This window comes from Paracoccus sp. SY, assembly GCF_002901215.1.
GTDB classification, from domain to species: domain Bacteria; phylum Pseudomonadota; class Alphaproteobacteria; order Rhodobacterales; family Rhodobacteraceae; genus Paracoccus; species Paracoccus acridae.
In genome coordinates, this window is record NZ_NWMQ01000028.1 from 1 (window position 1) to 43,206 (window position 43,206).

The following is a 43,206-nucleotide window of genomic DNA, read 5'->3' on the forward strand; positions in this document are numbered from 1 at the left end:
GCCACCATCGGAACCGCGCGTCCGGCCGTGTTCTACGTCACCATCCAGAACAACGGCAGCACGGATGACCGCCTGACCGGGATCGAAACGCGCGTGGCAGGCATGCCCATGCTCCATGAAACAGTAACGAAGGACGGTGTCGCCAGCATGCCGCATGCGGACGCCATCGACATTCCCGCAGGAAAAACCGTCAGTCTGGCACCGGGCGGGTATCACGGCATGCTCATGAACCTCGAAGCGGAGTTGAAAGGAAGGGGAAAGCTTCCCCGTGACGCTGCAGTTCGAGAAGGCCGGCGAGGTTTCGATCGACACTGAGGTTTTGCCGATCCGGGCACGAGAGGCGGCATGCGGCGTCGCACCCTGATCCTTGGCGGTGCCGGCCTCCTTGCAGCCTTTGGCTTCATGCTGACCCTCGGCGCGTGGCAGAGCGGTGATCTGCCGTGGCAGGAAAAGAAGGCTGCGTCCGCCGCCCGGATACGCGCCGCCGATCCGAGCGCGATGACGTGGCAACTCACCAGCCACGAGGGCGAGCAGGTTGAGCCGCAGGACTGGCTCGGACAGGCGAACCTGGTCTTTTTCGGCTTCACCTGGTGCCCGGACGTCTGCCCGATGACGCTTCTGAACATCAGCGACTGGCTGGAAGAGTTGGGGCCTGACGCCGATCGGTTGGCCGGTCATCTGGTCACGGTCGATCCTGAGCGCGACAATCCCGAGGTCCTGGCAGACTATCTGTCAAACTTTGATCCGCGCATCACTGGCCTGACCGGCACGCCTGCCGAGATTGCCCGCGCTGCCGAGGCATTTGGCGCGACATACCGGCGCGTCCTCCGGCAAGACGGCGATTACACGATGGACCACACTTCCGGTGTGCTCGTGTTCCGCGCGGATGGGCGCTTGGCGAGGATCATCGACCTGCATGAAAATCCGCAAGCTGCCGTGCCAAAGATCAGGCAGGCGCTGAAGCAAGAGGGATAGACGATGACAAGATTGACACGACGCACCCTGCTGTGTGCGGCGGCCGCGAGTGCTGTGCCGCAATTTGCCCTTTCTGGCAGTGCGACCACCATCCATGTGGTCGAAGGGACGGGCTGCGAGTGCTGCAAGCAGTGGACCCGCTACCTGCAGGAAAGCGGTTTCGAGGTGACGCATGAGGAGCGCTTCGGCACGCTTCTCATGCAGCACAAGTTGGACTTGGGTGTGCCCATCGAACTCTCGTCCTGCCACACCGGCTCGGTCGGCGGCTACTTCATCGAGGGTCATGTTCCCGCAGCCGATATTCGCAAGCTTCTGCAGGTACGACCCGATGCCCGCGGCATCACAGTGCCCGGTATGCCTTATGGCAGCCCTGGCATGGGACCCGAGACCAAGCGGGATGCCTATGATGTCCTGTTGGTTCGCAAGGACGGCACCAGCGAAGTCTTCACCCATTATCCCGCTGCATAGCTCTTCCCACTCATTCTCAAGAAAAATCTGTTTCCATGTCCATCTTGAACCGCCGCCATGTTTCCCTTGGATTGATTGCCGCTCTTGCTGCCTGCGGGAGGTCGGGATCGAGCAACTGGTCAGGCGATGTTCCTGAGTTCAAGCATTACTTCGGTCCTCCCGTCACACAGATTGTGGTTCAGAAGGCGCAGCGGAGAATGCACCTGCTCAGCGGTCAGACCGTGCTGAAGTCCTATGATTTTGGCCTGGGCAATCAGCCTGTCGGCCATAAGCAGTTCGAGGGTGATGGAAAGACACCTGAAGGGCTTTATTTCGTGGACCGCTTCAACCCGCGCAGCCGATACCATCTGTCAGTGGGCATTTCCTACCCGAATGAGCAGGACAAGGCTTATGCCGCACAGTTTGGCCGCGATGCGGGGGGCGACATCATGTTCCATGGCCGCGGTCCGGAGGGCAGAAAGCTGGCTCCCAAAAATCGGGATTGGACGGCCGGCTGTATCGCACTCACCGATGACGAGATCGAAGATGTTTATGCCATGCTGCAGCTTCGCACTCCGGTCATGATTTACGCCTGATCACAGATACAGATGGCAGGCTCCAAGCTTCAGAGCCTGCCGATTGATGAGCGAGGAATGAGGGCGGCTGCTTTGTGAATGCCGGTATTCTTGAAGCATCTGTTTCATGCAGGTGGTGAAGACAGGGCCGCCTTCACTACAGGGCTGGCTTTTCGCATCCTCACATCGATCTTCGTAAGTGCAAAGAATGATTGGAAAGTCGGCTTAGCGACACGTATCCCAGCTTCGCATCTCACCGCTTCGAGTCCTTCCCGGCAATGTCCGAATGGGGATGGCTGAGCGGACGCCAATGGTATTTGGGACATGCTGTGGTGACCAGACCAGCAGCAGTGAAGCCGATGATAGCGTCCGTCTGGAAAAGCGCGAAGGGAGTAAAAGGAGAATTTGGTGTGAAGAGCAGGGGCCCCTGAACAACGCGTCCGCTTGCGCCTCTAGAACACAGGCAAGCAGTAGCCAGAAGCACCTACTTCTTGCCTCGTATTCAATAATGGTCATATTGAAGACGTGATCAGAAAGGACCTTCCATGGCTCAAACCACAACCATGACCGTGCGGCTCGGCCCGGTACTGAGTGACTTCGTTGCGACCAATGTCGGCAAGGATGGATCCTATGAGAATGTCAGTGAATATGTCCGAGACCTGATCCGCCGCGACAAGGAGCGGGTCGAGACGGAAGCTTTTGTGCGCTTGCAAACCGAGCTCACCCGGGCGTTCGCCGCGCCTGAGAACAGCTATGGACCCCTGACGGCAGCTGAGGTGATCGCGCGCAACAAGGGCTGATCATGGCCGCTGTTCGCATTCAAGAGGCCGCATCACTGCGGTTGGACGACATCTATCGCTATACCCGTGAACGCTGGGGCGAACCGCCAGCCGATGATTATCTCGTTGGGCTTTTCGAAGCGTTCGAGCGGATCGAGGCTCATGGGGTTGCCTCACGCCCGATCCCGGCCGAGTTCGGCGTGAACGGCTTCTTCTTCCGCTACGAGCACCACTTCGTCTACTGGTGCCGATTGTCCAATGGCGACATCGGCATTGTGACAGTCCTGCATGAGCGCATGCACCAGATCGGCCGGTTCGCTGAGGATTTCAGACGCGAGTGACCTAGAGAAGGTTAGCGGGCAACTCAAAGCCGTGACAACTCCTGGTGGCTTAGCGCGACTTAACGAGTTGATCCCGCCGTACCCGGACAGATCATACTGAGCCGCGTGCAAGAGGCTGGCTTGGTATCGGAACATGAAAATCATTCAAGATACTGATAAAACTTCATAATCTTCATTATCACTATAGGTAGTGGCTACCGGGGGACGCGCTATCCTGAAATGCGACTTTCTGTGCTCAACAATGAGTGGCACATTCCAATCTGGAACGCATCACACGATAGTTTCGAGGAGCATGTGATGCGCCCTTTTGCCAAGCCTGCTGCCAGGTCTTTCAAGCGTTAGCGTCCGGAACGCTCCAGCCGGGCAAGGTCGCGCAGGCGGGACTGTGATATTTCTCCCTCCGCAACAGTCCTACCGACCACGAGGCTCGGTGTGCCGACAAAGGAAAAAAGTCGCGCAAGCGCGCGCGCGCGGTCCAGCGAGGCCGTGACGGCATCTGCCTGCATGTCCTGCTCCATCCAGGACCAGGACAGGCCTACATCTTCCGCGATGCGACGCAAGAACTGCGGCGTCACCTGCCCTGGAGTTCGCAGCAGCCTGCTGTGTAGCTTGTCAGTATCGCCCTGCATCTCTGCTGCCAGCGAGGCTCGGGCGGCCACTAGGGAGGCTTCCCCGAAGATCGGCCAATGCTGACGCGTCACGACGATTTCCGAAGCAGCGGCAAGCTCCGTCAGATGGGCTGAGAGCACGCGGCAATAAGGGCAGTAGTAGTCGAAGAAGTATGCCACGGGGGTAGTACTCCTGCCGACATCCATAGCTTTGAACAAGTACCTTTCAGGCGCAGCTTTGACCTGCTGCATCAGTCCCGCTGGCAGAGGCTCGACAGGCATAAGTCCTGACATGAAGTCGAAGCTTCCGCTCCCTGGCGAACTTGTTCTGGCGGAGGATGAGAGGGTGCGAAAGCCCGGAACCTGCTGCAGCGGGCTGAACTCAAATCCATCAAGTTGGGCAGCTATCTGCGGGACAAGACGAAACGCTCCGACCCAGACAGCCAGTCCGCCAGCTAGGACGAGAAGTTGTCGGCGGTTTGCCATGGGACCCTTTATTGCTCATGTGTTCGCTGGTTCAATTCAACGGGTCTTTTGGCAGTCTCAGGCCGTCCGCGGGCGCCCTCTTTTGTCGGCCGCCGCGCCATACGTCCGATATTGACGGGCAACGCCACCCCCAGACTATTGCAGCCTTATGATAGTCGATCTCAGGGCAATATCCTTATGGGGGTGCCCGGCTGAAGCATCGCATAGATGTCTTCTATTTCGTCGTCCGTGACGGCAATGCATCCTGCGGTCCAATCGCGGTTTTGCGGCGCAAGCCTGTTTCCGTCCGGTCCCCTGCCATGGATCATGATATCGCCGCCCGGATCTTGGTTGCTGGCGGCGGCATGGGCTTTGTCCCACTTATCAGGATAGGAAATACCAATAGACAGATGATAGCTGCTTCGAGGGTTGAAGCGGTCAAGGTAATAAAGTCCTTCGGGCGTCTTGCCGTCCCCCTCGAATTGCTTGTGACCAATCGGCTCGTTGCCAAGGCCGACCTGGTAGGACTTCAGAACGGTGTCCCCACTGAGCAACTGCAGGCGTCGTTGCGCTTTGTAGACTCTCACTTCCGTCACCGGCGGGCCTGCGTATTTCTTGAAGGTCGGCCGGCTTAGAGGTGCTGCGCAGGCGGCCAGCATGATCAGCCCAGACAATGCAAATTGCCGTCTGCCCAACAGCACCTTCATTCAGTCCCCACATCTCTGCTGTGATTTCTTCTCATTGACCGGTCTTATAGAGATGCGCGGCTGATCTGTGCGTCTCAGGATTACCCCATCGTTTCCCGTGCTCGCCGGACCAGACCCTTCAGGTCGTCCAGGCTATATTTCCCAAAGGCGCCCTCGTCGCCCGCGATGAAGGAGGGCGTGCCCATCAGGCCCATGTGTTCAGCCAAGAGGAAGCTGTAGGTGATGTGGCGCTCCACGCGTTCGGACTGGATGTCCTGCTCCAGGCGGGCCCAGTCAACGCCAGCCTTTGCAGCCGCCTGCCGGGCGGTATCGGCATTGGCCTTGCCCTTGATCGAGAACAGGGCCTTGTGCATCTGCCAGTAGCGGCCTTGGGACAGCGATGCGAGAGAGACGCGAGCAGCGTCCTCGGAGTCCGGCCCGAACACCGGCCATTCGCGGAAGACCACCCGCAGGTTCGGATCGGACAGGATCAGGCGATGGATCGGGTCGACCATCTCGCGGCAGAAGGGGCAGTTGTAGTCGAAGAACTCGGTCAGCGTCACGTCGCCGTTGGGATTTCCGAGGACGGGCGCCGTGGCATCACGCTCGAGCGCCTTCCGCAGATCCTCGGGCATGGGATTGTTCCGTTGCGCAAGCGCGACGGTGGGCAAGACCAGCAAACCGGTGCTGGCAACGAGGAAGTTTCGACGGTGCATGCATCATCCTTGAACCAAACGGCGCCATGTGGTGCGCCACGTCATGGAAGGTGGTTGGATCCCCAAGCTTAAGGGGAGCTTAAGAACAGGACCTTTCGTCGAGATCCGACAGCGGGAGGGCAATCGACATCTGCTGTCCTCCTGTTCCTTTACCCACCTCCAGATGTCCGCCCATGCGCTGAACGGCGGCGGCAACGATGGCAAGTCCCAGGCCGCTGCCATGAACCTCGCGGCCCGGACCGCGCCAGAACCGATCGGTGACGCGGTCGCGGTCCTCGGGCCGGATGCCGGGTCCCTGGTCGCGAACCTGGACGGTCACAGATGATCCGTCGCAGGTCGCGATCAGGCGGACGACCCCACCGGCGGGGGAATGCTGGATCGCGTTCTCGACCAGATTGCGCAGGGCGCTGTGAACCAGGATGCGGGACGCATAAAGCGGGGGAAGATTGTCAGCCTCGATCAGCAGGCGTACCTGGCGGACATCGGCCTGATCCTTGGCTTGATCGGCAACATCGGCAAGCAACTCCGCCATGTCCAGACGCTCGACCGACGTCGCGTCCTGATCAATGGCCGTCAGGTCCAGAAGCTGGCGCACCATCCGGTCGGTGCGATCCACCGAGGTGGCGATGGAAGCCAGAGCACGGTCGCGCACCGCCGGGTCGACGGCCATTCGGGCAATCTGCGCATGGGTGCGCAACCCGGCCAAAGGGGTCTTCAGCTCATGGGCCGCAAAGGCGGTGAAGTCCCGCTCAGAGCGCCGGACATTCTCGAGACGATGGAACAGGCTGTTCAGCGCCCGGCGGACGGGGCGGATCTCCCGCGGATCCCGGCCTTCCGGCAAGGGGCGCAAATCGTCGGGCTGGCGTTGGCGCAGGGCGCTTTCCAGATGCGCCAGCGGTGCAAGGCCGCGCCCGACGCTGATCCAGATCAGCAGGGCAAGTGCGGGAAAGATCACCGCCAGCGGCCAGAGAAGCCCTTGCACCACGTCGCTCACCAGACGGTCACGCACCTCCATCCGGTCGCCGACCATGACGCGGACCCCCACGTCGGGATTGAGCACGGTGAAGACCCGCCACGGCTCGCCGTCGATCTGGGTGGTGGCAAAGCCCTCGTCGTCGGAAAGCCTTGCATCCGGCGCGCCCGAGGACGCGCCCAGAAGGTCGCCCTGCAGCGACCAGATCTGGCAGGACAGCTGGCGCGAGTATCCGCCGTCGCTTGGCAGGGCGATCGTGGCCCCGGCTGCGGCGTCGTTCAGCGCAATCCGGCGGTCGGCCATGAGCGAGCTGACCATATTGGCTGCCTCGGACAGGCGGGCATCCAGCACACGCTCGACCTGAGCGCGGGTCGAGATGTTGATCCAGAGGACCGCCGACAGCCAGACCGCAGTGGTGGCCAACGTCAGGATCAGGATGAGGCGAAGACGGATCGACATCAGTCTGCCTTCGTTCCAGACACCGGCATGCAGTAACCCAGACCGCGCACCGTCTCGATCACCTCGCGGCCGAGCTTGGCGCGCAAGTGATGGATATGCACCTCGACCGTGTTGCTTTCGACGTCTTCCTGCCAGCCATAGAGCCGTTCTTCGAGTTGCGCGCGGGAGAGGATGCGCCCCGGACGCTCTGCCAGGGCATGCAGGATGGCGAACTCGCGCCGCGACAGGCGCAGGAGCTGGCCATCTCGTGTCACCGTCATCGCGGCCGGGTCCAGTTCCAGCCCGTTCCAGTTGAGGACGGGTGTGGCGCGGCCGCCCTGCCGGCGCAGCATCGCGCGGATCCGTGCGGCCAGTTCATCGAGGTCGAAGGGCTTTCCCAGGTAATCGTCAGCACCCGTGTCCAACCCGGCGACCCGGTCGCGCACCTGGTCCCGCGCCGTCAGCAGCAACACCGGCAGCATGTTCCCGCCTGCCCGCATCTCGGCCAAGAGGTCGGTGCCCATGCCATCGGGCAGCATGATGTCGAGCACCATGCCAGCGAATTCGCTATGGGCCAGGGCTTCGCGCGCATCGGCAAGTGTCGCGACAGCATCAACGGTAAAACCCGACAGGCCGAGGCCAACCACCAGGCCCTCGGACAGCACCGGGTCATCTTCCACGATCAAGAGCCGCATGGGCATCCTTTCCTGTTCCTCGAGGCCGGGTGTGGCGGGGCAAGCTTAAGACTGGCTTAAGCTGACCTCCTTAGCCGCAACACCATGATGATACGAATCCTCTTGGCGGCACTCACCGCATGGACCATGGCGACAGGGGCGGCACGTGCAGAGCCCGGTCCCCCGCTCGACCCGACAGAAGCCTTCGTTCTGACGATCACGCCCGCCCTCGCTGGGGACCTGCAGGTCTCCTGGGACGTGCAGCCGGGCTATTACCTTTATCGCAGCAAGATTGCCGCCATGGCGCCGGACGGCACCTCCCTCCCCCTCACCCTGCCCGACGGGGAGATCTACGACGACCCATGGCTGGGCCGCGACGAGATTTACCGAACGCCGGTAACCATCACCATCCCCGATCCCCAGGGGCTGACGGTGCTACACTGGCAGGGCTGCCAGCAGGACGGCATCTGCTATGCCCCTCAGCAGGCGGTGCTGGATGCCGACGGCACGATCCGGCCACAGGAGGCTGTCGAGGATGATCCCTTCGCCTCCTGGCAGGCCGAGGGCGGTGCTGAGCAATCGTCCGGTTCGTCGGCTGATGACGCCAGCATACCCCCGCAGTCAGGTCTGACCATCGCGGAGGACCGTGGCCTTGTCGCGGACCTGGAAGGCCGCGGCGGCATTTTGCTGGTCCTCGCAGGCTTCTTCGGCTTCGGCCTGCTGCTGTCGCTGACACCTTGCGTGCTGCCGATGGTGCCGATCGTGGCCGGGATGCTGACCCGGCAGGGACAGGGGCTGACCGCAGGGCGCGGACTGGCCCTCACCGGTGCTTATGTAATCGCCATGGCCACGGCCTTTGGCCTGTTGGGCATCGTGGCAGCCTGGTCGGGCGCGAACCTGCAGGCTGTGCTGCAATCGCCAGCGGCGATCGGGGTCATCGCGGCAATCTTCGTGATGCTGGCGTTGTCGATGTTCGGCCTCTTCGAACTGCAGATGCCCGCCATCTGGCAGGCGCGGCTGTCGCGGGGAACGGGTGCAACAGGCTCCTTGGGCGGCGCGGCAGTGCTTGGCTTCGGCTCGGCGCTGATCGTGGGGCCGTGCGTGACCGCGCCGCTGGCCGGAGCGCTCATCTATATTGCCCAGACCGGGGATGTGGCCTTGGGCGCGGCGGCGCTGTTCGCCCTGGGCCTTGGGCAGGGCGTGCCGCTGCTGGCCGTGGGCGTCTTCGGCCCGCAGATCCTGCCTCGCCGTGGCGCCTGGATGGAGCGGGTGAAGATGGCCTTCGGTATCGTCTTTCTCGCCATGGCCATCTGGCTGGCAGGACGCATTCTGCCTGGACCCATCATCCTGCTCCTGTGGTCGGTGCTGCTGACCGGCTGCGGCGTGGCCTTGGGCGCCCTGGACCGTCTGTCGCCAAGCGCGCCGCGCACCATGCGCGTCGCTGCCGGAACCGGGCTGCTGCTGGTTTTTGCCGGCCTGATCCAGGGCATCGGCGCCGCCTTGGGTGCCGATGATCCGACCCGTCCCCTGGCACCCCTGGCCGGACGCACGACACAAGCACTCGCCGAACCCGTGCCGTTCCAGACCGTGACGAGCCGGACGGCCTTGGAAACTGCTCTGGATGGAACACAGCCCGCCCTGATCTACGTCACCGCCGACTGGTGTGTGACCTGCCGCTCGATCGAGCGAGGGCCCATGTCGGACCATGAGGTGGCAGCCGCGCTCAGCGATCTGGCCCTCATCAAGGTCGATGTGAGCGACTTCAATGCCGAGGCGCAGGCGGTGATGAAGACCCTCGCCGCTTCTGGTCCCCCCACCATGATCTTCGTCGATGCTGCCGGGGCCGAGGCACAGGGCAGCCGACTGATCGGCGATGTGGATACAGCGGATCTGCTAACCTCGATTGCGCAGGTGGCTCCATGAACGCGGTCTCCCTTGGACCTTTCGTTTTCGACGCCTCACGCCTGGCAGCAATCGCGGCTGTCCTGCTGTTCCTGACCGTGAGCAAGATCGCGGCCCGTCGCAAGCGCCAGAAAGGCCACGCCCACGCGATCGAGGCTTGGGCAGGCTGGGCGGTCCTCGCCTGGATCCTCGGCGCACGGTTGGGCTTCGTCCTCACGCATGCGGACGACTTCGCAGCAGCGCCGTTGGATGCGCTGAAGCTGTGGCAGGGCGGTTTTTCTGCCCGCGCCGGCTGGATTGCGGCGGGCGCGGTCCTGGCGGTCGCATTCCTCAAGGGGCGCGGTGCGGTTCTCCGGCCTTTGCTGGTCGCCGCCGCCCTGACGGCCATGGCTCATCAGGCGATCACCGCGGCCCTGCCGCGTCCGCAGATGCGCCTGCCGGTGATGGAGCTTCTGGCTCTGGACGGCAGCCCTGTCCAACTGGCCGGGCAGGACCGGGTGACGGTGGTCAATCTCTGGGCGACATGGTGCCCGCCCTGCCGCCGCGAGATGCCGATGATGACATCCCTGGCAGCCGAGATGCCCGAGGTGTCCTTCGTCTTCGCCAACCAGGGCGAAAGCGCGGATCGCATTCTGGCCTTCCTTGCTGCCGAGGGCCTGCCTGCGGATGGGATGCTGCGCGACCCGCGGGGGCACCTGATGGGCCGGCTGCGGGCCGTGGGCCTGCCCTCGACCCTCGTCTTCGATGCCAAGAGCGCGCTCGTCGCCGCTCAGACGGGCGAGATCTCCGGGCCCGCCCTGCGCGCGCTGATCGACACCGCAAAGGAACAAGAATGATCTATCTGGTAAGAACGCTTCTGGCTGGCTCCGCCTTGCTGGCGCTCGCGGCCTGCGAGACTACCCCACCAGCCCCGGCGGCTCCACCCCCTGCCCCGGCACCTGCCCCGGTCAGTGCGGAAACTGCAGCCCTTTATGCCGCCCAACCCGACGGGGATCTGACGGTCCCTGCCATTCCCGCGCATCTGCTGACCGAAGACAAGGCGCGGCAAGAGGTGGATTACTGGACGGACCAGCCGGTCGGCACGATCATTGTCGATCCCCATGCCAAACGGCTCTACCAGGTCCGGCCGGGCAACAAGGCGATCCGCTATACCGTGGGCGTGGGCGCCGCCGGATACGGATTTACCGGCGAGGCGCATATTCCCTATCAGCGCGACTGGCCCCGCTGGACCCCCACCGACAGCATGCTGGCCGAGAACCCCGAATACTACGGTCCCTCAAAGGGCGGCGTGGACGGCGGGCTGGCAAACCCGATGGGTGCCCGCGCCCTCTATATCCACAACAGCGGCGGCGACACCTTCTACCGCATCCATGGCACGCCCGATCCGCAGTCGATCGGCACGGCCAGTTCGGCTGGCTGCATCCGCCTCTTCAACCAGGACATCATCCACCTGGCCGGGAACACCGACAGCATGACCAAGGTCGTCGTCCTGACCAAGGCGCAGTCGGGCCAAGGCACTACCCCGCCTGCGGCAGCTCAGGCCAAACAGACCTCCGGAGACCCCGCATGATCCTTCACCGCAGAGCCCTTCTGGCCTCCGCCGGCCTCGGCGCCGTTCTGACAACCCTTGGCGGCCTGACCTGGACCCTGTTGCGCCAGCCAGCCGATGGCACCGAGCTGACCCTCAATGACGTCCTTTACGATCCCGATCAGCCGGTGCTGGGCAATCCGGCAGGCGACGTGACCGTTGTCGAGTTCTTCGACTACCAGTGTCCCTTCTGCAAGCGCGGCCATGCCGACCTGATGGCCGAGGTGGAGGCCGACGGCAATCTCCGTTTGGTGATGAAGGATTGGCCGATCTTTGGCGGGGCTTCGGTCCTCGCCTCCCAGCTGGTTCTGGGCGCGGTGGAGGAAGGAGCCTACGCTGCGGCGCAGGCGGCCCTGATGGCCACGCCCGCACGCCTCTCCGAAGACGAGGTCCGCGACACCCTGACAGCCGCGGGGCAGGATCCCGCAGGAATGCTGGCCGCCTACCGGCAGGACCGCGACCGGTGGGACGGGCTGATGGACCACAACAGCCAGCAGGCCGCCGCGCTCGGGTTGCAAGGCACACCCGCTTTCATCATCGGCCAAAATCTTCTGCCCGGCGCCCTCGACCGCGACCGCCTGCGCACAGCCATTGCCGCGGCCCGCGGCAGCGCCTGATCCCCCGTTCACACCCAAGAAGGAGCAGACCATGACCAAAATATCGCGCCGCACCCTCGGCCTGATCGCTCTCGGAGGGCTTGCCGCCCCCAGCCTGGTGCGGGCGCAAGCCGGGCCTGCCCGCAACATGAGCAGCTTCGCCATGCAGCACTGGCAGGACCACTTCGGGGAACTGGGCCTGGGCGCGATTGTCGCTGACACCACCTCGCGCGCGCTGCATTTCTGGTCGGGCGATGGACAGACCTACCGGACCTATCCGACCTCGGTGCCCATTTCCGAGGAACTGACCAAGCGCGGCTACACCGAGATCGTGCGCAAGAAGGAGGGACCGAGCTGGACCCCTACGGCCTCCATGATGGAACGCTTTCCCCATTATCGCCCGGTGGGCCCGGGTCCGGACAATCCTTTGGGCACGCACGCCATGTATCTGTCCTGGCCGGCCTACCTGATCCACGGCACCCATGACACACGCAAGATCGGGCGCCTGTCCTCGGACGGCTGCATCGGACTTTACAACGAGAAGATCGAGGAACTGTTCGGCCTGTGCCCAGTCGGCACTCAGGTGCGGATCATCTGACAGCCCCGCAGCCGGGGCCGAAAGGCCCCGCTGAATCACAGATCCTTGCAGAAGGCTTCATAAAGCGCAGCCATGAGCACTTCCAGGTCCGGATCGGAGATGCGGTAGAAGATGGTCTGGCTTTCGCGGCGGGTGTCGACCATCTGGGCCTCGCGCAGCTTGGCCAGGTGCTGGCTCAGCGCCGACTGGCTGAGGCCCACGGCCTCCTGCAGCGCACCGACCGAGCGTTCGCCCTTGGTCAGTTCGCACAAGATCAGCAGGCGCTTGGCGTTTGCGACAAGCGCAAGTCGCCCGGCCACGTGATCGGCGCGCTCCTGCAGGGCACGGGTCGCTTTAGGGAGATCCATTATATTAGCATTGACTGATTTAGACATGGATAATATATAAGCCACAACGGCGGCTGGGGCAAGCTGCTTTGAGGAAGGAGAACACCAATGGAGATTGGGATCGAAACCGCCTTCACGCCCTGGGCATCCTTGCTGGGCGGGATGCTGATCGGGTTGAGCGCGGTGATGGTGATGGGGCTCTTCGGCCGCATCGCGGGGATCGCGGGCATCACCCAGGGCGCCTTGGCGCTGCCCGGGGCGGCGAAGGACCGTGACTGGCGATGGGCCTTCCTCGCGGGGCTGGTTCTGGCGCCGCTGGCGGTGATGGCTGTTGGCGGGACTGTTGCGCAGACGGTGCCGGAGAACCTGCCCGGCATGGCCGTGGCGGGGCTTCTGGTGGGCATGGGCACGGCACTCGGCTCGGGCTGCACCTCGGGGCACGGGGTCTGCGGGCTGGCGCGGCTTTCGGGCCGGTCGCTGGCGGCGGTCGTGACGTTCATGGCGGCGGGCTTTGCCACCGTTTTCGTGCTGCGCCATATCCTGGGGGGTGCGTGATGCGGGTGCGGTGGGGCTTTCTGTCGGGTCTGGTCTTCGGGCTGGGGCTGGTGATCTCGGGCATGGCCAACCCGGCCAAGGTGCTCAACTTCTTTGACCTGGCCGGGACCTGGGACCCCAGCCTGGCCTTTGTGATGGTCGGGGCCACCCTGACCGCCTTCGTGGGCTACCGTCTGGTCTGGCGGCGCAAGGCGCCGGTGCTGGACCGGACCTTCGACATCCCGAAGAACCGCGCCATCGACAAGCCGCTGCTAGTGGGGGCGGCGCTGTTCGGGATCGGCTGGGGGATCGGCGGCTTCTGCCCCGGCCCGGCCTTCACTGCCCTGCCCCTGCTGGCGCCGGGCACGCTGATCTTTCTGCCCGCGATGCTGGCCGGTCTGTGGCTGGGCGCCCGGATCAAGGCAGGCGGTTCACTGCAAGGAAAAGGAGCAACGTCATGAGTGAGTCAAAACTGAAGCAAAAGGTGGTCCGCCATTCGCCCTCGACCGGCGCGGGCAGCCCCAATGTCTGGGGCATCTACGAGCCTGATACCGGGTCCATCCAGTATATCTGCGCCGATCCTGCAACGAAGAAGGCCGCGCTCATCGACGTGGTCTGGAACCTCGACCCCAAGAACTACCGCTTCTCGACCGAGAGCATGGATCAGGTGCTGGAGGTCGTACAGCAGAACGGACTGACGGTCGAATGGGTGCTGGACACGCATCCCCATGCCGACCATGTGATGGCTTCGGCGCATCTGAAGGAGCGCACCGGCGCACCCACGGCGATTGGCGACAAGGTCCATGACATCGCAGGGCTCTGGGCCGGGCTCTACAACCTGCCCGAGGCTTTCGATCCGGCGCGCGACTTCGACCGCCTGTTCGCCCCTGGCGAGACCTTCCGCATCGGTGAGCTGGAGGCGCGGGTGATGCTCTCGCCCGGCCATACGTTGGGCTCGATCACCTATGTCTGCGGGGACGCGGCCTTCACCCATGACACGCTGATGCAGCCCGATGTCGGCACCTCGCGCGCCGACTTTCCGGGCGGCGATACCGAACAGCTGTGGGATTCGATCCAAGAGATCCTGGCCCTGCCAAAGGACACGCGCCTGTTCGTCGGCCACGACTATGGCACCGACGATCGTGACGAGCCTCAGTGGGAGGCGACCGTGGCCCAGCATCGCGCGGGCAACAAGCACGTGAAGGATGGCACCCGGCGCGAGGACTGGATCAGGAAGCGCAACGAACGCGATGCCACCCTGGCCCTGCCTGACCGGATCCTCGCCGCGCTGCAGATCAACCTGCGCGGCGGGCGCCTGCCCTCACCCGAGGCAGACGGCAACAGCTACCTGAAGATCCCGGTGAACCGCTTTCCCGCACCGCAGAAGAAGGCCAAGACGATGAAGGACCTTGTGGCGGATGCGCAAAGTCGTGTCGCAACCGTACCGCCCGAGCAGGCGGCTCGGGGCGACGGCTCGGCCGCTCTGGTTCTTGATGTGCGTGAGCCGAGCGAACTCGAGACCCACGGGCGCGTTCCCGGCGCCCTGCATGTTCCGCGCGGCCTGGTGGAAAGCCGTGCCGACGTCACCGCGAAGACGGCGGAAGCGCAATTGACCGACCTGCGCGACACCGGCTGCGTCCATGTCCTGTGCGGCTCGGGCGCCCGGGCGACCCTGGCGGCAGACACCCTGCGCGCCATGGGCTACCAAGCCAGCGTGATCGAGGGCGGGTTCGAGGCCTGGAAGGCCAAAGGCCTTCCGGTCGAGACCTGAGCCATGGACAGGCTGGGCCGCTATCTGCCGATCCTGCACTGGGGTCGCACTTATGACCGGCATGCCCTGACCAGCGACGCGGTGGCGGCGGTGATCGTGACGATCATGCTGATCCCGCAGTCGCTGGCATACGCGATGCTGGCCGGCCTGCCGCCGGTGATCGGACTTTATGCGTCAATCCTGCCGCTGATGGTCTATGCCCTGTTCGGCAGCAGCCGCACCCTGTCGGTGGGTCCGGTGGCGGTCGTATCGCTGCTGACCGCCGCCGCCGCGTCCGGCGTGGCGGTGCCCGGCAGCCCGGAATATGTCGCGGCAGCTCTGCTTCTGGCGCTGCTGTCGGGGTTGATCCTGGTCGGCATGGGCATCTTCCGACTGGGCTTTGTGGCGAACCTGCTGTCGCACCCGGTCATCTCGGGCTTTATCACAGCCTCCAGCCTGCTGATCGCCACCGGACAGCTGAAGCACATTGCAGGCATCAAGGCCGAGGGCGCCACCCTGCCCGAGATGCTGGCCTCGCTATTCGAGAACCTGCCTGCAACCCATTGGCCCACGCTGGTGATCGGAGCTTTGGCGATGGCTTTCCTGTTCTGGTCGCGCCGTTCTCTAAAGCCAATGCTGATCCGGCTGGGCGTGCCTCTGTCTGCGGCCGCCCTGCTTGCACGCACCGGGCCGGTCCTGGTGGTTGCGGCTTCCATTGCCGCTGTCATCCTGCTGGAACCGGGGGTTGCCGTCGTGGGGAAAGTGCCACAGGGGCTGCCGCCCCTGTCGATGCCGGTGATCGATCCGGCGCTTTGGACCGCGCTGCTGCCCTCGGCTTTTCTGATTGCCCTGATCGGCTTTGTGGAGTCGGTGTCGGTGGCGCAGACGCTGGCCGCGAAACGCCGCCAGTCGATCAGCCCGGACCAGGAACTGATCGGCCTCGGCATGGCCAATCTCGCTGCGGCCCTTTCCTCAGGCTATCCCGTCACCGGTGGTTTTGCACGGTCGGTTGTCAATTTCGACGCGGGCGCACAGACCCCTGCCGCCGGGGCCTTCACCGCCATCGGCATCGCCCTTGCCTCGCTGTTCCTGACGCCGCTTCTTTATCACCTGCCCATCGCTGTCCTGGCAGCCACCATCATCGTGGCCGTGCTGAGCCTGGCCGACTTCGGTGCCCTGCGGCGAACGTGGAAATACTCCCGCGCGGACTTCTCGGCTCTTGCTGCCACACTTGGGGTGACACTGCTGGATGGGGTCGAAACTGGAATCATGGCGGGCATTGCGGTCTCTGTCCTGCTCCACCTGTGGGCCAGTTCGCACCCGCATGTGGCAGTGATCGGCCAGGTGCCCGGCACGCAGCACTTCCGCAACGTCCTGCGCCACAGCGTCATCTGCACGCCCGAGGTGCTGGGCCTGCGCATCGATGAAAGCCTGTTCTTCGCCAATGCACGCGCCATCGAGAATGTCATCCAGCACGAGGTCGCCGCCCGCCCACAGTTGCGCCACGTGGTCCTGAACTGCGCCGCCGTCAACAGCATCGACGCAAGCGCGCTCGAAAGCCTGGAATTGGTCATGCATCGCTTGTCGGACGCGGGCATTGCGCTGCACCTGTCCGAGGTCAAGGGTCCCGTCATGGACCGCCTGGAACGCAGCGACTTCCTCCACCATCTGACAGGCCAGGTGTTTCTGTCGCATTATCATGCAGTGGAAGCTCTCGCTCCCGAGGTGACATGTACATCCCAAACTGCTCATCCTGCAGCAACGTCTCAGAACGTCGCACTGCAATCTGCAGCACTCTCACCGTGAGTAGGCCCTGAACGTTACGAAGGCGATGATGCGCGTTGAGACTGAAAGCGGTTCAGGAATGCGTAGACAGCCCGCGGGGGCCTATTGCAAGCATCCGTCTGCTGATCAGTGGCCCACCAGTTGCTGAATTGAGCGTCCGAATGGGGATGGTCAAACGGACACTCCACTTGAGGGAGGCGGCACTGCTACGGCCTGCGGCAGACTTCGACAACGAGGCTTCCTACCGCCTGCTGTCAGACAAAGCCGCCAGTGCGCGTTCCAGATCGGCTTCCACATAGGGCTTGATCACCGCAATGGCATTCTCCACCTCGCCTGCCGCTCCTGGATCGCCCGTGACTAGGACCACGCGCAGGTCCGGCATCTCGCGGCGGCAGGCCGCCACGAGTTCTCCGCCGTTCATATCGGGCAGCCCCAGGTCGGTCATCAGAACGTCCAGATCGGGTGACAAAGCAGCCAAGGCTTGCGCCCCTGTCCCCACGGCGGCGACTGAATGGCCCAGCGACTCCAGCATGTCAGCCGTGCCAAGCCGGATCAGGGCGTCGTCCTCGACCAGCAGGATGTGAAGTGCGTCTGCGGGGACAGCTGCTTGCGAGTTGTCTCGGTGCTTATTGCCAGAGGATACCTTCCGGGCGGCGACTGCATTGGCTTGCTGCTGATTGGCCAGCACATGCCGGACCTTGCGGGCCAGCATCTCGCGGGAATAAGGCTTGGGCAGCAGTTCGACCCCAGGATCCAGGCGTCCGGCATGGACAATGGAGTTTTCTGTATATCCTGAGGTAAACAGCACTGCGACGCCGGGTAGTCGTTCCTTGGCCTTGCGCGCCAGTTCCGTACTGCGCAAGGGGCCGGGCATCACCACGTCAGTGAACAGCAGGTCGATGGGCGCGCCACTTTCCACCACAGTCAACGCGCTTGCCGCATCGCGCGCGCGCAAGGTCCGATAGCCGAGGTCTGTCAGGAGCGCCACGGTCGTGTCGCGCACCTCGTCGTCGTCCTCGACCACCAGAACGGTTTCCGTCCCACCCTGCACGGGCAGGCTTCGCAGGTCGGTCAAGACATCCTCGGAGGCCGTGTTCCGCGGCAGATAGATCTTGACCGTCGTTCCGTGCCCGACCTCGCTGTAGATCTTGATATGGCCGTTCGATTGCTTGACCAGGCCGTAAACCATGGACAGGCCCAAACCTGTCCCCTTGTTCTCAGGCTTTGTGGAAAAGAACGGCTCAAACACCTTGTCGAGGATTTCAGGCGTCATTCCTGTGCCTGTATCCGTCACGGCGATTAGCACGTATTGGCCAGCCTCGGCGTCATTGTTGCTCGCGTAAGTATCATCCAGAGAGGCATTGCTCGCCTCGATTGTCAGGCGGCCACGCCCGCCCATGGCATCACGCGCATTGATGGCAAGGTTCAGCACCGCATTCTCGGCCTGATTTGGGTCAATCAGGGTGTTCCACAAACCGCCTGCGATAACGGTTTCCAACTCGATCTCTTCGCCCAAGGTGCGGCGCAGCATGTCGTCCATGCCTTGCAAGAAGCGCCCGACATTGACCACTTTGGGCTCCAGTGGTTGCCGTCGGCCGAAGGACAGCAGCTGCGAAGCGAGCTTTGATCCCCGCGCCACCCCCGCAAGGGCGTTCTGCACCCGCGTCTCCGCCCGTTCGTTGCCCGCGATGTCCTTGGTCAGCAGATGCAGGTTGCCGCTGATCACCTGCAACAGGTTGTTGAAGTCATGCGCCACACCGCCGGTGAGTTGCCCGAGTGCCTCCATCTTCTGGGACCGGCGCAGCTGTTCCTCCAAGGACTTTCGGGTCGTGACATCACGCCCGGCCCCATAGATCCGACCGCTCTCGGGCACGCATGTCCACGAATACCACCGGTATTCGCCCTCTCTGGAGCGCAGCCGCAGGTCGAAGTCACGCAGCGCCTCACCACCGGCCAGGGCTCGAGCGCGTTCCATCGTAGGGATCAGATCGTCGGGATGGATCAGCGCGTCCAGCCTGGTGCCCACCAGATCCTGTGGGGCATGGCCCAAGGCTGTTTTCCAGGCCGGGTTCACGCTTTGGAAGACGCCGTCAAGGGAGCAGATCAGAAACAGATCCTCGCTGATCCGCCAGGTCATGTCGCGCTCATGGGTGCGCGCCTCGACTTGCGCGGCCAAGGTCTCGTTCAGCGCGCGCAACGCCTCCTCGGCCCGCTTTTGGTGGGTGACGTCGTGGCCCTCGGCAAAGATCCCCCTGACTTGGCCCCCATCGTCCAGGATCGGCTGATAGACCAGATTGACAAAGCGCTGCTCGCCTGGCGCACCTGGGCCACGCTGGACCGTGACGGCCATCTCCCTGCCGATGAAGGGTTCGACCGTGTGATAAACGGTGTCCAGAAGCTCGAAATAGCCTTGACCCTCGACATCTGGCAGGGCGTCGCGAATGGACTTGCCTACCAGGTCGCGGTGCCCGACCAGGTCCAGATAGGCCTCGTTTGCAAACTCGAACACATGATCGGGACCTCCCAGCACGCACATGAAGCTGGGCGCATGCTGGAACAGGGCGCGCAGGCGGTCACGTTCCGCGGTGCGCTTGTCGATCTCGGAGCTGAGGGTGGCGTTCGCCTGCTTCAGCGCGGCGGCGGCGTCCTGGCGCATGCGCAATGCATCGGCAAGCGCTTCGGCGCGACGCCGCTCTGACTCGTGAGCTGCCGCGCCGGACAATCCCGCCACGATCTGGCCGGCCACCAGTTTCAGGAAATCGCCATAATCCTTGTCGAAGGGGCGCAGCGGGTTCAGCCCGACCAGCATGGCGCCGAAACTGGCGCCGGTACCTTGTTCGGCCAAAGGAACAACGACAGACCGGGTAGGAGGGCGCTCCCAGGCGTCCTGAGGCAATGGCGCGAGCAAGGGCTGCGGGGCCTTGCTGTCCAGGTCCAGCACCTGGTGTATAACCTGTGGATCGAAGCCATCGGGCAGGCCGGTGGAAAAAGCCGGGCTAGGCGTAGGGTCATCTGCCAGATAGGTCAGTGTGAAAGGGAGGTCTTGGGGGTTCTCGCTGAGGGCCAGACGAGCCGCGGCTAGAACCGAGGCCCGATCCGTTGTCCCCGCAAGCCGGGCCGACAGCACCCGGAGAGTCTCCATGCGCCGTTCGGTGATGACGCGCACCGTTTCCTCGGATACTGCACACAGCAGGCCAGCAGTTTTTCCATCCTCGCCCAGGATCGGGCTGTAGGAAAAGGTGTGATAGGTTTCTTCAGGGTAGCCGTTACGCTCGAGGATCAGGCACATGGCGCGGTCCCATGTCGCCTTGCCGCAGTCATAAACGCTTCGGATCCGGGGTTCGACATCGTCCCAGATCTCGGCCCAGAGCTCGCGCGTCGGCATGCCCAGGGAATTTGGATGCTTGAGGCCCAGCGTCGGCCGATAAGCATCGTTGTACAGGAAATTAACCTCGGGACCCCAGCCCAGCCACATCTCGAAGCGCGAGGTCAGCAGGATGCCGACCGCGACCTTCAGCGGTTGCGGCCATTGCTCGGGATCGCCAAGAGCGGTCTCGCTCCAGTCCTTGGCGCGCATGAGCGCGGCCATCTCGCCGTCGCCGGGAAAGATGCGGCTGCGGTTCGATAAGGTCAGCTCATCCACGCTTTATTCCTCCACGCGCCGTTGTGACGCCGATTGCCTCTAGCACAGACGCCGCGCGATCGACCATGATATACCTCCAGGCAGGAGCCATGGCATTTCAGCCTGGTGGGTCACCAGGAGGACGCGAGCGTCAGCATTCTGGAAGCCAGTCGAATGGTGCTGGGGCAGGGCATACCTCCAGCGCTGCGTTGCCCTCACGCCGCTGGCGTGAAGCCAACTCTGGGCGTAGGATGGTAGCGTACAGGGACAGGTGAGATGCGATGCAACTCCATGCCAGTCAGGTTACGGTAATGCTTCCAGTTCGCAATCTTGCTCGCGCGCGCGCGTTCTACGAACGGGCCCTGGCGCTGCCTGCAGGAGAGGAACAGCCTGATGGAAAGGTGGTCTATCACTGCGGCGGTACAGAGATTGCCCTGTTTCCTAGGCCTGAGGGGACCAAGGCAGAGCATACTGCGCTGAGCTTCAGGGTAAATGACATCCGCGCAGCAATTGGTGAGCTTCAGGCCCGTGGCGTCGTGTTTTCCGAGTATGATCTTCCAGGGTTCAAGACGGTCGAGCATGTCTGCGTGCTAGGTTCCGAAAAGGCCGCATGGTTCACCGATCCGGAAGGCAATATCCTCTGCCTGCACGAGGAGATCCCGCTCCCCTCGGCCTAGCTGGCTAGGCGGACGAGAAATCCTAAGAGGCTCATCCGCCCTGCCGGGGCCCGGCCCAAAATCGCCTGTCATGGCGGCCGAGGTGCTGCGATGCAGACAGAGCGGTCATAGATGGCTTGATTACGATGCAGATTGCCAGCCATGCACATGAAGGCCAAGATCAGGCGATCGGTTCTGAAAGGACAATAGCCCCTCATGGCTCAGAAGGTCCGCGATGCTTTCATGGTGCAGGGTCGTGCCTGCGAGCAGCTTGGATCGCCATTTATGGCCCGACTGATGCCGCTCATCGGCCAACGACTTACCAGGGAGAATGCGGTTGGCGCCCGATGCCTGGATTGGGAGGGGGAGCCTGGTCCATCGGGAAACTCGGTGCCACTTCGCCTTGCCGGAGCACTTCACGGGCTCATTCTGGACGGTAGTGCACCGCCGCTTGCAGGAGTGTATCCGCCGAACGCGAGCACAGACGATGCGTTATGGGCAGAGGTGGATCGAACCATGCGCGTTCATGAAACCCGCATCCTCGACTGGCTTGGCCGCGCACCACAGACCAACGAAGTGCGGCGGGCTGCAGCGATCGTGGCCGGCATCTGGTGGTCTCTCGGGGAAGTCGGCGACCGGCCTCTCGTGCTGTCCGAACTTGGCGCGAGTGCAGGTTTGAACCTGTCCCTCGACCGCTTCTCTGTCGCCATCGACGGTATGGCGCATGGGCCTGAGGACGCAATCGTGCAGCTGGTGCCCGAATGGCGTGGAGCTATACGCCCGAAACCTCGCCCCCTCAACATCGTGGACCGCCGTGGTGTCGACCTGGCCCCGCTCGATGCGGCAGATCCGGACGATGCGCTGCGGCTGCTTGCTTATCTTTGGCCTGATCAGCCAGAGCGCCTGACGCTCACTCGCGCGGCCATTGCAGTCGCGTCCACGCTACCTGATGCAGATGATGCAGCGCCCTGGCTTGCTCGGCGCCTGGCCAAGCCACGGCAGGGTGTGCTGCATGTCATCTATTCTACCATTGCGGCGCAGTACTTCCCCGAGTCAACGCGAGCAGCAATCGCAGATCACCTTGGTAAGGCCGGCCTCTCGGCGACACCTGGCACGCTGATCTTGCATCTGGCTCTGGAGGCGGACGCACGATCGCCCGGTGCAGGCCTCACCGCAACACTGTGGGCGGGCAGCGTCCCAAAGCAGATGCACCTTGGCCGCGCTGACTTTCACGGGCGATGGATCGAGTGGTCGCCAAAAGCCGCAGATATACTGTTCTACCCGCTTATTGGTTGAGAGGCAGTTAAGGGCTTAAAGCGCCGTGTCGCGAACGAACTCCCTCGCCTGAGCCGGACGCCAACCCTCCCCTTCTAACATCAAGAGTTGGTAAAGAAAACGGAAGTTTCCTGAAGGCGTCCGAAAAGGATGGACAAACGGACACTTCATCTGGTGTCCAAGTATGGTCGTCACAGTACCACCAGGCGGCAGCTTGCAGGCGCATTGTTTTTTCCTGCTATGGATCCGCTGATAAAGCGTAGCTTTTCCTTCGTACACCATCTGCACACGCATTGGTGCTCCTGCCGCGCCTCGGATCTCAAGGCTGGTTGACACCAACATGCTCATGACGGCGTTAAGATCGCCCGCCGTGGTTGTCATCGACATGCACGGCAAGACCACTCATAGGACCCCCATGAAACGCCTTCTACTGACTGTCTTTCTCGCTGCCCTGCCGATCAGCTCGATGGCAGAAACATCCGATGCCACGCTCAATAAGCACTATAGCACCATGAGGACCCGCCTTGGGGATAACACGGCCGGCAAGGACAAGCTGCTCGCTGCGCAGCGGACCTGGATCTCCTTTCGGGACAACGAGTGCCGTTTTCGGTCCTCAGGCGTTGAAGGCAGTGCCGCATCGATGGTCTACAGCGCCTGCATTGACGATCTGACGGAAAAGCGGGTGAAGGACTTCGAAGGTCTGCTCAATTGTCCCGAAGGGGACCTGGGATGCCCTATTCCTCGCGCTGAATGAGGCAAGAACACTCTGGCACAATCCGACGGGAGCCTGCTGCTTATGTGGCGGTCGTGCCAGTTTAACGCGACAGAGCACGGTATCTGCGAACGTGGTCGATCATGACCCGCAGCTTGGGCGGGATGTTTCGACGGCTTGGGTAGAACAGGTAAAAGCCTTGGAACGGCGGAAGGAACTTGTCGAGGATCGACAACAACCGCCCCTCCTCCAGCCAGGGTCGGAAGGTCTCCTCCATGCCAAAGGTGATCCCGCCGCCGGCAAGAGCGGTGCGGATCATCACCTGCATGTCGTTCGTGGTCAGGCGGGCAGGCACCGCCACATCCAAGGCATGGCCGTTTTCTTCGAACTCCCAGCGATAAGGTGCGCGTTCCGGGGCCGGACGCCAGCCAATGCATCGGTGTTCGATCAGGTCGCGTGGATGATCCGGAACGCCATGGGCAGCAAAATAATCGGGTGTCGCCACGGCCACCTGTCGCTGCTCGCCGGTCAGCGGCAGGGCAATCATGTCCTCTGCGATCACCTCGCCCAGACGAACGCCCGCATCAAAGCCGGCAGACACGATGTCGAACTCGGCATCTGTTACGGTAATGTCCAGCGTGACTTGAGGGTGCGCCTCAATGAAGGACGCGATCAGCGGTCCCGACAGGAATTGCTCGGCAATCGAGGTTGCTGCGATCCGTAGTGTGCCACGGGGAACATCGGTCGCCAGGTTGTCGAGGGCGCTGCCGATTTCGGCAAAAGGCCCGGCAATGGCGGCATGCAACGCCGCACCTGCCTCAGTCAGCCGGACACTGCGCGTTGTGCGATGGAAAAGAGCAATGCCGCGCTCGTCTTCCAAGCGACGGATGCCTTGGCTGATAGCCGAACGGGTCAGTCCCAACTGATCGGCAGCGGCACTGAACTTCCCGGAACGAGCCACAGCCAAGAACATTCTCAGAAGATTTAAGTCATCCATTGTTAAGCGCCCCTGGACGGACAGTGCAGGAGCATGCGGCTACTGCCAACAATCTTTCTTGTCTAGCTCTGGTCCATCATCAAAGGAGACGAGAATGGACAAGGTTATTCTGATCACCGGAGCATCCAGCGGCATAGGCGAAAGCATCGCCCGCGAGCTTGCTGCAAGGGGCGCCAAAATCATGATAGGGGCAAGGCGGACCGATCGGTTGGCCGCTCTTGCGGCAGAACTGGGCGACCATACCCGCTTTCGGAGTCTGGATGTCACGGATGCCCAGGATGTTGCGGCTTTCGCAGCAGCGGCGCGGGCCGAATGGGGGCGGGTGGACGCCATCGTGAACAACGCAGGTGTGATGCCGCTGTCCCCGATGGCCGCGCTGAAGGTCGCGGAATGGGACCGCATGGTCGATGTGAACATCAAGGGTGTTCTTTACGGGATCGCTGCCGTCTTGCCCGAGATGGTGGCACGCAAGTCAGGGCATATCGTCAATATCGGCTCGATCGGCGCCTTGGCGGCTTCGCCAACGGCTGCGGTCTATTGCGCAACCAAGTTCGCAGTGCGGGCCATTTCGGACGGGTTGCGGCAGGAGCACCGGGATCTGCGCGTGACCTGCATCCACCCTGGCGTTGTGGAAAGTGAACTGGCCGACAGCATCACCGATCCGACTGCGGCCGAGGGAATGAAGACCTACCGCGCCATTGCCCTGCAGCCCGATGCCATCGCTCGTGCCGTGCGCTTTGCCCTGGAACAACCCGAGGATGTCGATGTGAACGAGATCGTCGTCCGTCCCACTCGCACCCTCTAAAAGGATAAATATCATGAATCTGCTCTATATGACGCTGATGCCTGTCCTCACCGCGACTGCTGTTTCCGCCTCCTGCCCCCAGAATGGTCCGGCTGCGCCCCTGGCGCTGCATGAGGAATGGATCATGCAGGGCTGGGAACGGCACGAAGGTGACGGCCCCTTCGTCTTTGCCGATAAGATGGCCAAGTATTACGATCTCACGGATCCTACAGGCGTGTTTTGGGACAACTTTGCTCCGGGCGAGACACAGCTCTTCACCGATGCCAGCCTCTATGGACCAAACTGGGAACCCTTGCAGGCGGCAGCAAAGAGCATCCTGCATGGAATGACCCAGGGACATAGCGTCCTGGTGGGAGAGGAGGTAGCCTCAACCACTGTGGGCTTTGTTGGACGGCTGGAGCGGCTGGATGGGGCAGTCCTTCCGTTTGATGCTCGATCCCAACTCGGGTGGCAGTGCGTTCAGGGTGCATGGAAGATCAAGCAAGAGTTGAACTATGCCTGGGTCGTCGAGCCAGAAGACATTGCACCCTTCCTGGGAAAGGGCCTGAACCCATGAGCCATCCTTTTCTCGGGATGTGGGTCACGGCAGATGGCCAGATCCGTCACGAGTTGCTGCCAGATAACCGCTATGTCGAAGCGCGCGGCACCTGCGAGCGCGCCTATACAGGTCGATATGAAGTGACAGGGCATCATATCGAGTACTGGGATGACACCGGTTTCACTGCTGATGGCGAGTTTGTGGACGGGGTGCTGTTCCACGCCGGGATGGTGCTGAAGCGCGAAAACTGAAGGATGAGTGGACGTAGCTGCCTGCCATGCTGCTGGCCGAGAATGGCAATGAGCCATTTTCGGCCTCGTGTGCTGTCGCGATGGAGTAAAGAAAACGGAGGGACACTGTTGGCGAAGTCGGAACCTGGATTGATGCCCAGCGGCGTGATCTGGACCGAGGCCCGATAGTCGGCAAAGCGGGCGTCAGGCAAACGGACCCCAGTCACAATCCTCCGCCATCAGTTTCCGATGATGCCCACGGCGAGTTCGATCCAGAGCAACAGGAAGGATGCTGCAAGCGCCAGGGCAATAGTTCTGCGCCTGACGCGATTGCAGGTCATCCTGAGGGACAGCTCCCACGCGAGTGCCACGCACCCGATCAGCAGGGCTGCGGTAGCAAAGTCGAAAACGCCCCAATTGACCTGATCGGTGACCTGCATGGCCAGCGGCGGTACCAGGAGCAGCAGTGCGGTGGCAGATGTCCACGCGCGGTGATCTTTCGGCGATGCGTGGAGAGTGGGCTTTGTGGATGCATGGTCATCTGCCTTTCCATGTGCTGGCAGACGCGATCCTGCCATGAGCAACAAGTACTCCGGCGTCACAAACGCTTTCCGAGCAAGACAAAGAGCCGCAATGGGTCCATGTAGAAGCCCAGCCACCACATCTTCATCGTCATCAGAAGCGGGAACCCGAAGATGTCCACCCCGTGCTCCTGGCGCCATGGCGATGAAGAACTCCATGGCCCATGCCGTCGGATGAGGCAGAACTGTAGTATTCACCTCACAACCGTTTGAAAATTGCTTCCTCTTGAACTGCTAAGTTGCTGAACTAGATCGACTTCTGCCAGACGCCCAGAAGGGGTCGGCCTGCCGGGCGGATGCTGAGGTCCGGCGGCAGAGATCCTTGTACCCATGTTGCTCAAAGGAGGATGTGGCTATGAGAACCACTTTCGACTTCACTCCCCTGTTCCGGTCGAGCATCGGCTTCGACCGAATGCTTCACGCGCTCGAAGCGGCAAGCCGGGTCGAGACGATCGACAGCTGGCCGCCCTATGACATCGCCAAGCTGGACGAGAACGACTACCGCATCACCATGGCGGTGGCCGGCTTCAGCCAGGATGATCTGACCATCACTCAGGAACAGAACATGCTGATGGTGTCCGGCAAGAAGACTGGCGAGGACGGCGGCCGGTATCTGCATCGCGGCATTGCCGGACGCGATTTCCAGCGGCGGTTCGAACTGGCCGATCATGTGAAGGTCGTGGGCGCCAACCTTGCTGACGGCCTGCTCACGGTCGATCTGCGGCGCGAGATCCCCGAGGAAATGAAGCCGCGCCGGATCGAGATCGCTGCAGGCGAGGCGCTGCCCAAGCCTGAGCCGAAGCAGATCGAGGCCGAGCAGGCCGCCTGATCTTGCTGAACTGATGTCACGGGCGCCGGACGGTGTGTCCGGCGCCTTGGCGACGCATGTTCAACCGGATGAGTGAAAGGAGAAAAACCATGAGTGTCCGTGATCTGATCCCATGGGGCAGGGGCAATGCCCAGCAGGTTCCCGGCGTCTTCCATGACAGCGCCCGTGATCCGTTCCTGTCGCTGCATCGCGAGGTCAACCGGCTCTTCGACGATGTCTTTCGCGGCTTCGGGTCAGACTTGCCGTCATTCAACAGTGCATCCTTCGGAGGAGGCTGGCCAAGCGTCGAAGTCTCCGATGGCGAGAAGGAGATCAAGGTGACAGCCGAGGTTCCCGGTCTTGAGGACAAGGACATCGAAGTGCTGCTTGGCGACGGGGTCCTGACGCTAAAGGGGGAGAAACGTTCCGAGTTCGAGGACAAGGACAAGCAGTTCTCTGAACGCTTCTATGGTCGTTTCGAACGGCGTATCCCGCTGAGTTGCGAGGTCCAGGAAGACAAGGCTGATGCGCAGTTCCGAAGCGGCGTGCTGACCGTGACCCTGCCCAAGAGCGAGCAGGCCCAGTCGCAGATCAAGCGCATCGCCATCAAGAATTGACGCACGACAGGTGCCGGTGGCGGCAAATCCAGCCGCCACCGGCAACGTCCTTCACTGATCACGGGGATGAACGATGGAGACCACGACAGAACTCAGTACGTCAATCATAGTACCGCTTCGGCAGGGAGGGCCGGCCAACCACAACCATCCCCCTTTTAATACACCGCTTGATCTTCACCAAGGACACTATCAGGCCATCCCCAAAGCACATGCAGCTGATGAGCTAAGGCAGCGGCTCGCCCCCGGATGTGCCAGGCGCAGCACACAAGATGCTGGCTAGTACTCTGGGTCTGACGCTTGCTACCTGTTCCCGTGGATACCATCGAGTGCGTCGAGCGTGCGTCGTTCACGGGTGAGGATGTCGTCGGCTGACATCGGCCGAACGTCTAGGGCACGGTTCTTGACGACCAGGCGGAACGGTCGGATTCGACGGACCTCGCTTTCCGCCATGTTCTACAACAGCATGCGCCTGAGCGTTGGCTGCTTATCTCCGCCAGACCCATTCGCTCAATCGTGCCGCTTGTTTTTCTGCTGATCCTGGCTGATCTGCGAAAGCGACGTCAATTTCCTCAGCCGATGGATCAGCAATGAGCGTGCAGAGCAGGCTGGCCGAGTTCCCCCGAAAGCTTCGTTGTGATGGCGGACGGAAAAAAAGACCGGGCACGACACGCGCCCGGCCTGCCAAGGGTCAGGGGCGGATAGCTGTCACTTCCAGTTCGACCAGCCAGCCGGGATTGACCAAGGCATCGACCACCATGGCCGAGCGGACGGGCAGGTTCGGCTGCTCCTCGGTCCCGAAGAACTGCGAATAGCCCTTCATGAAGCCATCGAAATCCACCGTCTCGCCTTCCGGGGCGACCAGGAAGGCCTGCATCTTGATGATGTCGCCCACCGACATGCCCATGTCTTCCAGCTGCGCCTTGATGCGGTTCATGACGGAAACGGTCTGCTGCTCGGTCGTACCATAGGCCTCGACACTGGTCTTTTCCGCGCCTTCGTTGATGACCGCAGGCACCGTACCGCTGAGATAAACAGTGGTCTTGCCCGCGGGAACCTCGACCGCCTGCAGGATAGGGAAATCCGAATTGGGGATCGGGTGGCGGGTGACGTCCTGGGCCAGGACCGGCATTGCGGTCAGGGACAGAGCGATCAGGGCGGCGGCGGTCTTCAGGAATGTCATGGTCTTGTCCTTGCTTGAGGTCGGAAGGGACGGGCGCGAACGCCCGCCCACAGGATCAGCGCGCGGCGGCGACGCTTTCAGGGGTCGCCGGATCTTCGGCATAGTCGTTGCCGAAGCTGGTGCGGATATAGTTCACCACGGCCGCGACTTGAGCGTCATCCAGAAGATCGCCCAAGGGCGGCATCGCCTTCTGGCCGTGGGTGACGACATAGACCGGGTAATCGGCCGCCATCAGGTTCTCGTTCCCGGCCAGGGCGGGATACATGCCCGCGCCGACGGCCCCCTGTCCTTCCGGCATGTGGCAGGCCGCGCAAAGAGCGTCATAGATCACCTTGCCGTCGGTCTGCGTCAGCTTCGACGGGTTCTCGAACCAGCCCGTCGTGTCGGGGGGCGCGTCCTGCGCCAGAGCCGGCAGCGCAATCAGGCCGGCCATCGCCAGCGGGTAAAGGATGGATTTCATCGCGTGGCTCCTCAGGCTGCGGTGACGGTGGCGTGCAGGCGTTCGACGGCGTCGAGCGCGGACAGGATCGCACCCTCCATCCAGGCGGGCAGATACGAGATATGCTCGCCCGCCATCAGCGTGCGGCCGTCCATGGCTGTGGCATCCATGTAGTCGGCCTCGCGGTCCTTCCATTCGCCATAGCAGCCCAGGACCCAGGGCACCCGGTGCCAGCCCACGGCCACGCCCGACAGGAACTCCTCGTTGTATTGCGGATGGATCTGACTGCCGTATTCGACGGCCTTCGCGACCCGTTCCTCGGCCGGGAGGGCGTTCCACTGGTAGGCATAGGCACCCCAAGGATAGGCACCCAGAAGCACGCCCGGCCCGTCGCTGAAGAAGTTGGTCGAGGGATAGGAGATCAGCGTGATCGGCAGGTTGGTATAGCTGATCCCGCCATAGATATGCTCGTCCTGTTCCCAGAAGCGGCGCTTGAATTCCAGCCCGACCTTGAAGGCAGACTCGTAGTACATGTTGTCGATGATCCCCGACATGCGCGGGGAAAAGTCGTGGTCGATCTGCCCCAGGACCGAGAAGGGGATGGTGCAGATGCAATAATCCGCAGTCTCGATCGACTCGGGGCCTTCGCCGTTGCTGGGGATCCAGGTGGCGGTGACCTTGTCGCCCTCGTGGCGGATGCGGATGACCTTGGCGTTGTAGGTGATGAGGTCGCCCACCTGCGTCTCAAACCCCTTGGCGACCATGTCCATGCCGCCGACCGGCTGGAAGATCGTCGATTGCATGTGCAGGTTGTCGCCCGCCGTCAGGTTGCGCCACATGCTGGACTGCAGGATCACTGACAAGGGGTGCGGCTCGGATGGTTCGGGCTTGCCGCCGGCGCCGCCGCCCTCGGGCTTGGACCAGCCGCGGAAGGCCGAGGACGCCTCGCCCTTCACATACTGGTGGTCGTCGTCCAAGGCACCGTAACGCTTCAGCGCCGCCATCAGAAGTTCGGCGTCCTGTTCTGTCACATCGGCATCAAGTGCCTTCTGGTCCACCACCTTGGCCAGCAACTCGGCGACATGGCCACGGAAGTCGGTCGAGATTTCCTTGAACCGCTGCGGCTTGCCGTCAAAGGCTTCCGTGTTGTGCAGATAGGCGTTGTAGTTGACCTGGATGAAAGGCTCCAGCTTGACGCCAAAGCGCTTGCAGTAATCCAGCACCGCGAAATGGTCCGAGGGGATCCGCCAGGGGCCGGGGTTGATGTAGTTGCCCTCGCTGAATTCGACCGTCTGAGTAAAGCCGCCTAGTTCGGTAAAGGTGTCGCCCCCGCGCAGGGTCCAGCAGCGCCCGCCTGCCTTCTCGCGGTATTCCAGGATCTTCACCTGATAGCCCGCATTGCGCAGTTCGAACGCGGCCGTCATGCCTGCCAGGCCGCCGCCCAGGATCAGCACCGAGGTGCCCTTGGTATCCCCCTGCAGGTTCAGCCGGCCCTTCCAGTCCGAGGGTTGCGCCAAGCCCATCGTGCTCATGGCACTGTACATGGCGGCTGCGCCGGCAACCGTGCCGATCATGCCCAACAGCGACCTGCGGGACATTCCTTCCGAGTTGAATGACATGACTTTCCCTTGCTGCGTCCACGACGGGCCTTGGTCCCGCCGATCCGTGACAAGCACGTCATTCAATGCGGTAGACGGGAGGTAAACTGCCGGACAGTCGCGCCAACGGGAGGAATTGTTCTCTGCCCACAGGTTGAGCGCTTTTGTCGCGTGATTGTTCTGGATATGTGCAGTTTTAGGCAGGGGTTAGAAGGCTGGCTGCATGAGGCAGTCATGAGTGAGACTAGTTCCACAGGAGTGCTGCTGGTGGCCCGCCGGCTCGTCGCTTCCAATCCTAACATCAAGGAACGGGAAGCTGTCAGTTTTCTCGTTTATCTTAAGGTTCTCTGAATCACCGACCTGTCCGCAAGGGATGGCTCAGCGGACACCCTGCTGAGGTGCAGCGTCGACACCGATTGCCCTGTCCAGGCTCGCAAGATCCGCTATGGCCGGAGTCTCACATGACGGGTCCGACATGTTTTGCAGTGAAGGGGCGTCATGTGTTACAGATGGCCCATGAGATCCCTGCTGATCGGCCAGTCGTGTTGTCTTGCGGGCAAGCGAGAGCTCGCGGCTCGCATTAGCATAGGGCCACAACCAAGCCTGCCTCTGGCGCTGACAAGCCAGGCGCTGATGTGATGACGGAGAATTCAAAGACCCCTCGCCAGCCGGCGCTCAAGAGCGAAACCCGTCAGACAAACTGGCGCCGTGCCAATCTGGCCAAGTATACGGCTCACCTGGCAGTGCAGCGGGCGCTTGTCTCGGGCGCGCTGCAGAAACAGAGTTGCGAGGTGTGCGGCAGCGACGCGGTAGATGCCCATCACGACCGCTACGATGAACCGCTGAATGTCCGATGGCTATGCCGCCGCCATCATGTCAGGCTGCACCGAGGTGGCGAAGACATGTTTCCCGTAAGGCAATCGGAATAGAAAGTTACGGCCAACGAAAGCCCTTGAGCTCACACTGCTCGGCTCAGGGCCACATCTGCGCGGCATGAAGGACGCGCAGCACCGTCACAACCGACGCGGTCTCAGTATAGACCACGATGTAATTGGGCCGGACCACCAGTTCCCGCGTGCCCTCCACCCGGCCAGGACGGCAGCGTTTCGGATGTGCCGGGAGCTGTGCCACCTTGCCTTGGATCTCGTCCATCAAGGAAAGAGCGGCATCCGGGTTGTCGTCTGAGATGTAATCGACAATCGCCAGCAGGTCCGCGATTGCTAGGGCCTTCCACTCAAGCTCAGGCACGCCGTTTCCCGTCGATCAGCGCACGGGCTTCCCGCATCACCTGGTCATGCGGGGTGGTCGGACGCGGATCGGCCAAGGCCTCCTGCACCTTGGCACGAAACCAGGCGTCATAGGCGTCCGGGTCTGCTGTCAGACCGACAGGCAGACCGCCCTCGGCGGCAACGCGGGTCAGCAGGATGCGCACGGCATCCGAAAGCGTCAGGCCGACACCGGACAGGGCCTCGGCCGCTTGGGCCTTGAGACGGTTGTCCACGCGAACATGGAGCATCGAGGTTTGGGCGGGCATGGCGTGTCCTCCTGTTCAGGACACAATATGTATCTCAAATGAGATTCAATCAAGTCCTGCCCTGCTTACGGCAGGTTCTTCGTCCTTGCCCCTCCGACAACAACATAACCGATGATTGTGCCAATACGCTCAGCCACTACCCGCTCCTTGCTTGCATGACCACGATGCCTTGGATCAAAAGCAACGTCAACGTTGTCCGACAGGCTGATCCGAAATCTGTTAAATGAGTTCAGCAGGATCAGACGGTGTCCGGGGGCGGGCTCTTGTTCCTAGCTCTCAAACATGATCAGTCGACGAATGACCTTACCGCCGATGTCCGAGACGGCGAAGTCATCGCCCCTTGCACGGCCATGGCTTGCCCTGCTCCTGGCTATGTTGATAGCCCTGCTGCCGGGACCACAGGTCATTGCTCCGGCCAGCCTGACTGCTTACCACGGCAAGCCGGCCGCGACGCTGTCGGCCATTCAAGGTCGGGACTTTGTTTCCCGCAAGGACGCAGCAGACACTCGCCTGCTGGTGATGGACAGACCGCGCCCATCGCAGGCGTTGCCATCCTTTCTGAGGGCTAAGGGAACTCTCTGCCCAGCCTTATACAATCGTCGCGTTCCGTTTCCTCGTGCGCGACCTTTTCGCGCCAGAGCGCCGCCTTTGTTCGCATGACGGCCTGAAAACGATCCGCCTGCCGAAAGGCCGGCAGATCATGACCCTTCATCGACGAAAGACGAAACATGAGCTCCCATGAAAACAAACCGGCCGCGAGCCGGTTGCCGCCTGATGTCCCGATGTCAGAAATTGAGGAACCCCTTCCTGCAGGCCACGAGCCACCAGAGGCAGCCAAGCAAGTCCAATCCAGCAAGGCCATCTTGCTGAACTGGTGCATCATGATTGTTGGATTTGGCGTTGTCGCCGTTGTGGCCTACTGGCTGCTGGGGTGACAGAAGGCCCCCTGCGGGCGAAGCCGCAGGGGGATGTGCACAGACACAGGGTGGTCGTGCCAGAAGCTTTTTCATGGAAGCTGTGCCGACTGCTGCTAGTACCGGCGCGGCTTGGCAGATCAGCTCTTTGCACATCGGAAGAAGTTGCAGACCTTGTGTTTCGTCCCGCACACAAGGCTCCGGTAACAAGGTAAGTGTGACAAATAACTTCGCCGGTTCACGACACTTCTACTTGGTGCCTACGAAGCTCTCGGGATGAACGGGTGTTATGGACCACAGCGCCAAAGCCCGTCAGCGACCACCTTGTCGCCACCTTCGGGCTGCACGGTCAGCTTTGCAGGATAAGCGGCAGACTCTCCGCTCTCAGTCGCTTCGCTGGTGACCGCTACTTCTGCCAAAACTTCCGAGCCGGTGAACACGGTGCCTGGGGTCATTGCGTCGTACCCGCCGTCGGCGCTCAGGCTCAACAGTCTGTTGGAAAGCCTGATAGTCGCTTCCGCCGCCTGATCGGAGGCCACGTTCCCCGCTGCAAGCAAAAGGGGCTGGCCATTCGCCTCGAAGCTGCAGAAGAGTTCCCCTGTTAAGCCCGCGCCTTCGATGTCGTCAGCGGTCAAAGGCTGCAGCCCGAGCTCCATAACTGTGATTTCCAGCTCGCCGCCGATTTCGACCGCGCGACTTTCCTTGTCAACAATGCAAATCATGCTTACAGCGGCATCATCTGGTGTCACCCCGCTGACGATAGCTAGCCCGTAGCTTTCGCTGCCGAACGGATCGACAACCGCTGATCCTTCCGAAATTGAGCCTTTTGTGGCGGCCAAACACGCGCTCTCGACCTCTGTGGCGAAATCAGACCAGGCATCCTCGCTCGATCCAAAAGCAGGACTTACAAGTAGAAGGGAGGCGGCGAGAGGCTTTAACATTCAGTGCTCCTTGTATGGCAACAAGGGCTAAACGAGATACGGCAGCGGTCAGTTGCTGATGGCTAAGCGGTCTGCATCAAGTTGTCGCCAGGTCTGCGAAACGCAACTCCCGTACGTCGACAACAGGACAAGCAATCACTGCCGCCTGACTGCTTCAAGTTCCCGGTGTCGCCGCTGAAGCATTGCGCTGCAGTTTGAGTTGGCAGTTATGCCAACGGCAGACGATTATCACGATGTCTATATCCGGCCTTTGCAGGCAGCGACATCCAAAGCTGGGCAATTGATGACCACAACTTCTTCGGAGGCCTTCTGACATTGACGGACTTCTTCCGCACACAGAGCGGCTTGAAGTCATTACAACCGGGAGAACGGCCGCGTCATCGTCAAGCTGACGAACAAAGTCAGCCGCTAACTGCACCTGCTACAGCGGTTTGCGGCAGTGCCTCTGACCCATACCGGCTTGGACGGCCGCGACACGCTGACAAAGGTTGCCGCGGACTGGCACATGCATCTGGACATCCTTGTTGCCGCGGCCAGGGCAAACATGGCCTTTCGTTCTGGGCGACCTGGAACAGTCTGCAAGCCGACTGTGACTAGCGCCTGCCCCGCTGACGCACGTGGGGCCAGGCACGCCCGTGCTCAAACTCCAGCCGCCCGTTGCGACCCTAGCTGCGCGGCTGTCACGGCGATCGCGTATGCCACGCTGGTCTTGCGATGCCAACTTGTGCCTTAATCACCAGAACATTCAGCTGGCGTTGCGGCGTCAGCAGAAACTTCACGCCTGTGAACATGCGGGCATGGGCCGCGACCAGGGTCTTCATCGATGAATCAGGATGTTGAGAGCATTTGGAAGTCCGAGCAGTCCCAGGCGATCGTCCGGCTTTGCATTGCGGGCGCTGCGGCGGTCTATATCCTTGCAACGATCGGGCTAGGCTTGCTGACGTCCCAGACCGTCCTAGTCCTGCTGCCCTATATCGGTGTCTTCTTCATCGTCGCCGTTGCACTGCTTGTAGCAATCAATCGATGGCGTCGCGTGCACCACGGGCGCCGTGTCATCGCCATGCTGCTGGATTACGGCAGCATTACGCTGGTGCTGCTGTTGGGGAACGAGGTGATGCTGCCTATCGCGGCCACGCTGATCTGGATCACCGTCGGCTATGGCATGCGGTATGGCACGGGCTATCTGTTCGCCGGAACCGTCGCCTCGCTTACCGGCATCACAACGACAGCGGCTTTTTCCGATTTCTGGCGCGCGAACCCCTATCTGGTGGCAATGCTGGCGATCAGCGTTCTAATGGTGCCCGTCTATGCAAGCATCCTGCTGAAACGCACCCGTCTGGCCCATGAGGAGGCAATGGCGGCGAACCGCGCGAAATCGCAGGTTCTGGCCCAGGCAAGCCATGACCTGCGCCAGCCGATCCATGCCATTGGCCTTTTCACCAATTGCCTGCGCGCCGCCCCCCTGGGGCCGGACGAACAGGTGATGGTCGGCCGGATCGAGCGGTCTCTGGACAGCATCTCGCGCCTTTTCCGGTCCCTTCTGGACCTGTCCACCTTGGACAGCGGGCGTGTCATCCCCCGGCAGGAGGTCGTGTCTCTGCACGATCTGCTGAGCGACCTTGCCGCGCAGAACAGCCAGGCCGCGCGATGGGCGCAGGTGGACCTGCGGGTGGTCTCCTGCCGGCAGCACGTTTTCAGCGATCCCGCCCTGCTGAACACGATGGTGCAGAACCTCATCACGAACGCGGTGAAACATGCCCCCGGCGGTCCGGTGCTGATCGGCTGCCGGCGTAGGAACGGCAGGATCGCCATCGAGGTTCACGATCGCGGTCCCGGCATCCCCGCCGATCATCTGGAACGCATCTTCGACGAATTCCACCGCGTCACCCGCGAAGGGTGCGATGTGTCCGGCGTAGGCCTTGGCCTTTCCATCGTCCGGCGGATGGCCGCGCTGCTGCAGCTTGTCGTCACAGCGCGATCGCGGCAGGGCCTGGGCTCGACCCTGAGCATCGACGGCTTGCAAATGGCACCGCGGGAACTGCTTGCGTCCGATCGCACGCGGCGCCACCCGACGCCGCTGGACGGCCTCAGGGTGCTGCTGATTGAAGACGATCCCGAGGTTCTGCACGCGACCTCGGCGCTGTTGCGAAAATGGGGATGCCAGGTCAGGGCCGAACGAACATCGCCCCAGGATGATTGCCCGACGGACCTGATCATCGCGGACTTCGACTTGGGCGAGGGCGACAACGGCTGTCAGGTGATCGCTAAGGTCCGCGCTGATCGGGCCGAACATGTTCCCGCGATCCTGATCACTGGCCACGACGCCATCTCGCCCCATCCGCTGCTTGGGGATGATACTCCGGTGCTGTCGAAGCCCTTGCGGCCGGCCGAACTGCGTGCGGCGGTTGCGGCACAGCGGCTGGCCCAGCTTGCCGCCCGCACAGGCGCGAAACCTGACCGGCCTGCCACGACGGGCTGATCAAAGCCCTTCCTCTCCGGCTAGGGCGGCCGCTCCGGCGCGCGAACTGACGCCAAGCGCCTTGAGCACGCCGGACACGTGGATGCTGACCGTGAAGGGCGAGATGTCAAGCTCGCGGGCGATTTCCTTGTTCGAGCGTCCTGTCCGGATCAGCTTCAGGATCTCTCTCTGTCTGGGAGTCAGCGCGTCCAATGGTCCGGGCACGCGGTTCAGGCCCGGCTCGGCGTGCAATGTGACAACCGTTTCGCCATTGCAGATCGCCTCGATGGCGTCACCGATGGCCTCGGGAGGAACGTCCTTGCCGATAAAACCGTCGGCCCCTGATGCCATGGCGTGATCGACCGTCCTGTCGTCGGTCAACATCGAGACGACGATAACCGTCGCCAGCCTGAACTCTGTACGCAACTCGCTGATCGACCGCTCGGGGTGGAACCCCGGAAAGATCAGATCCAAAACGAAGGCCGATGGCGGGGGGCCGGAGCGCGCCTGTTCCAGAAGTTCGCTCCACGTCCCGGCCTCGCATGCGGTGACATGGCCAAAGCGCTTCTGCACCAGCCGCCGAATGCCTTCGCGGAACAGCGGATGGTCGTCGGCGATGATGATCCTGTATTCGCTCATGCCGCCACGCCGTCGCCCTTTTGTTCTCTTTGGCCGATGATGATGCGCGAAAAGCTGCCGTCAACCCCGTCCGCCTAGTGCATCCTTGCTAGTGACCCCCTGCGTTCGGCCTCCCATTCTCATGGGAAGCAGACAGTCAGGCGTGGGGGGACGCTGGAATGCGGCCATGGGACCAGAGGGACACAGCGCGAAACTGTGCGGGCTGACTGATGGAACGCCCGCTGTTCCGTCCTGAATCCGTCGAAGCGCGCAGGCTGGCCTGGCTGGGACGGCCGATGGTGCTGAACGCGGTGCCGGTGTCCGCGTTTGCCGCCTTTTCGGTGCTGTTCACGGTCGGCCTTGCCGCCCTGCTGGTCTTGGGCGATTACAGCCGCAGGGTCCAGATCGCCGGCCAGCTGCTGCCCACCGACGGGCTGTCCCGACTGACTGCGCCACAAGCGGGCCGCATTGTCGATCTGCGCGTGCAGGAAGGCGACGAGGTGTCGCGCGACGACGTGCTGTATCTGATCGGCGTCGACAGCACGACGCAACTGGGCAACACCCAAGACAGCGTGTCCAGGCTTTTGCGCCGTCAGCATGACGAGTTGACCGGCAAGCTGCAGCGTCAGGCCCGGATCGACCGCCTCGAGAAGGCCCGGCTGGCCGACGACCGCATTGCCGCCCGTCGGGAGGCCGAGGCGCTGATCGCCGAGGTTGCCGCCATCGACGATTATCTGGCGCAACTGGACCGGACCGTCGAACAGCAGCAGGACCTGCTTTCCAGAGGACTGGCCCGCGCCAGCGATGTCGAAACCCGGCTGCAGTCGCGCAACGCCGAGCGGGCGCGACTGGCTGCGCTGAAGCGCGAGCGGTTGCAACTAGACGCGCAAATCGCTTCGCTCGGCCACGAGATCGACGGCTTCGATCTGGCTGCTGGCGAACGGCTGTCCGAAATCCGCCGCGCCATTCTGGACGTCGAACGCGAACTGTCGGAAACCGAGGCGCTGCGCGAGATCACGGTGCGCGCACCCCGTGATGGCGTCGTTACCGGTATCCTTGCGCAGCCGGGCCAGACGGTCGCCCCCGCCGATCCGCTGCTGACGGTGATGCCGTCGGACCGGCCTCTGGTCGCCAAGCTGCTTGTCACCAGCGATGCCATCGGGTTCCTGCGCACGGGTTCCCCGGTGCTGCTGCGCTATCAGGCGTTTCCCTATCAGAAGTTCGGACAGCATCCGGGCCGGGTGGCGGTGATCTCTCGGGCCGCGCTGAACCTGTCGGATCTTTCCAATATCCAGACCACACAGGGCAAGGCCGATGCCGCCGGTCCGCTTTACCTTGTCACGGTTGAGCCCGACGCGCAGGCCGTGTCCGCCTATGGCCGCGACGAGCCGCTTCAGCCCGGAATGCAGGTCGAGGCCCACGTGCTTGTCGACCGCAGGCCGCTTTACCAGTGGATTCTGGAGCCGGTCTTTAGCATGCGCGGGACGCTTGCCGCCGCGTCAGGGACCGGCACATGAGCGCCGATCTTCTCCGGCGGTTGTCGGGAGGCATGGCGACGCGCACGCCGGTCATCCTGCAGGCCGAGGCCGCCGAGTGCGGACCCGCATGCATGGCGATGATCGCGGGCCATTGGGGCCATGTGATCGACTTGGCTTCGCTGCGCCAGCGGAATCCGTCCTCAATCAAGGGGGCGACGCTGCGCGATCTCGTTGCGCTTGGTGCTTCGCTGAACCTAGCCGCACGGGCCTTGCGGATCGAGGTCGTGGACCTTAAGGCGCTGCGGCTGCCCGCCGTGCTGCATTGGGAACACAACCATTTCGTGGTCTTGGCGCGCGTGCATCGCCGCGGGGTGGTGATCCATGATCCTGCCATCGGGCGGCGCGCCATTCCCATGGCCGAGGTGTCTCAGAAATTCACCGGCGTCGCTTTGGAGGCCTGGCCCAGCAAAGGTTTCCGTCCGCGGACCGAGCGCCTGCGCATTCCCGTGCGCGACATGATCTGGCGGACAGCGGGCATCGGCCGAGCCGCCATGCAGATCTTGGCGATCTCGCTTGCGCTGGAGGTTGCCGTGATCGCCCTGCCCGTCGGGGTAGCGCTGATCCTGGATGAGGTTGTCGTCACCGCCGATGTCAGCCTGTTGACGGTGGTGATCCTCGCACTGGGATTGCTGCTGGCGCTTCAGGTTGCGGCGGGCCTTGCCCGGGCCTGGGCCACGATGATGGTCGGGACGGGCCTGACCCTGCAATGGAAGGTCAGCCTGTTCGACCAGATGATGCGCCTGCCGTTGTCGTTCTTCACCAAGCGCCATATCGGCGACGTGGTGTCGCGCTTCGGGTCCATCGATGCGGTGGAACGGACCCTGACGACCGGCGCCATCCAGTCGATCATCGACGGCGTGATGTCGGTCACGCTGGTCGCGATGATGTGGCTTTACGGCGGCTGGCTGATCTGGATCGCCCTTGCAAGCCTGGCCGTCTATGCCACGCTGCGCTTGGCCATCTATCGCCCCTACCGCACCATGGTCGAGGAATCGATCCTCCACGGTGCCCGGGAAACGACGCATTTTATGGAGTCGGTGCGCGGCATCTCCAGTGTCAAGGCGCTGAACCTGGAACCGCGCCGCCGCGGCATCTGGATCAATCACCTGGTCGATCGCGTCAACGCCGAACTGCGCGTCGAGAAGCTGGATGCGGTCTTTGCCGCGGCAGGCACCGGCGTGTTCGGCCTTGATCGGCTGCTGGTGCTGTTCTTCGGGGCGCGGGCCATCGTGACGGGGGATCTCAGCATCGGGATGCTGGTGGCCTTTCTGGCCTACAAGGATCAGTTCGCCACCCGGGTGAATGCGCTGATCGACAGCGGGATCATGTTCATGATGCTGTCCCTGCACGGAGAGCGGATCGCGGACATCGCCTTAGCCGAGACCGAAGAACCCCCGCTGGCATCCGCACCGGCGGCACACGCCCCGTCGGCGAGGCCCGCAGCGCTGGAACTGCGGAACGTGTCGTTTCGCTATGCGCCTGACGACCCCGACGTGCTGTCCGGCCTGTCGCTGCGGATCGCGGCAGGCGAATGCGTGGGCATCGCCGGGCCGTCCGGCACGGGCAAGTCCACCCTGTTGGCCATCCTCGCGGGACTGGCGCGGCCCAGTTCGGGTCAGGTGCTGGTGGACGGCGCGGATCTGGACCGGCTGGGCCGGGCGACCTATCGCGACCGGATCGGCTGCGTCTTGCAGGACGACCGCCTGTTCGCGGGGTCGATCCACGACAACATCGCTGCATTCGACCCCGAGGCCTGTCGGGAGGCGGTGATCGCAGCAGCCCGCATGGCGTCAATCCATGACGACATCCTGGCCCAGCCGATGAACTACGAAACGATGGTCGGCGATATGGGCAGCGCCCTGTCCGGCGGCCAGCGTCAACGGCTTTTCCTGGCGCGGGCGCTGTTCCGCAAGCCGGATATCCTGATCCTCGACGAGGCCACGAGCCACCTCGACGAGGAAAACGAACAGGCGATCAACGCCGCCGTTCGACGGCTCGACGTGACCCGCATCGTTGTTGCCCACCGTCCCTCTACCCTGGCTGCCACCGACCGGGTGGTGAACCTGGCCGAACTCCAGGGATGGGCGATGGACACGGCTGCGGAATGACCCTCCCGCCCCCCAAAAGGGCGGGCCACAGCAAGGAGAAGAAGACATGACGTTCACCAGGCGGATCACCCCGAACGACAACGGGGCGACACTGACCACGCTGCTGGAGGAGCATCTCGACCTCGTGTCGGGCGGCGCCAACCCCGGACCCGGCTGTTCCCACGATTCCAGAAGCTGCGGGCCGTCGCATAACAGCAACACCACCTGCCAGAAGCTGGAGTGATCATGGACCGGAAAACAACCTTGTCGCGGCTTCGGGACCGGATCGGTTCAAAGGCTGCACCCCAAGCCCTGACCCCGCTGCTTGACGAACATCTGGAACGGGTGTCGGGCGGTCGAAACTGCGGCTGCGGCCACAGTTCGAACACGAACCATGCCTCGCAAGGCAGCGGAGGCAATCACGTGTCCCAAACGCGACCGATGCAGCAGGCGCTTTAAAAACCGCCCTGCCGCTTGACGGACAGCCTTCGGGCGCCCCTCGCGTATCGCCTTCGGGCGGTGCGCAGTCCGCTAAACCTCCAGAGGACCGCCATGAACAGCCCTCGACAGCACCGCTCGATCGACATCGTCGCCAAAATCACCGAACGCTGCAATCTTGCCTGTACATACTGCTATTTCTTCTTCGGCGGCGACGACACCTGGCTTCGTCATTCGGCCGTGATGAAGCCCGACACCATCGAGGCACTGGCGCGCTTTCTTGCCCGGGGTGCACGAGAGCTCGAACTGGACGACATCTTCTTGGGCCTTCACGGCGGAGAGCCGCTGCTGATGAAGAAGACTGCCTTTGACGCGATGTGCTCGCGGCTGCGCCAGGGGCTGCCCGACCATACCCGCCTGTACCTGGGTGTTCAGACCAACGGCATGCTGATCGACGACGACTGGATCGACCTGTTCCAGAAGCACGGTGTCAGCGTCGGGATCAGCCTCGACGGCCCCGCCGCAATCAACGACAAGGCCCGCATCGACAAGAAGGGCAACGGCAGCCATGCGCGCGTGGTCAAGGGGTTGCGCATCGCCCAGCAGGCTGCACGGGACGGGCGGATCGCCGCGCCCGGTTGCCTTTGCGTGATCGACCCCGATCAGGAGCCAGAAACGATCTTTGACCACCTGATCGGCGAACTGGGATTCGCGTCGCTGGACTTCCTGCTTCCGCGGGAAGGCCACGACACCACGATGCCGATCGACGCCGCCAAATGGCGCAGCTTCATGCGCCGCCTGGTTGCGCATTGGACAGACCCGGCGACACCGGATATCCACATGCGAATTCTGTCCGAACCGTTGACTGGCATGATCGCCGACGAGGGGGTGGCGTGGCGCGACATGCGCCTTGGCAATCGCCACAACATCATCACCGTGACAAGCGACGGAGAATTAGGGCCGGACGACAACCTGAAGGGCCAGGATCTGCGGTTCCAGGAAACCGGCATGACCGTCGCAAACACCAGCCTGCGCGACTTCGTATCCTCTCCGTTGTGGCAGGACATCGTGCGCGGCGCCGACACCATCCCCGCCCGTTGCGCGAACTGCGACTGGCAGCGGATCTGCGGCGGCGGCGAGATCTTCAATCGCTATGGCCGGGCTAGCGGCTTCGATCGTGAAAGCGTGTTCTGCGACGCCCTGGACGAGGCTTACCTGGCCCTCGCCCAATATGCCGTGGATCATGGCATCCCCGCGTCCGAGATCGCAACGCGCCTTTCCGGGGCCCGCACCCAATGGGCACGGGATTTCATGGATCACGCGCCGGCAGCAATGACGAACGGCACACCGGGCTGACCGCCGCCTATGCTCTGCCGAACGCTGCGGGCTCGTCGCGCGGCCTGATGATCTGTTGCATCCGGTCGCAGCCCGCCCGTGCAGAAGGCCTCTGACACACGGAACGCTTGCAGGGTTCATCCTGCGAAGCCGCATAATGGCCAAGCGGCATGAAGCAGACCGACACCCGCGAACTGCATGTGAGCAGCTCCGCTTTCCTCCTGGCGCCTAACCGTCAAACGCATTGCCAGGACATTTTCAAAGGTGGCTCATCGAATACCCAAGATTGTGGCCGCGACGGAGGGCAGTCCGTGGCCCATCCCACTGCCCTTGGGCGAGCAACGTTTTCGCCATGCCAGCCGCCTCTCTTTCTCGCCACCCGAACCCTAGACACTCCGGTCCTGCCCTCTCCGCGACACCACTCTCAGTGAGCCGCCTCATGAGGCGGCACGATGACCATGCCGACATCGGCCGCGACAGCCAGGATGTGCGCCACGTCCGGCGGTCCGGCCAAGGGCTTTGGAGCGGC

At 62.7% G+C, this 43,206-nt stretch carries 49 protein-coding genes and 1 pseudogene; 31 read left to right on the forward strand and 19 right to left on the reverse strand.

Annotated elements, in window-relative coordinates:
• The 6 genes from CK944_RS16210 to CK944_RS16235 form a co-directional block, all read left to right on the forward strand.
• On the forward strand, positions 1-315 hold a 315-nt coding region (locus tag CK944_RS16210; protein ID WP_146038684.1), incomplete at its 5' end, for a copper chaperone PCu(A)C.
• Positions 316-345: 30 nt separating this feature from the next.
• Positions 346-975 (forward strand): SCO family protein, encoded by a 630-nt coding sequence (locus CK944_RS16215; protein WP_103174119.1) that lies wholly within the window; start codon positions 346-348, stop codon positions 973-975.
• Positions 976-978: 3 nt separating this feature from the next.
• Positions 979-1,443: a DUF411 domain-containing protein gene (locus CK944_RS16220; protein ID WP_103174120.1), complete on the forward strand. Its 465-nt coding sequence runs from the start codon at positions 979-981 to the stop codon at positions 1,441-1,443.
• Positions 1,444-1,478: 35 nt separating this feature from the next.
• Positions 1,479-2,018: a murein L,D-transpeptidase family protein gene (locus CK944_RS16225; RefSeq protein WP_103174121.1), complete on the forward strand. Its 540-nt coding sequence runs from the start codon at positions 1,479-1,481 to the stop codon at positions 2,016-2,018.
• Between the two features lie 524 nt (positions 2,019-2,542).
• Positions 2,543-2,797 (forward strand): addiction module antitoxin, encoded by a 255-nt coding sequence (locus tag CK944_RS16230; RefSeq protein ID WP_103174122.1) that lies wholly within the window; start codon positions 2,543-2,545, stop codon positions 2,795-2,797.
• A gap of 2 nt (positions 2,798-2,799) precedes the next feature.
• Complete coding sequence (locus tag CK944_RS16235) at positions 2,800-3,117, forward strand: type II toxin-antitoxin system RelE/ParE family toxin (protein ID WP_103174123.1); 318 nt, start codon at positions 2,800-2,802, stop codon at positions 3,115-3,117.
• Positions 3,118-3,455: 338 nt separating this feature from the next.
• Here the strand turns inward: CK944_RS16235 and CK944_RS16240 are convergent, their stop codons facing one another.
• The 5 genes from CK944_RS16240 to CK944_RS16260 all read right to left on the reverse strand — a co-directional run bounded on the left by CK944_RS16240 (position 3,456) and on the right by CK944_RS16260 (position 7,698).
• On the reverse strand, positions 3,456-3,977 hold the full coding sequence (locus tag CK944_RS16240) for a DsbA family protein (RefSeq protein WP_158248027.1): 522 nt from the start codon (positions 3,975-3,977) through the stop codon (positions 3,456-3,458).
• A 395-nt stretch (positions 3,978-4,372) separates the two neighbouring features.
• Complete coding sequence (locus CK944_RS16245; RefSeq protein WP_103174125.1) at positions 4,373-4,897, reverse strand: L,D-transpeptidase family protein; 525 nt, start codon at positions 4,895-4,897, stop codon at positions 4,373-4,375.
• Positions 4,898-4,977: 80 nt separating this feature from the next.
• Positions 4,978-5,592 (reverse strand): DsbA family protein, encoded by a 615-nt coding sequence (locus tag CK944_RS16250; RefSeq protein WP_103174126.1) that lies wholly within the window; start codon positions 5,590-5,592, stop codon positions 4,978-4,980.
• Positions 5,593-5,671: 79 nt separating this feature from the next.
• Positions 5,672-7,024 carry a sensor histidine kinase gene (locus CK944_RS16255; protein ID WP_239986107.1) on the reverse strand — a complete coding sequence of 451 codons (1,353 nt, stop codon included), beginning with the start codon at positions 7,022-7,024 and terminating at the stop codon, positions 5,672-5,674.
• Entirely contained in the window at positions 7,024-7,698 is a 675-nt protein-coding gene (locus tag CK944_RS16260; protein ID WP_103174128.1) for a response regulator transcription factor, read from the reverse strand. The genes CK944_RS16255 and CK944_RS16260 overlap by 1 nt, the downstream gene beginning before the upstream one ends.
• A gap of 84 nt (positions 7,699-7,782) precedes the next feature.
• Here CK944_RS16260 and dsbD point away from each other — a divergent pair, with 84 nt between their 5' ends.
• Genes dsbD through CK944_RS16285 form a run of 5 tightly spaced genes read left to right on the forward strand, consistent with a single transcriptional unit; the run spans position 7,783 to position 12,361 of the window.
• Positions 7,783-9,600, forward strand: a complete 1,818-nt coding sequence (gene dsbD / locus CK944_RS16265) for a protein-disulfide reductase DsbD (RefSeq protein ID WP_239986108.1) — start codon at positions 7,783-7,785, stop codon at positions 9,598-9,600.
• Positions 9,597-10,415 carry a TlpA disulfide reductase family protein gene (locus CK944_RS16270; RefSeq protein WP_103174129.1) on the forward strand — a complete coding sequence of 273 codons (819 nt, stop codon included), beginning with the start codon at positions 9,597-9,599 and terminating at the stop codon, positions 10,413-10,415. The genes dsbD and CK944_RS16270 overlap by 4 nt, the downstream gene beginning before the upstream one ends.
• Positions 10,412-11,149, forward strand: a complete 738-nt coding sequence (locus CK944_RS16275; protein ID WP_103174130.1) for a L,D-transpeptidase — start codon at positions 10,412-10,414, stop codon at positions 11,147-11,149. Before CK944_RS16270 ends, CK944_RS16275 begins: the two co-directional genes overlap by 4 nt.
• Positions 11,146-11,784 carry a DsbA family protein gene (locus tag CK944_RS16280; protein ID WP_103174131.1) on the forward strand — a complete coding sequence of 213 codons (639 nt, stop codon included), beginning with the start codon at positions 11,146-11,148 and terminating at the stop codon, positions 11,782-11,784. The genes CK944_RS16275 and CK944_RS16280 overlap by 4 nt, the downstream gene beginning before the upstream one ends.
• A 31-nt stretch (positions 11,785-11,815) precedes the next feature.
• Entirely contained in the window at positions 11,816-12,361 is a 546-nt protein-coding gene (locus tag CK944_RS16285; protein ID WP_103174132.1) for a L,D-transpeptidase, read from the forward strand.
• 35 nt (positions 12,362-12,396) lie between these two features.
• On the opposite strand, the gene CK944_RS16290 is transcribed toward CK944_RS16285, so the two are convergent.
• A complete protein-coding gene (locus CK944_RS16290; RefSeq protein ID WP_103174133.1) occupies positions 12,397-12,708 on the reverse strand; it encodes a metalloregulator ArsR/SmtB family transcription factor in 312 nt (103 codons plus the stop codon).
• A gap of 87 nt (positions 12,709-12,795) precedes the next feature.
• On the opposite strand from CK944_RS16290, the gene CK944_RS16295 reads away from it, so the two are divergent.
• The 5 genes and pseudogenes from CK944_RS16295 (at position 12,796) to CK944_RS16310 (ending at position 16,777) form a co-directional block, all read left to right on the forward strand.
• Positions 12,796-13,242 (forward strand): YeeE/YedE family protein, encoded by a 447-nt coding sequence (locus tag CK944_RS16295; RefSeq protein WP_103174134.1) that lies wholly within the window; start codon positions 12,796-12,798, stop codon positions 13,240-13,242.
• Positions 13,242-13,682: a DUF6691 family protein gene (locus tag CK944_RS16300; protein ID WP_103174135.1), complete on the forward strand. Its 441-nt coding sequence runs from the start codon at positions 13,242-13,244 to the stop codon at positions 13,680-13,682. Before CK944_RS16295 ends, CK944_RS16300 begins: the two co-directional genes overlap by 1 nt.
• Positions 13,679-14,593: pseudogene (locus tag CK944_RS16305) on the forward strand (MBL fold metallo-hydrolase); the annotation flags it as partial. The gene CK944_RS16300 and the pseudogene CK944_RS16305, both read left to right, overlap by 4 nt.
• A gap of 27 nt (positions 14,594-14,620) precedes the next feature.
• Positions 14,621-14,992, forward strand: coding sequence for a rhodanese-like domain-containing protein (locus tag CK944_RS24025; RefSeq protein ID WP_239986113.1), 372 nt, complete (start codon positions 14,621-14,623; stop codon positions 14,990-14,992).
• A 3-nt stretch (positions 14,993-14,995) separates the two neighbouring features.
• Positions 14,996-16,777, forward strand: coding sequence for a SulP family inorganic anion transporter (locus CK944_RS16310; protein WP_103174137.1), 1,782 nt, complete (start codon positions 14,996-14,998; stop codon positions 16,775-16,777).
• Positions 16,778-16,997: 220 nt separating this feature from the next.
• Here CK944_RS16310 and CK944_RS16315 read toward each other — a convergent pair whose 3' ends face one another.
• Entirely contained in the window at positions 16,998-20,399 is a 3,402-nt protein-coding gene (locus tag CK944_RS16315; RefSeq protein WP_205049073.1) for a PAS domain-containing sensor histidine kinase, read from the reverse strand.
• Positions 20,400-20,659: 260 nt separating this feature from the next.
• On the opposite strand from CK944_RS16315, the gene CK944_RS16320 reads away from it, so the two are divergent.
• Together CK944_RS16320 and CK944_RS16325 are read left to right on the forward strand one after the other, a co-directional pair.
• Positions 20,660-21,055 carry a VOC family protein gene (locus tag CK944_RS16320; protein WP_103174138.1) on the forward strand — a complete coding sequence of 132 codons (396 nt, stop codon included), beginning with the start codon at positions 20,660-20,662 and terminating at the stop codon, positions 21,053-21,055.
• Positions 21,056-21,277: 222 nt separating this feature from the next.
• A complete protein-coding gene (locus CK944_RS16325) occupies positions 21,278-22,330 on the forward strand; it encodes a DUF2332 domain-containing protein (protein WP_256388160.1) in 1,053 nt (350 codons plus the stop codon).
• A gap of 15 nt (positions 22,331-22,345) precedes the next feature.
• Here the strand turns inward: CK944_RS16325 and CK944_RS23280 are convergent, their stop codons facing one another.
• Positions 22,346-22,696 (reverse strand): hypothetical protein, encoded by a 351-nt coding sequence (locus CK944_RS23280; RefSeq protein ID WP_158248028.1) that lies wholly within the window; start codon positions 22,694-22,696, stop codon positions 22,346-22,348.
• Between the two features lie 28 nt (positions 22,697-22,724).
• On the opposite strand from CK944_RS23280, the gene CK944_RS16330 reads away from it, so the two are divergent.
• Positions 22,725-23,063 carry a lysozyme inhibitor LprI family protein gene (locus tag CK944_RS16330; protein ID WP_158248029.1) on the forward strand — a complete coding sequence of 113 codons (339 nt, stop codon included), beginning with the start codon at positions 22,725-22,727 and terminating at the stop codon, positions 23,061-23,063.
• A gap of 61 nt (positions 23,064-23,124) precedes the next feature.
• Here CK944_RS16330 and CK944_RS16335 read toward each other — a convergent pair whose 3' ends face one another.
• Complete coding sequence (locus tag CK944_RS16335; protein WP_103174141.1) at positions 23,125-24,018, reverse strand: LysR family transcriptional regulator; 894 nt, start codon at positions 24,016-24,018, stop codon at positions 23,125-23,127.
• A gap of 94 nt (positions 24,019-24,112) precedes the next feature.
• Here CK944_RS16335 and CK944_RS16340 point away from each other — a divergent pair, with 94 nt between their 5' ends.
• The 3 genes from CK944_RS16340 to CK944_RS16350 are packed head-to-tail and all read left to right on the forward strand — an operon-like array spanning position 24,113 to position 25,612.
• Positions 24,113-24,823 (forward strand): SDR family oxidoreductase, encoded by a 711-nt coding sequence (locus CK944_RS16340; protein WP_103174142.1) that lies wholly within the window; start codon positions 24,113-24,115, stop codon positions 24,821-24,823.
• Between the two features lie 13 nt (positions 24,824-24,836).
• On the forward strand, positions 24,837-25,379 hold the full coding sequence (locus tag CK944_RS16345) for a hypothetical protein (RefSeq protein WP_205049074.1): 543 nt from the start codon (positions 24,837-24,839) through the stop codon (positions 25,377-25,379).
• Positions 25,376-25,612, forward strand: a complete 237-nt coding sequence (locus CK944_RS16350; RefSeq protein WP_205049075.1) for an Atu4866 domain-containing protein — start codon at positions 25,376-25,378, stop codon at positions 25,610-25,612. Before CK944_RS16345 ends, CK944_RS16350 begins: the two co-directional genes overlap by 4 nt.
• A 218-nt stretch (positions 25,613-25,830) precedes the next feature.
• Here CK944_RS16350 and CK944_RS16355 read toward each other — a convergent pair whose 3' ends face one another.
• Positions 25,831-26,169: a hypothetical protein gene (locus CK944_RS16355; protein ID WP_146038685.1), complete on the reverse strand. Its 339-nt coding sequence runs from the start codon at positions 26,167-26,169 to the stop codon at positions 25,831-25,833.
• Between the two features lie 20 nt (positions 26,170-26,189).
• Complete coding sequence (locus tag CK944_RS24350) at positions 26,190-26,267, reverse strand: DUF2391 family protein (RefSeq protein WP_371411672.1); 78 nt, start codon at positions 26,265-26,267, stop codon at positions 26,190-26,192.
• 260 nt (positions 26,268-26,527) lie between these two features.
• Here CK944_RS24350 and CK944_RS16365 point away from each other — a divergent pair, with 260 nt between their 5' ends.
• Positions 26,528-27,001 carry an Hsp20 family protein gene (locus tag CK944_RS16365; RefSeq protein WP_103174145.1) on the forward strand — a complete coding sequence of 158 codons (474 nt, stop codon included), beginning with the start codon at positions 26,528-26,530 and terminating at the stop codon, positions 26,999-27,001.
• Positions 27,002-27,057: 56 nt separating this feature from the next.
• Complete coding sequence (locus CK944_RS16370; RefSeq protein WP_239986110.1) at positions 27,058-27,597, forward strand: Hsp20/alpha crystallin family protein; 540 nt, start codon at positions 27,058-27,060, stop codon at positions 27,595-27,597.
• 688 nt (positions 27,598-28,285) lie between these two features.
• On the opposite strand, the gene CK944_RS16375 is transcribed toward CK944_RS16370, so the two are convergent.
• From CK944_RS16375 to CK944_RS16385, 3 genes are read right to left on the reverse strand one after another with little or no spacing between them, the layout of a single operon-like run.
• Positions 28,286-28,777: a RidA family protein gene (locus tag CK944_RS16375; protein WP_103174147.1), complete on the reverse strand. Its 492-nt coding sequence runs from the start codon at positions 28,775-28,777 to the stop codon at positions 28,286-28,288.
• A gap of 55 nt (positions 28,778-28,832) precedes the next feature.
• The gene (locus tag CK944_RS16380; RefSeq protein WP_239986111.1) at positions 28,833-29,237 is read right to left on the reverse strand and encodes a cytochrome c; all 405 of its coding nucleotides are present in this window, start codon (positions 29,235-29,237) and stop codon (positions 28,833-28,835) included.
• An 11-nt stretch (positions 29,238-29,248) separates the two neighbouring features.
• Positions 29,249-30,835, reverse strand: a complete 1,587-nt coding sequence (locus tag CK944_RS16385) for a flavin monoamine oxidase family protein (RefSeq protein WP_103174148.1) — start codon at positions 30,833-30,835, stop codon at positions 29,249-29,251.
• A 617-nt stretch (positions 30,836-31,452) separates the two neighbouring features.
• Here CK944_RS16385 and CK944_RS16390 point away from each other — a divergent pair.
• Positions 31,453-31,743: a hypothetical protein gene (locus CK944_RS16390; RefSeq protein WP_103174149.1), complete on the forward strand. Its 291-nt coding sequence runs from the start codon at positions 31,453-31,455 to the stop codon at positions 31,741-31,743.
• 43 nt (positions 31,744-31,786) lie between these two features.
• Here the strand turns inward: CK944_RS16390 and CK944_RS16395 are convergent, their stop codons facing one another.
• Positions 31,787-32,062: a type II toxin-antitoxin system RelE/ParE family toxin gene (locus CK944_RS16395; RefSeq protein ID WP_103174150.1), complete on the reverse strand. Its 276-nt coding sequence runs from the start codon at positions 32,060-32,062 to the stop codon at positions 31,787-31,789.
• Positions 32,055-32,348: a type II toxin-antitoxin system RelB/DinJ family antitoxin gene (locus tag CK944_RS16400; RefSeq protein WP_103174151.1), complete on the reverse strand. Its 294-nt coding sequence runs from the start codon at positions 32,346-32,348 to the stop codon at positions 32,055-32,057. The genes CK944_RS16395 and CK944_RS16400 overlap by 8 nt, the downstream gene beginning before the upstream one ends.
• Before the next feature lie 728 nt (positions 32,349-33,076).
• Here CK944_RS16400 and CK944_RS16405 point away from each other — a divergent pair.
• Positions 33,077-33,283: a hypothetical protein gene (locus CK944_RS16405; protein ID WP_103174152.1), complete on the forward strand. Its 207-nt coding sequence runs from the start codon at positions 33,077-33,079 to the stop codon at positions 33,281-33,283.
• A 266-nt stretch (positions 33,284-33,549) separates the two neighbouring features.
• Here CK944_RS16405 and CK944_RS16410 read toward each other — a convergent pair whose 3' ends face one another.
• Both CK944_RS16410 and CK944_RS23285 read right to left on the reverse strand, forming a co-directional pair.
• On the reverse strand, positions 33,550-34,203 hold the full coding sequence (locus tag CK944_RS16410) for a hypothetical protein (RefSeq protein ID WP_103174153.1): 654 nt from the start codon (positions 34,201-34,203) through the stop codon (positions 33,550-33,552).
• Between the two features lie 680 nt (positions 34,204-34,883).
• Positions 34,884-35,024, reverse strand: coding sequence for a hypothetical protein (locus CK944_RS23285; RefSeq protein ID WP_158248030.1), 141 nt, complete (start codon positions 35,022-35,024; stop codon positions 34,884-34,886).
• A 2-nt stretch (positions 35,025-35,026) separates the two neighbouring features.
• On the opposite strand from CK944_RS23285, the gene CK944_RS16415 reads away from it, so the two are divergent.
• A complete protein-coding gene (locus tag CK944_RS16415; protein WP_103174154.1) occupies positions 35,027-36,682 on the forward strand; it encodes a hybrid sensor histidine kinase/response regulator in 1,656 nt (551 codons plus the stop codon).
• Here CK944_RS16415 and CK944_RS16420 read toward each other — a convergent pair whose 3' ends face one another.
• Positions 36,683-37,300, reverse strand: a complete 618-nt coding sequence (locus CK944_RS16420) for a response regulator transcription factor (protein WP_103174155.1) — start codon at positions 37,298-37,300, stop codon at positions 36,683-36,685.
• A gap of 209 nt (positions 37,301-37,509) precedes the next feature.
• Here CK944_RS16420 and CK944_RS16425 point away from each other — a divergent pair, with 209 nt between their 5' ends.
• From CK944_RS16425 to CK944_RS16440, 4 genes are all read left to right on the forward strand, one after another.
• A complete protein-coding gene (locus CK944_RS16425; protein ID WP_103174156.1) occupies positions 37,510-38,796 on the forward strand; it encodes an HlyD family secretion protein in 1,287 nt (428 codons plus the stop codon).
• Positions 38,793-40,925 carry a peptidase domain-containing ABC transporter gene (locus CK944_RS16430; protein WP_103174157.1) on the forward strand — a complete coding sequence of 711 codons (2,133 nt, stop codon included), beginning with the start codon at positions 38,793-38,795 and terminating at the stop codon, positions 40,923-40,925. The genes CK944_RS16425 and CK944_RS16430 overlap by 4 nt, the downstream gene beginning before the upstream one ends.
• A gap of 46 nt (positions 40,926-40,971) precedes the next feature.
• On the forward strand, positions 40,972-41,148 hold the full coding sequence (locus tag CK944_RS23290) for a hypothetical protein (RefSeq protein WP_158248031.1): 177 nt from the start codon (positions 40,972-40,974) through the stop codon (positions 41,146-41,148).
• A gap of 308 nt (positions 41,149-41,456) precedes the next feature.
• Positions 41,457-42,698 (forward strand): radical SAM protein, encoded by a 1,242-nt coding sequence (locus CK944_RS16440; RefSeq protein ID WP_103174159.1) that lies wholly within the window; start codon positions 41,457-41,459, stop codon positions 42,696-42,698.
• The last annotated feature ends 508 nt before the right edge of the window (positions 42,699-43,206 follow it).

Coding starts and splice junctions, on each gene's coding strand:
- CK944_RS16215 (WP_103174119.1), top strand. CDS start 346: ATGCGGCGTCGCACCCTGATCCTTGGCGGTGCCGGCCTCCTTGCAGCC.
- CK944_RS16220 (WP_103174120.1), top strand. CDS start 979: ATGACAAGATTGACACGACGCACCCTGCTGTGTGCGGCGGCCGCGAGT.
- CK944_RS16225 (WP_103174121.1), top strand. CDS start 1,479: ATGTCCATCTTGAACCGCCGCCATGTTTCCCTTGGATTGATTGCCGCT.
- CK944_RS16230 (WP_103174122.1), top strand. CDS start 2,543: ATGGCTCAAACCACAACCATGACCGTGCGGCTCGGCCCGGTACTGAGT.
- CK944_RS16235 (WP_103174123.1), top strand. CDS start 2,800: ATGGCCGCTGTTCGCATTCAAGAGGCCGCATCACTGCGGTTGGACGAC.
- CK944_RS16240 (WP_158248027.1), bottom strand. CDS start 3,977: ATGCAGCAGGTCAAAGCTGCGCCTGAAAGGTACTTGTTCAAAGCTATG.
- CK944_RS16245 (WP_103174125.1), bottom strand. CDS start 4,897: ATGAAGGTGCTGTTGGGCAGACGGCAATTTGCATTGTCTGGGCTGATC.
- CK944_RS16250 (WP_103174126.1), bottom strand. CDS start 5,592: ATGCACCGTCGAAACTTCCTCGTTGCCAGCACCGGTTTGCTGGTCTTG.
- CK944_RS16255 (WP_239986107.1), bottom strand. CDS start 7,024: ATGTCGATCCGTCTTCGCCTCATCCTGATCCTGACGTTGGCCACCACT.
- CK944_RS16260 (WP_103174128.1), bottom strand. CDS start 7,698: ATGCGGCTCTTGATCGTGGAAGATGACCCGGTGCTGTCCGAGGGCCTG.
- dsbD (WP_239986108.1), top strand. CDS start 7,783: ATGATGATACGAATCCTCTTGGCGGCACTCACCGCATGGACCATGGCG.
- CK944_RS16270 (WP_103174129.1), top strand. CDS start 9,597: ATGAACGCGGTCTCCCTTGGACCTTTCGTTTTCGACGCCTCACGCCTG.
- CK944_RS16275 (WP_103174130.1), top strand. CDS start 10,412: ATGATCTATCTGGTAAGAACGCTTCTGGCTGGCTCCGCCTTGCTGGCG.
- CK944_RS16280 (WP_103174131.1), top strand. CDS start 11,146: ATGATCCTTCACCGCAGAGCCCTTCTGGCCTCCGCCGGCCTCGGCGCC.
- CK944_RS16285 (WP_103174132.1), top strand. CDS start 11,816: ATGACCAAAATATCGCGCCGCACCCTCGGCCTGATCGCTCTCGGAGGG.
- CK944_RS16290 (WP_103174133.1), bottom strand. CDS start 12,708: ATGGATCTCCCTAAAGCGACCCGTGCCCTGCAGGAGCGCGCCGATCAC.
- CK944_RS16295 (WP_103174134.1), top strand. CDS start 12,796: ATGGAGATTGGGATCGAAACCGCCTTCACGCCCTGGGCATCCTTGCTG.
- CK944_RS16300 (WP_103174135.1), top strand. CDS start 13,242: ATGCGGGTGCGGTGGGGCTTTCTGTCGGGTCTGGTCTTCGGGCTGGGG.
- CK944_RS24025 (WP_239986113.1), top strand. CDS start 14,621: ATGAAGGACCTTGTGGCGGATGCGCAAAGTCGTGTCGCAACCGTACCG.
- CK944_RS16310 (WP_103174137.1), top strand. CDS start 14,996: ATGGACAGGCTGGGCCGCTATCTGCCGATCCTGCACTGGGGTCGCACT.
- CK944_RS16320 (WP_103174138.1), top strand. CDS start 20,660: ATGCAACTCCATGCCAGTCAGGTTACGGTAATGCTTCCAGTTCGCAAT.
- CK944_RS16325 (WP_256388160.1), top strand. CDS start 21,278: ATGGTGCAGGGTCGTGCCTGCGAGCAGCTTGGATCGCCATTTATGGCC.
- CK944_RS23280 (WP_158248028.1), bottom strand. CDS start 22,696: ATGTCGATGACAACCACGGCGGGCGATCTTAACGCCGTCATGAGCATG.
- CK944_RS16330 (WP_158248029.1), top strand. CDS start 22,725: ATGAAACGCCTTCTACTGACTGTCTTTCTCGCTGCCCTGCCGATCAGC.
- CK944_RS16335 (WP_103174141.1), bottom strand. CDS start 24,018: ATGGATGACTTAAATCTTCTGAGAATGTTCTTGGCTGTGGCTCGTTCC.
- CK944_RS16340 (WP_103174142.1), top strand. CDS start 24,113: ATGGACAAGGTTATTCTGATCACCGGAGCATCCAGCGGCATAGGCGAA.
- CK944_RS16345 (WP_205049074.1), top strand. CDS start 24,837: ATGAATCTGCTCTATATGACGCTGATGCCTGTCCTCACCGCGACTGCT.
- CK944_RS16350 (WP_205049075.1), top strand. CDS start 25,376: ATGAGCCATCCTTTTCTCGGGATGTGGGTCACGGCAGATGGCCAGATC.
- CK944_RS16355 (WP_146038685.1), bottom strand. CDS start 26,169: ATGGCAGGATCGCGTCTGCCAGCACATGGAAAGGCAGATGACCATGCA.
- CK944_RS24350 (WP_371411672.1), bottom strand. CDS start 26,267: ATGACGATGAAGATGTGGTGGCTGGGCTTCTACATGGACCCATTGCGG.
- CK944_RS16365 (WP_103174145.1), top strand. CDS start 26,528: ATGAGAACCACTTTCGACTTCACTCCCCTGTTCCGGTCGAGCATCGGC.
- CK944_RS16370 (WP_239986110.1), top strand. CDS start 27,058: ATGTTCAACCGGATGAGTGAAAGGAGAAAAACCATGAGTGTCCGTGAT.
- CK944_RS16375 (WP_103174147.1), bottom strand. CDS start 28,777: ATGACATTCCTGAAGACCGCCGCCGCCCTGATCGCTCTGTCCCTGACC.
- CK944_RS16380 (WP_239986111.1), bottom strand. CDS start 29,237: ATGAAATCCATCCTTTACCCGCTGGCGATGGCCGGCCTGATTGCGCTG.
- CK944_RS16385 (WP_103174148.1), bottom strand. CDS start 30,835: ATGTCATTCAACTCGGAAGGAATGTCCCGCAGGTCGCTGTTGGGCATG.
- CK944_RS16390 (WP_103174149.1), top strand. CDS start 31,453: ATGACGGAGAATTCAAAGACCCCTCGCCAGCCGGCGCTCAAGAGCGAA.
- CK944_RS16400 (WP_103174151.1), bottom strand. CDS start 32,348: ATGCCCGCCCAAACCTCGATGCTCCATGTTCGCGTGGACAACCGTCTC.
- CK944_RS16405 (WP_103174152.1), top strand. CDS start 33,077: ATGAGCTCCCATGAAAACAAACCGGCCGCGAGCCGGTTGCCGCCTGAT.
- CK944_RS16410 (WP_103174153.1), bottom strand. CDS start 34,203: ATGTTAAAGCCTCTCGCCGCCTCCCTTCTACTTGTAAGTCCTGCTTTT.
- CK944_RS23285 (WP_158248030.1), bottom strand. CDS start 35,024: ATGAAGACCCTGGTCGCGGCCCATGCCCGCATGTTCACAGGCGTGAAG.
- CK944_RS16415 (WP_103174154.1), top strand. CDS start 35,027: ATGAATCAGGATGTTGAGAGCATTTGGAAGTCCGAGCAGTCCCAGGCG.
- CK944_RS16420 (WP_103174155.1), bottom strand. CDS start 37,300: ATGAGCGAATACAGGATCATCATCGCCGACGACCATCCGCTGTTCCGC.
- CK944_RS16425 (WP_103174156.1), top strand. CDS start 37,510: ATGGAACGCCCGCTGTTCCGTCCTGAATCCGTCGAAGCGCGCAGGCTG.
- CK944_RS16430 (WP_103174157.1), top strand. CDS start 38,793: ATGAGCGCCGATCTTCTCCGGCGGTTGTCGGGAGGCATGGCGACGCGC.
- CK944_RS23290 (WP_158248031.1), top strand. CDS start 40,972: ATGACGTTCACCAGGCGGATCACCCCGAACGACAACGGGGCGACACTG.
- CK944_RS16440 (WP_103174159.1), top strand. CDS start 41,457: ATGAACAGCCCTCGACAGCACCGCTCGATCGACATCGTCGCCAAAATC.